This is a genomic window from Virgibacillus halodenitrificans JCM 12304, assembly GCF_001310895.1.
GTDB lineage: Bacteria > Bacillota > Bacilli > Bacillales > Amphibacillaceae > Virgibacillus_Q > Virgibacillus_Q halodenitrificans.
This window is the reverse complement of the sequence record NZ_BAZS01000035.1, coordinates 1-42048: the sequence shown is the minus strand read 5'-3', so window position 1 is coordinate 42048 and position 42048 is coordinate 1. Positions and strand designations below refer to the sequence as shown.

The following is a 42048-nucleotide window of genomic DNA, read 5'->3' as shown; positions in this document are numbered from 1 at the left end:
ATGCTATTCCGGCTGGAGTCGCCATCTTACATTCCAATCAATTTGTATCTGCTTTAAACCATTAATAGCGGGTTATTATTTTACCACTTTACCCGTGAAGGAAAAACACCATGGCTTTTGTTGAGACGAGGAAACGCAGTCCCATTCCCCAGCTGAAGATACGCAGGACCAGAAAAGCTCCTATGAGAAACATCACACGCAGAAAAAGTGGGTTTCTTTTTTAAGGAAGTGGTTTTCCCCCGTGAAGCATTGCCCACGGAAAGCGAAGTGTATTTTCCGAAACGGCCGTTTACAGTACTATCAAGTTAATTCGCGTATATATATTTACGAATCAATGGGTAATCCAATATAACCTTGTTTATTTTATAGTAATTATATTTTCTTCATTAGCAGAAACAGATCTGTTTCTTTCAATGGTAACTGTTTCTCCATCCTTTAGGTTTGTAAATACAATTGGAGTAATGGTTGATTTTGCATGTTTTTCAATATATGCTAAGTCCGCTTTTAATAAAGGCTGACCTTGCTTCACTTCATCGCCTTCTTTAACAAGTGGCTCAAACCCTTCTCCTTTTAAATTAACTGTATCAATACCCACATGGATGAGAATTTCTTTACCACCTTCAGATAATATGCCAATCGCATGCTTTGTAGGGAAAAGATTCACGATTTTACCATTTACAGGTGAAACAATCTCGCCATCTTCAGGAACAATAGCAAACCCGTCTCCCATCATTTTACCAGCAAAAACATCGTCTGGAACCTCCGTAAGTGGAACAAGCTCTCCACTTAATGGTGAAGAAATTGACTCATTAATAGCTGTCTCATCATTTTGCATGCTTTCCGGATTAACCTCTTCAATTTGTTGTTGAATTTCTTCCTGTTGATCTGTTTCTACTGGACGTGGCGTTCTTCCTGCCATAATATCCTGCATTTGACCTTTAATTGTTTCAGAACGAGGTCCGAAAATTGCTTGGATGTTGTCACCAACTTCAAGTACACCAGCAGCACCCAGCTTTTTCAGACGATCTTTATCCACTTGGCTAATGGAATTGACTGATACGCGCAGTCTGGTAATACATGCATCTAAATGAGCGATATTTTCCTGCCCACCCATTGCTTCAAGTACATTAAAAGCAAGATCTCCGGTTTTTACTTTACTTGTTGTATTATCGGTATCTTCATCTGCTTTTTCACGGCCCGGTGTCATCAGATTGAACTTTTGAATAAAGAAACGGAAAATAACATAGTACACGACAGCAAAAATAATTCCTAATATGATTGTGATCCACCATGGTTCTTTACCAGGCAGAATTCCAAATAGGAAGAAATCAATGGCGCCACCAGAGAACGTATACCCTACGTTTACATCCAGCCAAGTCATTAGTACGAACGAAAATCCATCTAATACAGCATGAATAAAGAATAATACTGGAGATATAAACATAAATGTAAATTCAATTGGTTCTGTGATTCCGGTTAAGAAGGAAGTTAATGCTGCAGAACCAAGCAAGCCTGCAACCAGTTTCTTCTTTTCTGGCCGGGCAGTATGATACATAGCTAAGGCAGCAGCTGGAAGACCGAACATCATTACAGGAAACTCACCAGCCATGAAATTACCGGCAGTAATCTCGACACCGTCTTTTAATTGTTCAAAGAAGATGGTCATATCTCCACGAACTAACTCACCTGCTGCATTTGTATAAGAACCAAATTCATACCAGAAAGGTGCGTGGAAAATATGATGTAAACCAAACGGGATTAACAGTCTTTTAATAAACCCAAAGAAAAAGACTGCAAGGTAAGTACCTTCCTCAATTAGCCAATAAGATGCACTGTTCATCGCATCCTGTACAGGTGGCCATACAATAAGTAATATCAATCCTGCAACAAAGGACATTGCTGCAGTTACAATCGGAACGAATCGCTTACCAGCAAAGAATCCAAGAAATGAAGGCATTTCGATATTATGATACCTATTGTAACAAAAGGCAGCAATTAACCCGACGATAATCCCGCCAAACACACCGGTTTGTAATGTAGGTATTCCTAACACCGATGCAAAGCCTGGGTCATTTTCGAGCATGTCAGGTGATACACCAATCCAGGAACTCATCACCTGATTTAAAACTAAGTAACCTACAAGTGCGGCTAGACCAGCGGCTCCATCGCCAGCAAGACCGATAGCAACACCAATGGCGAAAATAAGTGCAAGATTACCAAAGATAACGCCACCAGCATCTTCCATTACCGTGGCTAGTAATTGAACCCAATCTGCCCCTAGAAAAGGAAGATAATTAAGCATTGTCTCCTGTTGGGCAGCATTACCCAGCCCGAGCAGAAGGCCGGCAGCGGGTAGTAAAGCGACAGGCAACATAAGTGCTTTACCCACTTTTTGCAGAACGCCAAAAGCTTTCTTAAACATTGTAAAACCTCCTAAGTAATAGATAAGCTTATTTAAGCAACAAAAAAAGGCATGAGCAGAATTGACAAAATGCAGATAGGGGATAGTTTTCCCAAATCTGTTTTTTTCATCAAATCATCTACTCATGCCTGATCGAGTCAGTAACACGTAAGACTATTATTATTCATATTTATTTGTTAATCGTTGCAGATGCATCGTTAAATAAACTGCCTCCGCATCAAACACAGGTTTTTTTAAAGTTTGTTGCATAATCTTAATAAGCTTCCATGATAAATTATAACATGTAGGATATTCCTTTTTCAATAGGCTTGCTATCTTCTCCGGTTCGGTTATCTCCTCCTCCTTTAATACACGCTCCATCGTATATCTGAGATGCCTTACCAATCGGATATAATCAATTCCCTCTCTGTCTATAGTTATGTTGAGTTGGTTCTCAATGGTTTCAATTAATACAGTTACAAGCTGGGAGTAACGATTAATGTCTGCTAATTGCTTATCTGTTATGGCACTATGAATATGAAGGGTAATAAAGCCAACCTCTCCTGATGGCAGATTAATATCCAATGATTGATTAATAAAGTCAACTACTTCTGCAGCAATTTCATATTCAAAGGGATAAAGCGTTTTCGTTTCACTTAAAAATGGGTTGCGAATTGCCAAGCCTTTCATTAAACGGGTGATGGCAAATAGAATATGATCTGTTAAGGCAACAAATACCTGTTCATTTACCAGTGTATTCGTTCGTTTCCTTATCATTTCAAGAGAACTAATAATTGTATCCATCGTGAACTCATCTATATTAGGTAAGAGCTGTTTATAGTGTTCCTGTTCTTTTTCGCTACGCAATACAAACAATTTTTCAATGGAAGATTCGGGTATTATTTCATTTTTCTTTGCTTGAAAACCAATTCCTTTACCAATGAGCACAACTTCATGTTGTTGTTCATCTAAAGCAATAAGTACATTGTTATTTAGAACCTTTTTGATTAAAAATGTATTCATTTATCTTCTGCTCCTTAAAATTTCATCATATCATGAACACAATAAACTGCAAGCATTGTATATAATAGATACATATTCTTTATCTTGAATTTAAAGTAAATAGATTGCTTTTGGTTAATATGGGTGTTATCATAAAATTATCAATCAATAATCTTGAATTCAAGATATTTATATATGGGAGGAAAAGAATATGTTAACTATAGGGATAATTGTTGGAAGTACACGTCAAGGGCGTAATGGGGAAGCTGTTGGAAAGTGGGCATATGATTTTGCTATTAGCCGTAACGATGAGGTTAAATATGAATTAGTAGATTTAGCAGACTACAAATTACCATTTCTAGGTGCTGAGCTGGATAAGTTTGCTCAAGAAGAAGCAAATAAATATATAAAAGCATGGTCTGAGAAAATGGCATCCTTTGATGGTTTTGTATTTGTAACACCAGAATATAATCATGCAACTTCAGCTATTCTTAAAAATGCGCTTGACCATCTAAATCCGGAACTAAACAATAAAGCTGCAGGCTTCGTTTCTTATGGTAGTTTGGGAGGGGCAAGAGCTATTGAGAATCTTCGTCTCATTTTAGGAGAATTACAGGTTGCGGATGTTCGCACCGCTGTTACCTTTTCTTTAATGACTGACTTCGAAAATATGAGTATCTTCCAACCGGCAGAATATCATGCAGCAAATGCTAACCAAATGCTTGATCAGGTTATAGCTTGGAGTACAGCACTAAAATCAATTCGTGGGTAAAGCTAACATTAGAGAGTCTTGAAATCTATAAAAGATTTCAAGACTTTTTTTATGTGAAGAGACAGGGGAATCGGCAGTAAAGCGAGCTAATCCGCCGCAGAAAGGTTTAATCGGCAGCAGTTGAATAAGCTTTTCATAGATAAGGTCCTGAAAGAGAATTTTACATTGATGCAGTTCAATGTTCTTCCTGCTCCGTGCGAAAATAATTGACTTTGTCTGAATTTTTATTATATACTATATTCAACAAGGTTGAATAATAAGAAACAGAAGTGAATATAAATACAGTAATTAATAAAGAGCAAATAATTATAGTAAACTCCGCTAATGAAAGCGCAATCATACAGTGAGATATGAGGAGGATTATAAATGGGACGATGGCCAGATCTTGTACAAATAAAAGAAGTAGGCCCGCGTGATGGCTTGCAAAACGAAAAGAAAATTATTTCCACTGCAGATAAGGTGAACTGGATTAATATGCTTTCAGAATCAGGAGTGAAAGAAATTGAATACTCCTCATTTGTCCATCCGAAATGGGTACCGGCATTATCTGATGCACATGAAGTTGGCCGCAAAATTAAACGTAAGCCAGAAGTGAAATATTCTGCACTTGTACCAAATCAAAAAGGGCTTGAGCTTGCCTTGGAAGCAGGAATTGATGGAGCTTCTGTATTCATGTCAGCGAGTGAATCACATAATAAAAAGAACATTAATAAATCCATTGATGAGACCTTCCCAGTGCTAAAGGAAGTCATAGAAGAAGCGAAAAAAGCCGGCAAGCATGTTACAGGCTATGTTTCTACTGTTTTTGATTGTCCGTATGAAGGTAGAATAGACCCCGATGAAGTGATTCGAGTATGTGATCGACTTTTAGAATTTGGTGTAGATGATCTTTCACTTGGAGATACCATTGGTACAGCTGTTCCATCTCAAGTAGGTCAACTCCTCGAACCGATTTTAAAAAGGTATCCAAAAGAAAAAGTTATTATGCATTTTCACGATACAAGGGGGATGGCAATAGCTAACATTATGACTTCCATGGATTATGGGATTACGCGCTTTGATAGCTCTGTCGGAGGGCTTGGTGGTTGTCCATATGCGCCTGGTGCGGCAGGTAATGTTGCTACAAACGATGTATTATATTTATTACATGGATTAGGTGTGAAAACAGGTATAGATGAGAAGAAGTTCCAGGAAGCGGCTTTATATATTCAAAACAAACTGGGAAAGGTACTTCCTAGCAAGTCACTCGCCTATACAACTGCTCAACTTTAAACATTATTACCATTTTACTGATGCAAAAATCAAACAAGTAAATGCCCTTATGGCAGAGAATAGATAGATTAACGGCATTGCTAGGTATATAGCTTTTAGAAGCCATCAATTGTTGATGGCTTTTGCTCTGTTTATTTTAAATTTTTGGAAATATGAGGAGGTGCGTTTTACGTCAAAGAATAGAGAAATAACTACTCTAGCTTTAATATTCTCAAACGTTTTTGCAGCTATATTTATATTTATTTCTATTTTTATAAATTTATCTTTATTTAAGAACCTGCATAATTATGTTTTAGAAGCAAGTGTAATAGTAGGTATTTTAGCTTTTATAGGGTTTTACTTAGGAATAAAGATAGGGATGAAACTATTCCCCAAAAAATAGCAACTATAATTTTTCAAAAAGTCATTTTTTGATGCTTCAATTCGATGTCTACTGATTATGAAAATAGAAATGGCTCAAGGAGGAGGATTTTATCTGTCTTCCTTAAAGACGCATGCGCTTTTCTCAGCGTTCCTTGACGAATGGGGCATGCTCCTCTATGATTAAATCACTAGAAAGGTCTGTAGAGAAAGGGGAGGTCCCCAATAGATTTACATAATATAGGTAGAAAAATTAAGGAAGCCCGGTTGGGTAATAAAAAAACTCAACAGCAAATTGCTGACGAATGCGGTATTTCTAAAAGTATGCTTTCTAAAATAGAAAATGGGCAAACTTCTTCCGCGGTAGCTACTTTATCAAAAATTAGTGAGGCCTTAGAGGTTCCGCTTGCCTGGGTATTGGATGACCATCCCGAAACAGATATTGTCATGCTTCCGAAAGCAGAAAGACAATTCACGGTGGGTAATGAAAGTATGGGTTACTCTTATGAGTTATTGGCTAATCGTTCGAAATTTTCCAGTATTGAACCAACCATAGTACATGTTACCCCTAAAGATGATAATCTGCGGCATGAGCCATACACCCATTCACAGGAAGAGTTTATTTACATTCTGGATGGCTCGATCTATCTATTGTACGATGGGGAGAAGCATTTTATGGAAGCAGGAGATTCTGCATATTTTAAAGGAACAAAGCCTCATTTATTTGTCCCCGTTGAAAATAAAGAAGCAAAGGTTTTAACTATTTTTATATCTTAGAAAAAAAGCAGCCCCTTGTAGGTAGCTGCTTTTTGTATGTGTTATTCTGTAATAAAATGGCCCTTTTCTATATGAAGGATGCGGTTGCCGAGTTTTTTTGCTTCCTCTGTTGAGTGTGTGACCATAATGATTGGAATATCCCAAAGCTTTTGTAATCTAATTAGCTCTTCATGGCTGTTTGCACGAGTTGCTTCATCCAGGGCGGAAAAAGGTTCATCCAATAGAAGTGCTTCTGGTTCTGTTGCAAGTGCTCGAGCCAAGGCTACCCGTTGTTTTTCTCCGCCGGAAATATATAAAGGATATTGTTCTGATAGATGGTCGATCGCTAATTCTTTCATTAGCTGTTTCGCCAGCACGTCACTTTTTGCTCCATAACGAATATTTTTAAAAACAGTCATATGGGGGAAAAGTGCATAATCCTGAAACAGATAACCGATGTTCCTTTTCGGTGTTGGTACTGTAACAAATGTGTCATAGAGTGTACGACCTTGAAGGGTGATTTCTCCAGCGTCCGGTTTGATCAGTCCTGCGACACAATTTAGGATGGTTGTCTTGCCAGAGCCTGATGCCCCAAAAAGAATAACTATTTCATTTCCCACTGAAAAATTTACTTCCAGTTTAAAGTGGGATAGCTTTTTATGAACATTTATATGTAACATGGAAAATCCACCTTTACTGTCGGTTTATTTCGGTCGCTGGGAATAACGCATCATGTTTCGTTTGCTCCACCAGTTTAACCATAGAATAGCACTGAAACCGAGAGCAACAATAATGATCACCCAGAAAGTGGCCATTTCTGTATTTCCTGATTCAACTGCAAAGTAAATGGCAAGTGGAATGGTATCTGTTACACCTGGTATATACCCTGCAAGCATAAGGGTAGCTCCAAATTCACCAAGTGCTCGGGCAAAAGTGAGGACCAAGCCACCAAGCAAGCCAGGCCAAGCCAAGGGGAAGGAGATCGTCCAAAAGACACGCCACTTGGAAGCCCCCATGGTATACGCTGCTTTTTCCAAATTGGCATCATATTGCTGAAATGCGGCCGAAGCGCTCTGATACATGAGGGGAAAGGCTACAACGATTGCAGCAATTAGCACAGCATACCAGGTGAAAACGATTTGTACATCAAACCATTTGGATAACAATATTCCAAGAGGCCCATTTTTACCAAAAATAAATAATAAACCAAAACCGACTACAGTTGGTGGTAAAACAAGTGGAAGCAGAAAAATTGCTTCCAGAATACTTTTTCCTGGGAATGTATTTCTAGTTATTACTCTTGCAAGAAAAACCCCGGCTATAAAAACAATAACCGTAGCCAGAGCTGCAGTTTGAAAAGATAGCCAAAGTGGTGAAAGATTCATATTTTCCATAAAAATCATCCTGAGATTATTTTTTAAATCCATACTTTTCCAATATTTGTTGTGCTTCCTTTGACTCCATAAATTGGATAAATGACTTTGCCGCTTCTGTATGTTTCGTTTCTTTAAGTACTGCAATTGGATAAATAATAGGATCATGCGTCTCCGGAGCTAATGTTGTAAGTATCTTTACTTTACTGGAAGTAAGCGCATCACTTTTATAAACGAAGCCAATTTCTGCATTTTTAGTTTCCACATAGGTAAGTACTTGTCTAACATCCTTGCCAAGAACCATTTGGCTCTCAAACTCTTCCCATTTATTCAATTTTTGTAATGCTTGTTCAGCATATTCACCGGCCGGCACGCTATCGGGATTTCCAATGGCAACTTGCCCGATATCCTTTCCTGAAATTTCTTCAACAGAATGGTAGTTTATATCAGTATCTTTATGCGTAATTAATACAAGGCTGTTTCCTGCTACATCTTTTCGTGTATCAGGGAAGATTAACTTTTCCTTTTCGAGCTTATCCATCCAATCCTGATTTGCTGAAATAAAAACATCTGCAGGTGCTCCGTGTTGAATTTGTTGAGCCAGCTTTCCTGAACCACCCAGATTAAAGGTGAGGTTAACGTCATGATCATTTTCATATAGTTCTTTAATTTCATCGAGGGCATCCGTTAAACTAATTGCGGCAGAGACTGTTAGCGACTCGCTCTCCTTTTTATTATTTTTCTCTTGTTCCAAGGAAGAGTTATCACTATTTCCACAAGCGTTTAATAGAACGATTGAAAATATTATAAGAAGCAAGAGACTATTCTTTCTCATTTTTCTTCCTCCTGTTCAAATCACAATCCAACTAATTATGTCTAATTATAACTAATTATATATGGATTTAATTTATAAGTAAATGATAATATGGACGTTAAGAGAGTATGGAAAATGAGGTGAAGATTATGTCTCACAAGGAGTCTTACACACCTGAAGAAATTGCGCGTTTATTGAAAGTATCGAAACTAACGGTATACGATTTAATTAAGAAGGGGCAGCTCAGTGCGTTTCGTGTAGGCAGACAAATGAGAGTCGACGCCATAGAATTAGAAAACTATAAACTTCGTGGAAAAGAAGTAAAAACAGATGATGGAAGTTCAAAGCAACCCACTCCTGATTCTTCTCCATCATCTTCTGTGGTTATTTGCGGTCAGGATAATAGTTTGGATATTTTAGCTGGAGAACTAGAAAAACAAATAAATGAGATGCCTTTAAGGTCATATACAGGGAGCCTGGATAGTTTGATAGGTTTGTATAAGGGAAAGGCGAATATTGTTAGTACGCATTTGTTTGATGGGGATACGGGGACATATAATATTCCTTATGTTCGGAAATTACTTGTCAGTAAGTCATTTATTGTTATCGGATTTATTAAACGAATTGCGGGATTTTATGTAGCGAAAGGCAATCCGAAATCGATTACTTCTTGGCCTGATCTTATGAAGAAGGGTATAACTATAGTAAATCGTGAACCTGGAGCAGGTGCACGTATCTTATTAGATGAACAATTCCGTTTGCACGATATAAATAAATTACAGGTGGCAGGCTATGAACAGGAAATGAAAAGCCATCTCGATATTGCTTCAGCTATTGCAAGTGGCAAAGCAGATGTTGGTGTAGGTATTGAACAAGTATCAAAATTAGCACCTGTTGATTTTATTCCTTTAATAGAAGAAAGCTATGACCTTGTATTACTGAAGAACGAAGAAAATATGCAGCTTATTTCTGCTGTACGTAAAATATTGAAAAGTAAGGATTTTCAAGAGAAGTTACGTTCATTGGGCTATAATATGGACAACATAGGTGAAATACGCTGGGAACAATAGATATTTGATGAAGGGCAGGTGACTTAGATTGGATGTAAAGCAATTAAAGTATTTTATTGAGGTTACCAAATCAGGAAGTTTTACACGGGCAGCAAACCAGCTATACATTACTCAACCTGCTATCAGCAGAATAATTAAATCATTGGAAGATGAATTAGGTGTTCCGCTCTTTGTAAGATCAAGGAAGCATTTGTCCCTTACGGAAGCGGGAAAGGTGTTTTACAACCATGCCCAGCAGATGGAGGAGCAATATCATGCGTTATTAAATGACTTGGAGCAACTGGTTACCTTACAGAAAGGACATTTACGAATTGGCTTACCCTCTATAATAAATTCCTTCTTTTTCTCTCAGTTTCTTGCTGCGTTCCATAGAGAGTATCCTGAGATTACTTTTCAACTTGTTGAAGATGGTTCCAAACGAATAGAAGAAAAGGTAGCTAATGACGAATTGGACTTTGGCGTTGTTGTCTTACCAACACAGCATCATGTTTTCGATAATTATTCTTTCGTGAAGGAAAAGCTGAAGATTATCGTTCCTTCCTCCCACCGTTTGGCAGCAAGGGAAAAAATCGAGTTGAAAGAATTAAGAGAAGAAGCCTTTATTATGTTTAATAAAGACTTCGCTTTAAGGGATAATATTATTCAAGCATGTAACGAGTCCGGATTTAAACCGAAAATCATCTCAGAAACCTCTCAACTTGATTTTATCGAAGAAATGGTTGCATCAAAGCTTGGTATCACACTGCTGCCTGAGAGTACCAGTATGGAGCTGACAAGTGACGTTATTGCTATCCCTGTGGCCAACCCAGCCATTGACTGGGACCTGGCATTGATCTGGAAAAACGATGTTCGCCTTTCCCATGTCATGCAGGAATTTATTCGTTTTGCCAAGGAAAAACTACTGCAGAAATAATTCTGCAGTGGTTGTCATTTTTGCAAACTAGTTAATTTGGATGATGTTTATTCTGGTCTAGTTTAGTGGAAATTTCCTTTAAGATGGAATTTTTCTCTTTGAGTGTCTTGATTAGCGTTACTGCAAACCAGATCACAAATGCAATCATTCCAACGTAAATAAGTAAAGGAATTAGGGCAAAAAAGTTAAATGCATGCATCATGTTTTCACCTCCAATGGATATAATATGTTCTTATACAGTTTAATAGTAACAAAGCATGGAAAATAATGAAGTATTGAAGGTTTTTTAAATAAAAATAGATGCAGCGCAGTTTATCTTAAAGGTGGAAAAGGAACTGATGAACCATATACCGATAATATCGGAGGTTAACAAATTTATTCTTAATGCTAAAAATGGAGGTGGCTTTTCATGAAGGGAAGATTGGAGATAGTATATCGAACCCCTAAAGGAGCGGAGGTTGCATTTACTTCCGAAGAAATGACTGCAGCCAAAGCATTGCTCATGGCGGAAGATCTGCAAAAATCAGGGCGACTTAAACAAGCAATTTTTATTGATCGTAGTGACCATGAATGGACTACTAAACAGTTGAAGGCCTATTTAGAAGAAATTAAAACAGAGCCTCATAATATTACCGTGTATTTTGATGGTGGTTTCGATATTAATACAAGAAAAGCCGGGCTTGGTTGTGTCATCTATTATGAGCAAAATGGAAAAAAGCTTCGAATACGTAAAAATGCCCTCGTGGCGGAAATGGAAACGAACAATGAAGCTGAATATGCTGCTTTACATTTGGCTATTCAAGAATTAGAGCTGTTAGGTGCTCATCATTTACCTGTTTTGTTCACGGGAGATTCCCAAGTAGTAATAAATCAGTTGGAAGATGAATGGCCAGTTATGGAAAAGGAATTAACGAGCTGGCTTGATAAAATTGAAGGGAAACTTAAGGAAATGGGAATTCAGCCTGAATATAAATTAGTTTCCCGGAAAAATAACCAAGAAGCAGATCGCTTAGCGACACAGGCATTAAATAAAGTAGAAGTAACCAGCCAGAGTGAATGGAAATAAAGGCAATAGACAACAGGGGTATTTTTGACCAGGTTAAAAAGACTGGTTTATTTATACGTGAGACAGGAAATTGCTTATTAACAACTTTAGAATTCTTCATTTAACTTAAGGAGGCGTTCTGTTTGGCTAATAACTTGGGTCATATGAAAGGAAATAATCGGTATAACCATCTTTCCAAAAATTTATGGTCTGGCTTTTTGTTTGGACTTGGCCTTGCAGCATTTGTAGACGAAATGGTGTTTCATCAGCTATTGCATTGGCATCATTTCTATGACAAATCCTCACTCGCAATAGGGCTGTTATCCGACGGCTTTTTCCATGCCTTTAGCTGGTTTGCGACAATTGGCGGTCTATTTATAGTAGCAGATTTAAAACGACGTGATGCCTTCTGGGTCAGCAGATGGTGGGGAGGCGTTCTTCTAGGTGCAGGTATCTTTCAGCTGTATGATGGCACGATCCAACATAAATTAATGCGTATTCATCAAATTCGTTACGAGGTAGACATTCTTCCATATGATTTAGTCTGGAATATCACTGCTATTATCATGATTGTGATTGGAGCTATTTTGTTACGAAAAACAGGGAAGAAGGCCATTAGGGGAGTGAACCTTCCAAATGGATAATCAAATGAACTTGATGCTAGACTCAATTTTATTAGTAATCCCCTTTATTACAGGGGGGATTGCCTATCTAATTGCAGTTTTTATATCTATACGCAAGGGAAGAAAATGGCCCCTCTGGAGGACTGTGTTAGGATTAGCAGGTTTTTTAACTGTGGGTATAGCAGTAGCGGGTCCAATCGCTGAAAAGGCACATATGGACTTTACTTTTCATATGCTCAGCCATTTGCTGCTTGGGATGCTCGGTCCATTGCTAATCGCCTTATCTGCACCTATGACTTTAATATTACGTGCACTTCCTGTTTCAGCAGCCAGAAGGCTCACTAGCTTATTAAGAAGTACATATGCTGGCTTTGTGACTAATCCGATTGTGGCAAGCATCCTAAATATAGGCGGGCTTTGGCTATTATATGCGACAGATTTATTTTCTCTGATGCACGAATCGCTCCTGTTATATGTTATTATTCATGCCCATGTATTTTTGGCTGGCTATTTGTTCACAATCTCTTTAATATATATTGACCCAACACCACATCGATATAGTTTCGTTTATCGAGTGAGTGTATTTATTGTTGCTTTAGCAGGACATGGCATTTTATCCAAATATATTTACGGTTTTCCCCCAGATGGTGTAAGCACCTCAGAAGCTCAAACGGGAGGGATGCTTATGTATTACGGAGGAGACCTTATTGATCTCTTATTGATATTTGTGCTATGCCTTCACTGGTACCGGGCTACGCGGCCAAACACCGTTCCACAACAGGCGTTTAATTAGGTTTACACGGGGCTGGGACATAACTAAACAATGCTATTCTAAAGACGAACTATTTAAAATGTGGGAACCCCGCTCCGGAAAAACACTTCGCTTTCCGTGGGCGCTGCTAAGCCTCCTCGTGCTATGCACTCCGGGGTCTTAGCTAGGCTTTTTCTCCCACAATGGTTTTCGGTGGGACGAGTAACCGCAGTCCCAGGAGTCTGCGTGTTTTTCCTCCGCTAATTCGTTACAAAAAATAAATCCGAACCATAATTCATTATTAGTATGAATCGGTTCGGATTTTAACTTTATAAAATTTCATTTGGCCCAGCCTCTTTTTGTATGCATGGCCGTCTCCGGCTTGAGCACTTCCTCTTTTCTACTTACGGCATTAGCTTTTCTTCTTACTTGTTTTCTTACATTTTCGCCATAAAGCCTTTACATAACATTTTGTTATATATTGCATCTGTTATCGGCATTGTACTATAAGAAACCACCTGTACTATAATAGGTAATGTATTAAAAATACTTTTTATAGTTAAGGTGAAATTAATGGAAGCAAAAAGAATGAAAGATACCAGGATTATTCAAAATGATCAGGTTCTCATAAATGATTTAAATAATTACCATACATTGTTTGGTGGAGTTCTAATGAAAAAACTGGATGCTTGTGCAACTCTTTCAGCTCAAAGACATGCACGTGTGAAAGAATGTGTGACCGCATCTACGGACTCGGTTAATTTTATTGAGCCAATTCGGCAAAGTGATTCTGTTTGTATAGAATCATTTGTTTCTTATACAGGTAGAAGCTCGATGGAAATCTTTTGCAAGGTAACAGCAGAAAATACACTCACTGCAGAAAGAAGAATTGCTGCTACAGCATTTCTAACATTTGTTGCTTTAGACGAGAATAAGCGACCAATTGAAGTGCCAGGCATTATACCAGAAACCGAGGAAGAAAAATTCCTTTATGAAACAGGTAAAGAACGGGCAAAAATTAGAAAGTTAAAGCGAGAGCAAAATAAAGATCTTGTTGCAGCTTTAACTGTTAAAAAACCTTGGGATGAAGTGTAGGAGGGGTAGTATGTTAGTTACATCAAGTTTTAGTGAACTCATGCATGCAAAGAAGGACCTGGAAACATTTAAACAGACACAGCCTGAAACGTATGAATCGTTTGTAGGGATAGTTCATTTAACAAGACAGCTGCAATTTAACTATCAGTACATGGGCTGCCTGCTTATGGATGAGGAACCAACACAGTTCCGTCCGCAAGTACAAGATGATTTTGTGTTACAGGTTTTTCATAAAGAAGTTATGAAATTGAAGCAAGACCAAGCAGCAAAAAAATTATGCAGTCTTTTAGGAGCTTATAGACAAATAGGTTACGCTAATTTATGCAAATTAATTATGGGCAAAAGTCCTAACGTATTAGTCGGCCCGCAAATTGTATAAGTCTATAAAATAGATGAAAATATTTTCCGATTTTCGCGAAATAGTATGCTACGAAGTACTTTTAAGTTAAGTATGAAAAGATAACACTGTAGTAGCTATCATATGTATTCAACACGTAAAAAGCATTCCTTCATGATAAGGAATGCTTTTTTAGATATAATTGCTTTAGGATTAATTGAATAATGGATTGCTTATTAAATCCGCTTAAAGCAGATATTATTACTTGCTGTTATTAACGGCCGGAAGTTTCACTGTTAACTCATCTATGGTGCTTCTTTTACAACAATTGCAGTCGTCGTTTTAGTTGTTTTACATGGTGTAAAAGCAGTTTCTTCGACAAGACCGATTTTAATAGCCGCTTCCAATTTCTCGGTGTCGGGGAGCTTTTCCACAATAATAAAATCATGTAAGTTTAACTGTTCTAATTTTTGAACTGTCAATTCTTGATTATAGCCAATAGCTGTACGAACCTGTCGTTGTAATTTATAGCTGCCACACGTTACCTCACCTTTTTGATCTTTACCAATAGAATCATCAAGATTAAGATTGAAGTCTTTCTTTAATTGTTTCATTTCTTGTTCAATTTCCTTTTTTTGTTTGCTTAATATATAGTATCTCTCCAAGTCAGCTTCTGAAATTCTTACTGAGCTTCCCATAGAAACGCCTCCGCCCTCATGTGTGTTAATACATTCTATGTTAAGCAGTTCGAATTATGACAAGCAGATAAGCGCAAAAAAGGAATATATTATTCTGGATAAACAACTGTGCCATCCTTTTCAATAATTGGCCTGGCCCCCCATTTTCCTAATTCATGCTCAATAATAGTTATATTTCCCTTATTGTCAGGAATAATATGATTAACTTTCCAATTATGTGTAGCAAGCCAATTACTAATAATTAATCGATGACAACGTGCTGGATGACGTTCAGAGCAACAATAAACCGTTCTTTTCTTTTGGGCTAGTTGGGACAAAGCGGCAATACCCTCATGAAATGATTCTGTTAATGTATAATCAGCATAATTATGAAAGGATTGGTTCTCCCATGCCCCGTTTAAAAGAGGGGACACGTCAGAGGAAGCCTTCCTCCTTCCTCCCAGTTTTGGAAAGTGCTCGTAATGAATGCCTGCAGCTTGAAGCCAATCAGGCATATTGTCCTTTGAGTATTGAGGAAATTTCCTACTGCCGGGGAATGCTCGTACATCGGCTACTGCTTCTATATCCGCATCAGAAAGTAAACGAAGAAAGTCCTCCTTGGAATGCGAATAATGTCCGATTGAATGAATGTGCACTTTAACCCTCCTCTCCGGATATTGTTTACCAAACAAGCCGATGACTATTTTTTACTATAGTGAATAGACTATGGGCGATAAGAAATTGAGCCGAGTAGTATGTCAGCATGATAAGCTCTGCAGCATTCGGTATAGGGGACACAAACATATTCCATGCCAAGACACTATCAGAGATAACAAACAAAATACTTCCCCACAAAGCCCACCGGTTACCTGTCATCATAGCCGACCATGTCATAATAGAAATAACCAGTATATAGAGAAGGACAGGAATGACAAGCGATTGTTCTCCAGATTCGTTTAAAGCCTGTATAAGTCTTCTGCCAAATAGTATAGCGTATATTCCAACAGGGATTGCGTATAGCATCCGGATTACAGAGAAATTCCACCGTGTTAAAAAGCCAGTAATATAAAAAAGATGGCCAATTAAAAAGGCTGACAATCCTAAAATAAACCAATGAATCGTCCCGTCTCCAAGCATAGAGAAGATCAAACCACAAAGAAGTAGCCAGTGTGTTTTGCTCTTCCAGCGGCCACTTTGTTCAAAAGCATACATAAGAATCATAGCCATTGGAATAAGTTTAAAAAATAATTTAAAGATAAAGGGGTCATCTGGAACAATAAATATATATAAGATACTCATAGTGAGAATGAGCAGTGGTAAGCGATTTGCAGGCATTATACATACATCCTTCCTTTTATATCCTTCTATTAAACCATTTCGAGACTCTCTAGTCTAATTCCTGCTGATAACAATCATTTATGTATCCTATTCTATGATAAACTAATAGTAAGTTTAATAATAAATTGAGTTTCAGTTTTAAAATGTGGATACATATAGAGACAATATTTACAGTTATAACTGAAAAGGAGAGGATATGCTTGGTTGCTACTATTGGACAAAACGGATTGAAGTTAATGGTGGGAGATATTACCTTGCAAAAGACGGATGTAATTGTTAATGCTGCAAATGGGACTCTATTGGGTGGCGGTGGAGTAGATGGAGCCATCCATAAAGCGGCGGGCGAGGAACTATTGGATGCTTGTAAGAGAGTAAGAGAGGAAGAATTAAGCGGAAGGCAGCTGCCAACAGGAGAAGCAGTTATAACAAAGGGATACAATCTCCCGGCAAGCTATGTCATTCATACCGTTGGACCAGTGTGGGAGGGTGGTGCAGCAAATGAACCGACGCTGCTTGCATCCTGCTATGAAAATGCAATGCAAATGGCATTAAAGCATCAGCTAACAAGCATAGCTTTTCCTTCTATTTCCACAGGTGTCTATCGTTTTCCTATTGAATTCGCGGCAGATATAGCATTAACCACACTTGTATCCTTTTTAAAGGAACATCATTTTGGACAAGTCGTAATAACTTTATTCTCGGAAGCGGATTATGATGTGTATAAAACTTCCCTTAAAAAAATAATGGAAGAGGAGGGAGACCTGCCAAATGAAACTAATTTATAGCGGCAAAACGAAAGATGTTTATCAAACAGAAGAAGGAAATATGTTATTGAAATTTAAAGATGATGTGACAGGAGAAAATGGGGTCTTTGATCCTGGTGCAAATACCGTTGGCCTTACAATGGAAGGAGCAGGTAAAGCAGGTTTAAAGCTTACGACTCTTTTCTTTCAGAAACTGAATAAAAAGGGAATTCCAAATCACTATATTGACTCAGATATAGAGGAGGCTACCATGACGGTAATTCCAGCAACTCAATTTGGGGAAGGTCTGGAAGTGATTTGCCGATACAAAGCTGTTGGGAGCTTTTTGAGACGATATGGTAAATACGCAACGGAGGGACAGAAACTTGATGGCTTCGTAGAGATCACATTAAAGGATGATGAACGGCAAGATCCCCCCATTAATGAGGATGCATTAAAAATGCTAGGTATTTTAACAAAGGAAGAGTATCAGGTAATTAAAAATTTAACTGTCAAAATAGCTGAAATGGTTAAGGAAGAATTGATAAAGAGAGAAATAGAATTGTATGATATTAAATTAGAATTCGGAAAAGACCCTGATGGAAATATTATATTAATTGATGAAATTTCAGGTGGTAATATGCGTGCATATAAAGAAGGACAATATATTCCCCCAATGGAGTTGGAAAGAATAGTAGTCTCTTCCTGATACAATGTCCATACTAAAGCAGGGCCCATTGAAGGGCCCTGGAACCTATACAATATTTATTTCGGTATGCTGATGGATAAGTTCTTCTATTTTCTGCACTGCGTCTGTAACATCAACTGCATGAATATCAATAACATTTTGTTTCGGATAATGGTTTGCTGCATGCTCATACCGTGGATCATAATAATAGTTTAAAAGAAGCTCTGCAACATGATGGTAGTCCGTAGCCTCAAATGCCTGCTCTATCTCTTTGGCAATGGGTGTGTGAATTCTTTTTTTAATGATCTGAAAGGCTTCATGGAAACGCTCAGGGTTCTTCCAAGGCTGATAATCCTCAAGAATATGCTTAACTCTTTCTTCCATAGGTATATGGATAAACAGCTGCATACTTTTTTCTTTTTTGGAGTAAAGAAAGTCAGGTAAGGATACTTTGCCGATTCGCTTGCTTTCGCCTTCTATAAAAACGAAAGGCTCTTGCTGAAATTCAAGCATTTTCTGTACAAGCAAAGCTTCAAATTTCTTTTGGTTATTTGGATGAAGCCCGATTTGTCCAAAAATGGAGCCTCGATGATTCGCCATTCCTTCCAGGTTAATAATAGGATATCCCTTTTTTGCCAATTCATGAAGGATTACAGTCTTTCCGGAGCCGGTATATCCATTTAAAACAAATAGTTCTGGCTTAAAATCCCCTTGCTCAAGTGTACTGACAACCCATTTTCTATAGGTACGGATCCCTCCACTTAATCTAGTAGCCTTTATCCCCATCAAATCTAAAACCGTTGCTGCTGTTTTACTCCGCATACCGCCTCGCCAACAAAATACGGTCATTGGTGTTTGGATTTTACTAAACTCCTGAATGAAATTAGGCAGTTTCGCGGAAAAAATCTCCAAGCCGCGTTTCTTAGCGGCATCCTTACCCACTTGCTTATACAATGTCCCTACCTCTGCACGTTCTTCATCAGTAAAGATGGGGATATTTATACTACCCGGTATTGTCGCTTCATTAAATTCCTTTGGTGAACGGACATCAATAAGGGTATGCTCACCTGCATCTTTAAGCTGCAACATTTCGTTTAATTCAATATCCTTAAACATGTATAGGTCACTTCCTGTAATAAAAATAGATTATCTTACGTTAATGTGTCCACTACTACTATCTTTTACTTCTCCAATAATTTGTGCTTCTACACCTTTTTCCTGTAATTCTGTAAAAAGCTGATCTGCTTCCTTAGATGAAACAGCAATTAGCAAGCCTCCAGAGGTAACTGCATCACAGAGGATCCATTGATCAATTTGATCCATGTTTTCAGGAAAGGTGATCATATCTTGAACATGTTTGAAATTATTTTTCGTACCACCTGGAACCGCGCCTGAGTCTGCTAGTTCTCTCACGCGCTCCAGCATGGGGACATGGTCATAATTTATTTCAATGTCTACTTTACTTCCCTTTGCCATTTCAGAAGCATGGCCTAAGAGGCCAAATCCGGTAACATCTGTGCAAGCATGAACGTCATAGTGATTCATTACCTCCGCTGCAGTCTTATTCAATGTAGACATTACGGCTGTCACACGGTTAATCTCATCCTGACTGAGTAGGTTATTCTTTATTGAGGTAGAATAAATTCCTACCCCGATTGGTTTAGTTAGAATTAATTTATCTCCGGGCTTTGCACCGGCATTTGTCCTAATTCGATCCGGATGAACCGTCCCCGTTACTGCAAGACCAAATTTCGGCTCTTGGTCATCAATAGAGTGGCCTCCCACCAATGATACACCGGCTTCTGCAAGTTTATCACCTGCACCACGCAAGATATCTGCTAGAATGCTTTTATCAAGCGTAGAGATAGGGAAAGCGACAATATTAAGTGCAGTGATAGGTGTTCCTCCCATTGCGTACACATCACTGATCGCATTGGCAGCAGCTATTTGACCGAAGTAGTAAGGGTCATCCACAATCGGAGTGAAAAAATCTACTGTTTGTACAAGTGCAGTAGTATCGTTTATTTTGTATACTCCTGCATCATCACTTGTGTCGAGTCCAACGAGGAGGTCTGGGTTGGTTACTGTAGGGGGGAGGGAGCGGAGAACTTGCGATAAGTCTGCTGGACCAATTTTACATCCGCAGCCACCTTTAGAGGATAATGACGTAAGCTTTATATCTTTTTCCATATATCTCATCCTTTTTTAATAAGTATAGTTAATGCACAATAAAATAATTTTAACATATTATTAAAATTTTAAAGGGAGTGAAGCCTCCCATAACTGTTGTCAATATATTGGCGCTATAAAAATATATTTAATGACTTTGCACACTAGTTCTTTTAATTAACCTTGGAATGAGGCAAATCTCCTCGGGAGCCTTTTCCTTTTCCTCCATTTTTGAGAATAAGAGATCAACAGCATGGTGGCTAAGTGAACCGACATCTTGCTCAATAGAAGTAAGCTCAACTCCAAATATATATGGATAAATAGTGTTATCATAGCTGACTACTGAAATGTCATCAGGTACCTGTTTTCCTTGCTCATAAGCTGCTTTGAGGAAACCGAGCGCCATCATATCATTTGTAATAAAAACAGCAGACATATCTTTCTCCAATAATGACTTTCCAGCATGGTAGCCACTATCAATACGATAATCCCCATCAATGACAAGATCTTCTTCTACTTCACAATGATATTCTCTCATTGCTCGATAAAAGCCTTCTAACCTTGATTTACCATTGGAATCATTTCCATAATTAGCAATACATGCAATTTTTCTATGTCCATTTTCCAGTAAATGCTTCACAGCTAAATAAGCGCCTTCTTCGTTATCAAACCAAACTTTATTACAAGCTTGCTCGGGGTAAACACGGTCAATCATTACATAAGGAGTAGAGGTGTTGTCTAATTTACTTAGTCGGTGGACTAACTCTGAATGTTCTTTATAAGATTCATTGCTTGGGATAATAAACATTCCGTCAACTGAGCGAGAAAGAAGCAAGTCCAGCAGTTCTAAATCATGAGCATAGTCATTGTCCGAGTTCACAATAATGAGCATATAGCCTCGCTTGCGACATTGTTCTTCAATTTGCTTTGCAAGAGAGGAAAAGAAAATGTTCTCAATGTCAGGTATGATTAAGCCAATTGTTTTGCTTTTTTGAGTTACAAGGCTTCGGGCGATTTGGTTAGCAGAATAATTGTATTCTTCTGCAATACGCTTAATCAAATCCTTCTTTTCTTTTGATATTCTGCATGGGCGGTCGTTAAGCACCAATGATACAGCGCTTGGAGAAACGTTTGCCTTTTTTGCTATATCCTTTAAGGTGATTTTCATCTTATTCATTCCTGCTTTCCATCGTAAAATCGTCTTTCTACAATATGGAGAAGACATCACTTGTATCATATCATCTGATTACAAGGAATAGAAGCGTTCTATTTTGTGAAAAAACCATGTGTCCTTTTGCAACTGTACAATCTTCGGCTCGCTAGACTAGATGGGGCGACCTTCCTCTTTATATAAAGCGTGGAAGCCCAACTTAGCATCGCACGAAGGAAATGTGTACTTCATTTCCGAGGAGTCTGCGCGTTTTTCCTCCGCTAATTTTTAACAAAAAGAAATCCGAACCATGATTCATTAATAAAATGGATCGGTTCGGATTTTTAAAGTATAAAAGTTGACCTAGATTCTTAGCCAATCTATTACGTTATATCTCTTGTGTTTTTATAAGAATACAATCATAGAGAGTATAAACATGAAAATGACGCCTGAAACCATTGGTACGGATGTCCGTTTAATAATATCAAGTGGGTCTACTTTTAATGTTCCGGCAATAATAAGTACTACTGCAGCAACTGGGGACACTGAACGGAACAGGTTTCCAGCTAAGCCCATTGGTATGGATATGGCTATTGGGTTAATGCCTGCAGCATCTGCCAGAGGTACCATCAATGGAACCATTGCAAAGAATAAAGCAATTCCACTACCACTTAGTAGTACAATTAACGCTGTAAAGGCTACCAAAATTAATGGTAAAATAAAGTTGAAGCCTGAGCCTTGAATGTGTTGCATGGATTCTTGCAGCTGTTCAATAAGACCGATTGATTGTAATCCCGTTACGAACACGGATGCAGCAACAATTAATGCTACGATCGGAATAGCTCTACCCATACCTTCAAAGAAGGATTCCGTGTCTGAAAGTACTTTTTTATCACCTTTCTTACGGATTAATTCACAAATAATAGCAAGAATTAACGAAACAATTACTGCGATTTCAACACTTAGTGTTACAGCAATACCTGTTGTAAGCTCCAGTGCAAATGAAATCAACAATAGGATAATTGGAAAGATAGGCAGAATAGCATAAACTGTTTTGTATAATTTACCGCCTTTAATTTCATCAAGCTTTTTCAATTCCACTTCTTCTTTAGAAACCTTATTTGCTGATCGCTTGTCCATCCTTTTTTGCCAGAAATAATGCACAATAGCAATAAAGAGGAGGGTAGGCAACGAAATCATTGCATGGTAATTAAATACGTAATCTGTCACTGTTAAGTTTGCAAACGCAGGATGTAAGGCTAATTCTTCTGCAATTGCAACATTATCACTACCAAGTGGTGTTGGTATAATAGTTGCCGATGTAGCGATAATGGCAGCAATACTAAGTGTAGACATGCCAGCTCTTTTTAAAACAGGATAGAGTGTTGCTAATAAAAGGATGGCCAAGGTCGATGCACTTGGTATTACTAAAGATAATAAGTTACCTAATAAAAAGACAATAGGAACTAGAAAGTAAACGGACTTTATTTTACTGATAGGTCTTGTTAGAACCTGAACGGTAATATCATTTGCCCCTATGGATGACATATAGGCAGTATAACCACCAAGCATTAGAATGATTAAACCAGCTTTGGCAAACGTAGACTTAAATTGTTCGACAATAACTTGTAAAGGATCTAGGAAAGCAGAACCTGTTGATTCAAATTCCTTTAGTGCAATGTCATTTCCCATTGCAAGACTAACGAGTATTAAAATAATTCCCATTAGAAATAAGGCTATTTTAATATCCATTTTTTTAATCAACATGTAGACAACTACAGCAACTGCCAATATTGCTGAAGCATACATAATAAGATCATTTAACATTCTCTACCCCTCCTTAATTGCATTTCTTAATGCATTCAATCAACCAGTCTTTATATTGCACAGGGTCAATATCAACTGCCACAGTAACGTTCGGTTTATTTCCGGTGTAATTTTTCAAATCTACTACTGTACAGCCCTTAGTTAATGAACCCTCAAGCTCGATATCAACAAAGGCATCAACTGTTTCAAACATATCCGGATTTAGAAGATAGCCTATTGCTGTGCTATCATACATTTTCAAGCCTGTTTTCAAGCCACCACCGCGATAGCGTTGGAACAGCTGATATAGCATATCGCCTGTTCTATTTAGTTCTTTTAATTGTTGGCTGTCTTCAGGATAGATAAGCGCTTTCAAACCGATGTCAAGACCTACCATAGTAAGCGATATTCCGCTGTCAAAAACAATTTTTGCTGCTTCCGGATCAGCAAAAATATTGAATTCAGCCATCACACCAGCATTTCCTCGTGCTGTAGAACCCCCCATTAATACAATTTCATGAATGTTATCCTTAACCTCAGGGTACATTCGTAAAAGAAGGGCGATATTTGTAAGTGGGCCGATTGGTACAAGCGTTATAGGCTGTGCACTATTTGTAATTTCTTTATACATGGCATTAACTGCGTGTTCTTTTAACAGTTTGTCCATGTCAGGTTCTTCAAAATCATAGCCGCCCATGCCTGTTTCCCCATGAATATCACTTGCATCAATAGCTTCTTTTATTAGTGGACGGTCAGCACCTGCAGCAACTGGAATGTCCTTTCCAAAAAACTTCATTAGTCTCATGGCATTGTAGGTTACTTTTTCTAAGCTTACATTTCCTGCAACGGTTGTAATTAGACGAACATCAAGCTGCTCATCGTATAATGCAATTGCAATCGCAACTGCATCATCAATTCCTGGGTCTGTATCAATTATAATTGGTCTTTTATTCATTTATTTAACCTCCTTGAACTGGTCAATTTCATTTTTGTAGGGAATAGATTCCTGTGCTCCTTGCTTTGAAATAGCAAGTGAAGCCGCTTTTGTCGCATAGATCATGCTATCTTTCATGGTTGTTTCATTAGCTAATGATGCTACTAATGCACCAATATACGTATCTCCAGCCGCTGTGGTATCCACAACGTTAGTTTTAAAGCTTGGGACAAAAATCAATTGCTCCTTGTCACCATAGGTACTGCCAGCAGCTCCGCAAGTGATAATAACCGACGAAACACCTTTGTCGAGGAAGAGATTGATAGCATCTTCGCAATCCTTGTCTGTCTTTGGATAAATTCCTGATAACATCTCACTTTCCCACTGATTGACAATTAAGAGGTCAATGGAGGGATAGGCAGTTTCCGGTATGTCCTTTGCAGGCGCGGGATTAAATACCGTAAAAAGACCCTGACTCTTTGCCTTTGCAAGAGAATGTAATACAACCTCGTAATCGCTTTCAAACTGTGTTAAAAATATATCTTCTTTATTTGCAATCTCTTGTAATGCTTGAGACGTGTAGGCTTCATCTACCGTGTAATTAGCACCAGATCCGAGAATGATTCTGTTATCCCCAGCATTACGAATGATCATCGCAATACCTGTAGAAGTGGAGTCATTTTCCATGACATGTGTGCAATCCACACCTTCTTTTTTTAAAGAAGAAATAAGTTGACTGCCAAACAGGTCATTTCCTACGCTGCCAATCATACTTGTTGGTGCCCCGCTCTTTTGAGCTGCAACAGCCTGATTAGCGCCTTTACCTCCGGGAGACATAAAGAACGATTTCCCATCTATTGTTTCACCATTACGCGGCATACGATTTGTTTCTATGGATAAGTCCATATTTAAACTACCCAGCACAACCACTTTTTTCATCTCAAGTCCTCCTCTCGATGATTGATAAACTTGATAAAACGTTTTACCAGTTTATATTACCACCATACTTATTTTTTCGTCAACATGAAAATTGTGACAAATTGATAATTTATTTGTTAGCTTTTCCTCTTCATTACTCTTTATTCTTTGAGAAGGTTAGCCTAAATACAAGATAAGAGCGAGGGTAGTGTAGGCAAACGCTGAATTAATATTGAAGCAGCCCTGCATGTTAAAGTGTGGAAATCAATTTTAGAAAAAAGCACCCAGCTTTGTTTTATATTTGGTAGGAAGGGAAATAATATTTATAGAGAAGAAAAGGAGTGGTATTTTGAGTCAGGATAATATTAGAGCAGAAGTAGAAAACATACTTGAAAACAGCCATATTGGAACAATGGCTACAGTGAAAAATAATAAACCTCATTCCAGATATATGACTTTTTTCCATGAGAATTTAAAGCTATATACTGCTACGAGTAAAGAAACGGATAAAACGGAGGAACTGGAAGAGAATCCGTACACGCATATTATTCTTGGTTATGAAGGAGAAGGATTTGGTGATGCTTATGTAGAGTATCAAGGAAAAGCAAAACTAAATGATTCTCAAGAACTTAAAAATCAAGTGTGGAATGAGTACATGAAGAACTGGTTTGAAGGTCCGGAGGATCCTAATTTGGTTGTATTAGAAATTGAGCCTATCGGGATTCAACTTATGAATAAAAAAGGTGAAAGCCCTAAAACATTGGATGTTTAAATAAAATAACACCCTCTGCTCTTTAACTGAGCAGGGGGTGTTATTTGGCTATTTGTATTAATGGAAAAATAAGTTTTCATTAGCTCGCAGCTTCCTCCTGCTATGATGATAAACCTGTACGAGTTAATGTTTGTACCTCAACATTTGCAATGAAATAATTTATTTTTCTATGCTTAAAATAATGTCTTCTCCGGCACGGACAGATTTTTTATCTGCAGGGGAGATCTCGCTCATTTCATCTGTATTTGTAATAATAATAGGGATCAGGGTGCTCTTTGCTTTATTTTCTACTGTAGTGTAATTGAAAGCAACCAATTTATCTCCCTTTTTCACATAATCGCCTTCTTCTACATAAGCCGTGAAGCCTTCTCCCTTCAGTTCTACTGTGTCTATACCGATATGAATAAGAATTTCAGCACCATTCTCTGCCAAAATTCCCACTGCATGTTTGGTGGAGAATAATTGAATAACCTTTCCGTCAACTGGTGCAGTTACGAGCTCATCAGATGGTTTAATTGCAATACCGTTGCCCATCATTTTCTCGGAAAATACAGGATCAGGTACTTCTTCCAATGGAATCGTTTCTCCATTTATAGGCGCATAAAGAGAGATATGTTTACTATCTTCTTTTTTCTTAAATAATTTTCCTAACAATATTATCCGTCCCTTTCTGAATATCAATTAAAGATTTTTTCCAAATCCCACTTTTGTAAATTAAAAGTCACTTGCCCGTCTGCTTGGAAAGATACAGCTTGCTCATTGGTATCATCGAAAATCCGTGAAGTAAAAACTTCCTCTCCATTATTTATAAAGACTTCCAGTGAAGAGGTGTCTTTGAAGAGTTGTATATTCTCCAGCTTGTCTAGATGACAATGTCTGCTTTCCGTTCCTTGATTATTAAAACATTTGCGTTCTAGACTGAAAGTAGAAGAATTTTGATTAAAACGCAACGTGCTTTCTCCAACCGTTAAGGAGAATATGTTTGTGCTCCAGTCAGTCACTGTTATTTGCAATTCAAACACCTTGCCAGCAACTTCATTAAATTGCTTGTGTTGATTTATTATCGTTATATTTTCATACACAACTTCATTCTTTCGTAGTACCGCAAGCTCCTTTACGGGAGTCTGAAAAAGCTTTCCTTTCTTCCACTGCAGTGTACGGGGGAGAGTAAGCGCATGAATCCAACCGTATTCTGCGGTAGGATGCTGTGTTTCCCCTACTTCCGCATTACCCATCCAGCCAAATAATAAACGTCTACCTGACTCATCCACCGTTGTTTGTGGTGCATAAAAATCAAAGCCACGATCCAACTCTTCAAAGCTTCCATGCTGATAAGCGGGGCTCTCATAATCTACTTGCCCTGTAAAATAACCGGATTGATAAATATTGTTAAACTTATATCCTTTTGCTTCCAATCCTTGTGGAGAGACAATTAGTATGTCCTGATCTTTAATTTGAAAAAGATCCGGACACTCCCACATATATCCGAAATTATCTAATCCATTCCTATGAGACCCTGTTAGTGGGCCGCGATAAAACCAATTTTCCAAATCAGGGGAGGAGTAAAGAACCACTTCACCCTGTTCTTGGGTGTTTTGTGCACCAATTACTATAAACCACCTACCATCTTTTGAAAAAACTTTAGGATCACGGAAATGGGCGGTGTAACCTTTAGGTACTTCAATAATTGGCCCTTTTTTATCAAAATGGAGACCATCATCTGATACGGCGAGACATTGGTAGGAGGCACGGTTTCCGTCGTGGTCTTTTACATTTCCAGTATAAAATATATAGAGCTTTTCATTGTGGACAATGGCACTTCCTGAGTAACAGCCGTCTTTATCAAACCATTCATCGGGAGCTAATGCTATAGGCGCCTCTTCCCAATGTACTAAATCACTGGAAATGCGATGACCCCAATATTTTTGACCATGTGTCGTTGCAAAGGGGTTCCATTGATAGAAAATATGATAATGTCCTTGATAGAATACAAACCCGTTAGGATCGTTGAGTAATCCTACAGGGGGCATAATATGGAAATGGAGACGGTGGGGATCGGATTGAGCGATATCCTGTTTTTCTTTTATTTGCTGCAAAGCCTTCTTTATCGGATGTAAATGTTTCATATCTGTTTGAGGCACTCCTTATCTAAAAGACAGACAAGGGGATGCCCGCCTGCCTGTCTTTAATTGTAAAATATTTTTATTAGAAGGAGGCATGTTCAGTTCCTACCCTCTCCATGTAATTAATGCGTGTACGATCTCTATGCTGTTTCAACTTCTTTAAGCTTTTTATCTGAATAACCGAATAACCATGTAAGGACAAATGCAGTACCAATAGCAATGATGTTAACCAGGATATACTGTAAAATTTGTCCATTGAGATAAAGTAGCGTCCCTGGAATAACGGTAATTGCCATACCAGTTCCTTTAATACCAAGCAGGGAAGCAGCAAAACCACCAACACCACCGCCGATTAAGCCCATTATAAAAGGTGTAACATAGCGTAGGTTTACACCGAAAATGGCTGGCTCTGTAATCCCAAGAAATGCAGATAAAGAGGAGGGTAATGCCAACGCCTTCAGTTTTTTAGATTTCGTTTTTAAACCTACGGCAAGTGCTGCTCCACCTTGTGCGGCCACTGCTGAAGTAACAATGGCGTTATATGGGTTATTTCCAAACTTTTCAAGCAATTGGATTTCCAATAGGTTAAAGATATGATGAACTCCTGTGATTACAATAATTTGATTTAAAGCTCCAATTAAAAATCCTGCAATACCGAATGGCAGATCCAACACAAAGAGTGTTCCCTGAAGGATATATTCCTCAACTGTATGAAAAATTGGCCCGATGATGAAGAGAGCTGCTGCAATCATCACTAATAGTGTTAAGAATGGGGTGATGATTAAATCCAATGCTTCAGGAACCCGTTTTCGGATGGCTCTTTCCAGTTTTGCACCAATTATCCCTGCGAAAAAGGCGGGTAATACGGCACCTTGATAGCCTACTACAGGGATGAATCCTAAGAAATATAAAGGTTCAGCCTCTGTCGCAACTTCCCAAGCATTTGGCAACGCAGGACTTACAAGCATCAATCCAAGTACTAGACCAATAATTGGCGTGCCCCCAAATACTCTAAAAGTTGACCAAGCAACAATTGCAGGTAAGAATATGAATGCAGTATCTGTTAGGATTTCAGTAAATAAAAGAAAGTTTTCAGAAATATCAGCGGGTGTCATACCGAAGAGTGCTAAGATCTGTTCCTGCATGACCAAACCTCTAAGTCCCATAAACAGACCTGTTGCTACAAGCACAGGAATAATGGGTACAAATACATCGCCCAATGTCCGGATGGCACGCTGGAACGTATTTTTTTCTTTTGCAGCTTCCTTTGATTGTTCAGATTTATCTGTGCTGTTGATACCGAGTTTATCCACTTCTTCATAAATACGATTTACCGTGCCGGTCCCAAGGATTATCTGATATTGACCAGAGTTAAAAAAGGCACCCTTTACTTTATCTGTATTTTCAACTCTCTCCTGATCAATTTTTTCCTTGTCGTGAATCATAAAACGTAATCTTGTGGCACAATGAGCGACGGAATGAATATTTTCTCTTCCCCCGACTGCCTCAATAAGCTCCTTTGCGATTTGCTTGTTATCAGACATATAATCTCACTCCTTTTATTTTTGTGGTATCGATTCCACATTAGCTAGATTAGTAAATATAATGGCAATAGGTATTAACTGAGTTATACGTGGTATCGATTCCATAATATATATGATGAAATCGGTTCCACAATTTCATCATACACTATTACGAATTATTAGTCTATAGTTCAGGAGAATTTTTTCTTGGTATTCAGTTTTGGATATAATTGCTAGTATCTGCTTCGCAGCCTGCTTACCTGCCATTTCATTGTGATAGTCTACAGTTGTTAGAGAAGGATCAACATATCTGGAAATTTCTGATGCTCCAATACTCGCTACAGCAATATCATCTGGTACTATAAGTCCTTGTTCTTTCAAATAACTCATCGCTCCAATAGCTAAGCGGTCTGTTACTGCAAAAACTGCTGTGGGGAGAATAGAACTCTTTGTTAAAATTCGTTTCATTGCTTTATAACCAGAATCTATGTCAAATATTGCAGTCTGCACCCAAGTTGAATTAACTTCCAATCGATGCTCATTCATCGCAGAATAATATCCTTTTTTACGGAAATAACCTACCGAGCGATCTGTCTCATCTACACCGATAAATGCTATTTTTTTATGACCTTTCTCAACCAAATAGTTGGTAATTTCTTTTGAAGCATGGAAGTCATCATACACCACACTGGTAACCCCAGGCATGTGCTGTCCAATAATAACTATTGGAAGGTTCATTTCCTGAACTTTCTTAACTAATCTTTCTTCTGTATTTGTAGCTACTAAAATAATTCCATCTACTTGGCGGACTTTAAGTAAATCCAGATATTCTATTTCTTTTTCTTTATCCAGATTTGTATTAGCTAGAAGAATTTGATATCCCTGTTTTGCCAGCTCGTTATCTATTCCTGCTACAATTTTACTTGATGTCTCTGTATGGATGGTTGGTAATATGACACCAATTACTTTTGTTTTTTTTGTGCGGAGGGATTTAGCATGTTCACTAGGTATATATCCTGTTTCTTTAATTACTTTATCAATTCGTTTTCTGGCCTCTTCACTGACATAGCCAGAATCATTGAGGAAACGGGAAACAGTAGACCTGGATACGTTAGCCATTTCTGCTATTTCTTTTATTGTAAGCAATGTTTTTCACCCTTATTTGATGACATATTTTTGGTTCTGTAGAATAATAGAACATAATTTGATCTTTATATAAATCATACCATAGGGAGGTAATCATCGTGAATCATGGTGTCATTACTCTGGGGGAGACGTTAATCGATTTTATACCAACTGACGAAACAAATTCAACCTATCATAAAAGTCCCGGCGGTGCTCCAGCTAACGTAGCAGTGGGGGTAGCAAGACTTGGAGGCGATTCATCATTTCTTGGCATGGTAGGAGATGATGTGCTTGGCAGGTTTTTGCAAGAAACGCTCCAGTTCTATCATGTAAATACAGAACAATTATTTTTTTCGAAGGACCACCGTACAGGGATTGTATTTGTAACCAACAGAGAGGGTGGGGAGAGGAGCTTTGATTTTTATATTAACCCAAGTGCGGACCGTTTTCTGGAGGAAAATCACATAAATAGAGAGCACTTGCTCCGCCATCGTATTCTTCATTTCGGATCTATTTCCTTAATTAGCGAGCCCGCAGAAGGTGCAACTAGGGCAGCTGTTAAACTGGCAAAAGAGAATGGATTGCTTATTTCCTATGACCCTAACCTGCGTTTGATGTTATGGGATTCGAAAGAGGAGGCAAAAGATAGGATAATTTCCATGCTTGGAGAAGTGGATATTCTAAAGATTTCCGAAGAGGAGTTAGCATTTATTACTGATAAAAAGTCAGTTAAAGAAGGCTTGGAAATGCTTGAGCCTTATGAAATTCCAGTTATATTTGTCACCCTTGGTGCGGAAGGATGCTATGTTAAGACAATGGAAGGGAATAGGCATGTTCCAGCAATGAAGGTGAAAGCAATTGACACAACTGGGGCTGGTGACGCCTTTGTTTCTGGAGTGCTTTATTCTGTTGATCAATATGCTTCAGATCTACATGCACTTACGTTGGAAGAAGCAAGTAGGATAGCTAAGTTTGCCTCAGTATCCGGGGGGCTTGCCGCTTCTACAAAAGGAGCAATGACTGCACTGCCTACTAAGGCTGAGGTAGAAAGTTATTTGGACCGATAGAGAAGATAAATGAACTAGTTTGGGAAAAATCGGCATTATCCTCCGTAGAGCAGATTAATCGGCAGGAGAGCAAGATAATCCGCCGCAGAGCAAATTAATCGGCAGGAGAGCAAGATAATCCGCCGTAGAGCAGATTAATCAGCAGGAGAGCAGGATAATCTTCCGCAGAGCAAATTAGCTGGGATTTTTCTTCGGGAGCACAAGGAAAGCTGCGACAGCTTAGCATCGGACGAAGGAAATGTGTACTTCATTTCCGAGGAATCTGTGCGTTTTCCCCGCTAATTTGTTACCAAAATAAATCCGAACCAAAATTCATTAGTAGTATGAATCGGTTCGGATTTTCAATGTATAAAATTTTTTGTCTTAGCTTTTGAAGATTTGAGCGAATTCTCACTAGTTATTTATTCATCCTTTAGCTCAGTGTAAATGACAAGACGTTCCTGATGGGTTCCAGCGTCATAATTAAAATCGCCTGTGCATGTAATTAAATTCAATTTTCTTCTTGACGTATAACCGAATATTTTCTTTACAGGTGCATGCTGATAGTCATATGATTCCTTCCCGATTACTTTGAAGGTTCTCTTTTCACCACTTTTATTCAATACTTCGACTTCATCACCAGTCTCCAGCTTGTGAAGGTTCCAAAAAATACTTTTTCCGTTCCTTGTATTCACATGCCCAGCAACTACAGCACTGCCTTGTTCCCCTGGCTTAGCTCCGAACTTATACCAACCAGCATTCTGTACATTTTCAGGGACACCCATTTCACCTTTTTTATTCTGACCAACCTTTTCAACAGGATCGTTGACGCCAAGGCTGTCAATAATCAACTTGGCTGGAACTATACCCGGTTTTTCTTCTTTAAAAGCATCCTTATAGGCGGAATCTGACTGATTAAAATCACTGCTTTTCGTTTTGGTCATAGGGTTTTTAACTGTTTGAGTTGTTTCCTGTTCATTACTAGATGAGGAATTAGCTGGAGGAGATTCACTTTCAGGAACGGTTCCACAGCCAACCAAGAAAAGTAAGGTGATGACAGTTATTAATTTTCCCATATAAAGCACCCTCCTCTAGCGCATTTATTCCAATAATAGAAATGAGCTTTTGTTAAATTTTAAGCCTGATTTGCTTTTTCTCTAAAGCTTTGGAAGACAGGGAGAAAAAACGGATAATCTGCCTGTCTTCCTGAACAAGATTCTTACCAATATATCAACTCTTATTTTTCGTTTGTACGAAACTTACGGATTGCTGCAAATGCTGCTAATCCAAATACACTTATACCAACCATCCAGGCGATCAACATATCATTATTTTCTTCAGCGGGTGCAAAGCCTGTTTTTGGCATATCTGAAGGCATATCATTGGCAAATTTATCAGGGAACTGCATTACAATACCGGATGATAACATTTTAGATGCGCCATACATATGACCATATGCTTCGCGAGCTGTAGTAAATGCTTCATCATAGTTACCATCTGCATAGCTTTCAAATGAACCAATTAGTTGGTCTACGTGTTGTTGCAAGCCTTTTGCCAGCATGTCTGCGGAAACGTTACCCTCTGTAGCTTTTTCCATAAACATGGAGAAATCTTCTCTATAATTTTCAAGATTAGTTAGTGCCTCTTTTTGCGCTTCTTCATCTTCATTTGCTGTAGCATTTACATAATCAACAAAGTACCCTACGTGCTCTGACCACATTTTCTTAAATGCTTCTCCTGCTTCATCGCCATAAACAGATGCAATTGCTTTAGACAGATCCTCTGTATTTTGACCAAGAACTTTTGCTGATGCATCGAATTCCGGAGCTTCAGAAATTCCATTTTGCATTGCTGATATGGCAATACCGGCATGCTCAGATAGTAGATAATTTAAATCTGCTCTTAAGTCGCCTGCTGGTGTCACCGCCATTGTATTATTAAATTTGTCAGGGAATTGATCGGTAATCGCCGTGGAAAGCCCTTTAGCTACCATATGCATATGGTTAATCGCTTTTCTTTCCTGCTCATAGGCTTGTTGATAATCCCCATCAACATAGCTAATAAATGCACCTATTAATTGATTTACATGTTGCTGTAGACCTTCAGCAAGTGCATCAGCTTCCAAACGTTCTTCTGTAGCATTCTCTAGAAACTGGGAAAAGTCTGCCCTGTATTCTGATAACTCATCCAATGCTTTCTGTTTTGCATCTTCATCTTCATTTCCTGTTGCTTTCACATAATCAACGAAGTACCCAATGTGTTCCGACCACATTTTCTTAAATGCTTGGCCAGCTTCTTTCCCATAAACAGATTCGATTGCTGCACTAAGATCCTCCGTATTAGCAGTTAAGGCTGCAGAAGATGCTTCGAAATCTTCTGAACCAGCCGCACCGTTTCTCATTGTTTCTATTGCAAGATATGCGTGCTCGCTGAGTAGTTGCCCTAAGTTAGATCTTAAATCAACTGCTGCTGTTTCTACTGTTGGTTTTTCCATTGTGTCCGCACTTACAACACCACCGTTCGCAGTAAAAAGTAGAGTTGCGCTCATCGGAGCTACGATCATTGCTTTTTTCCAATTCATTCTATCCATCTCCCTTTTGTAATTTTTAATGTTTCTACACAGCTAACGGTAGGAATCGGGAAATGGATCACTTATTATTTAAAAAATTTTATTTTTATTGCAGAACCCCTGATAGAGCTAAGTTCAGGAGGGAAAAAATTGAGATGCGTTTGTATGCATCTCAATTTAACTCCTTAGATAGGGGAGCTTAACAGAATTTCTCCTTTAGGCTTTTGACTGTTCGCATTAGGCTCTTTAGTAATTGCAATTGTCTCCCAGCTTTTATCGCCTTCCAGCAGATAGGATACAGCTCCTTTTCCTTCTGCATTCGTTACAAATGTACCTGCCCGATGTGGCTGATCATCTTTTAACACCCATACCTGATAGGTTTCTTCACCTTCGAGTGGAGGGAGGTTATTCGCCTCTATAACTAAGTTCATTTTCTCATTTTGCTCAATCATTAATGCGGAAGCCTCGGCATTTACACCAGATGAAGGGCTCAAAGTAAGAGACTGCTTAATTGCATCCAGTGATTCATTGATAGGCTTTGCAGGAGGTTCCTCTGCTACCTCATTGTCTTGATTGTTTATATAAAGAAGTGCTGCTCCATTTCCAGCTAGTGATAGTGTTAAAGCAGCTGCAATTAACGGTTTCATCCAGGACTTGTTTTTCGTTTTGTTTTCTGTTTCTTTTGCATATGATGATTTCCCTTCAGCTTCGGTTTGTTTATGTGCTAAGGGTGTAATATTTTTATTTTCATCCTTTACGGTAGAAAGAATTCGGCCCTTCATACCTTCTGGAGGATTAACCGGCTCAGCTGCATAGGGGAGATCCTCAACTAACTGTTCCAGTTCAGCAAGCTCATCCTGACATTCTTCACAGTATAGCAGATGTGTTTCAAACTCTTTCCTATGTTCTTCGCTTAACTGATCATTAAAGTAATCAAGCAGTATGTCACAAGAATTATTGTTCATGCTGCATCCCCCTTTCTTTAATGGAAGACAGCTCTGTTCGTAAATGTTTTAACGCCAAGCGCACTCTTCCTTTCACTGTTCCCAAGGGAATGCCGCAAGTTTCAGCAATACTGGTTTGAGACATCCCTTTAAAATAAAATAACTCAATAATTCCTCTTTGTTCCTCTGACAATGTTTTCATGGCAGTTTGCAGTTGTTCATTTTCTTCTTTCCACTCTACTTGTGTTTCAACGGAAGAAGGATCTTCATGCAATGCGTCTCTTTCATCCAGCTCATAAGTTTTTACGCTTTTTTTTCGAAGTTTATCAAGTGCTGCGTTTCGTGTAACAGTTAGAAGCCAAGACGAAAACTTTCCTTTTGTTTCATCAAAGTTCCTTTGCTTTGTCCAAAGCTTTGTAAAAACATCCTGCACAATTTCTTCAGCTAAAAATGAATTATTTGTCATTCGATAACAAAAAGAAAAAAGTAATTTTTCGTATCGATCATATAGCAATTCTAAAGCTTCTTCATCGTGGGTTTGTATTCGCTTGAATAATTCCGTGTCATGAAGCTGCATATCATTCTCCTTTTCAAAAAAGATTCTATTTAACTATCATAGCATTATTTTCTAAAAACTAAGAATGATAGTGTGCCAGTCATTTAGCTAACGGTTTGTGTGGAATAATGGATCAATGTTGCCACCATTTTCGGGAGCGAAGTGAGAGGGAATTTTAAAAAATGTCGCCCTATTGATCAAGTAAGAAATAAAAATAATAGATGTTAAAAAAAGCATAATCGTTAACGATTATGCCTTTTAAGAGGAAATTTCATATTGTGTTAGGGAGCAAAGGATACAAAATAACGAAACATAAAACCGAGCAATGCAACAACAGAGATAGTGCAAAGTGATGCAAAGTGAAGCAGTATATAAAGAATCTTACATGGGTCATTTATTTTAAATGAGTAAATAAACCCAAAGATTGGATTTAAAATTAGGAAAGGTAATGAAAGTGCAATAAACGTTTTGCCAATGAAATGTACTATTTCTGAGTTCGTGTTTGCCAGGTTTAAAATCACCATTAGAACGACAGTGACAATAAGTGTGGCAGCAAGAGATATTAACGAGACACGCATGGCATTTGGGAAAATACGCTTCATTTTACACCTCCTATTTAAAGCTGGGTCTCTTCCAATGCTTAGATAATTTTTTGTAACCATGTTGTCACTCTTGTTATTTCCAGGGGTTTAAACCAGGATATGAAGAATAGAATAGCGGCTATACAGAGAAGGCAGCTTCCTTTTAAAAAACCTGATTCCTTGCGGAGGAAAGCTACTATCCCTAAAATTCCGCTTACAAATAAAAGCAAATAAGCAATAAGTGATATGGGTTCAGAGAATTGAATAATCGACCAATTAACTAGTAAAAGAATGAAAGCAAATAAAATTAATGTAATTGATCCTCTGCTAAATTTATTCATTTAAATCCCCCTAATTTCTAAAAATTTCCGCTTCTATTATTATCTATTCACGCTACATATGTATATTTTTGAAAAAGTATGAAGTAGGTATTTTTTACTGCTACTGAAGTTATTCCCTTTTTTTAGAAAAGTAATCTATAAAGGAGTAATTTGATATATATAACGTATGAAATCTACACTAAGTTTCATTGAAACAAATTTCTCTTCTGTTTGAATAACTTTTTCTTTAGCTGATAAATCCACCCTTATCGAACCATACTAGTAGCAGAGGTGACGTACATGTATAAACTGCTATCACATAATGACTTAGACGGCGTGGGTTGTGGGATTTTGGCACGCTTAGCTTTTGGAAAACAGGTTAACATTCGCTATAATTCAATCGCTGGATTAAACAGGGAAGTAAAATGGTTTCTGGAAAATGAGTCAAAAGATACTTTTTTAATGATTACTGATTTGTCGGTAAATGAAGAGAATGAGAAACGGTTAGAGAATTTTTATAAAGAGGGAGGACAGGTACAGTTAATTGACCATCATAAAACTGCTCTGTCATTTAATGATTATGAATGGGCAGCTGTCCATGTAGAGGGTGAAGCTGGTGAATTACATTCGGCTACCTCCTTGTACTATGATTACCTTGTGAAACACAGCTATTTGGAATCATCGAATGCAATATCTGAGTTTGTCGAGCTTGTTAGACAGTATGACACATGGGAATGGGAGAAAAATGATAATCAGAAAGCAAAGCGCCTGAATGCATTATTTTTTCTTGTATCCATAGATGAATTTGAAGAGAGCATGCTGGAAAGGTTAAGTAAAGAAGCATATTTTGATTTTGATGATTTTGAAAAGAAGTTGCTTGATATGGAGGATGATAAGATTGTTCGCTATATTCGACGAAAAAGACGGGAACTTGTCCAAATTAAAGCAGGGGGGCATTATGCAGGAGTTGTTTTCGCAGAATCTTATCATTCAGAGTTAGGAAATCAATTAGGAAAAGAGTACCCCCATCTGGATTATATAGCTATTTTAAATATTGGTGGAAGAAGGATGGGGTTTCGTACAATACACGATCATGTGGATGTCTCCGAAGTTGCAGGTTCATTTGGAGGGGGAGGACATGAAAAAGCAGCAGGATGTTCTCTTACAGAGGAAGCTTATAAACAGTTTGTAGCAAAGACCTACCCGTTGGAACCGCTTCGTGAAGATGCTAGAAGAAATCGATTTAACCAAAAGCAATCAACCTTTGGAACTTTATATAAAAGTAAAACAGATGAGTTTTTATTCCTGTATCCACTAAGTAACCAAGCGTGGGCGTATGAAAAAAACAGACAAAAGCAGCAAACTAAATTTTCCAGCTTTGAAGAAGGTGAGAAATTCCTGAAGCGAAACTATGAAGCATGGTTAATTAGAGACGAGATATTTGTCCAATACCTTGTCGATGAGGTGAAAAGGCAAAGGCGCAAGGAGAATAAGTAGAAAAGAGGAACAGCGGGGAAGGGTATCCTCCTTGCTGTTCCTCTTTTCGGTTTAAAGCTTAATTATATTTTGTCTTGTCATGTCCGTCTTATCATGTATATTTATAACGAATAGCTGTTTTTTTGTTTTTCTTTCCATCTTTCCCTTTAACATGTAATAGGGTTAAAACTAGCAGTCCTACCAATAATGTGAATGCAGCAATTGTTAAGAACATCCCGGTATTTGACCATTCCATTAAACGTGTGAAAATAGGGGGGCCGAACGCGACTCCAAGGAAGCGGACAGATCCGTATAAAGATGTTACAAAGCCCCTGCGTTCTTTTCCAACTGCACCGGTTATAATACTGTTTACGCAGGGAAGAATGAGACCTGCCCCTACGCTGCTTATGGCCAATACCGAAATAAATGGAATGATTTTTTCAAAAAAAATAAGTGTTCCATAGGATAAGGTCATTAGCCCAAAGCCAATCACAGATAAGCGCTTCATCTTCTCCAGATTTTTACCAATCTTACTACCTGTAATATAAGATGTAATTACCAATACTAGAAGAGGGACTGCTAGCACTAGCCCCTTCATTATTCCTTCAATGGAATATTTCGTTTCCAATACATCCGATAAATAAAATAAAATCCCAAACAAGGTAAATAAACAGGTTCCCCCTGCTAAATAGGTAGTAAAAATCCATCTGCCTTCATGTTTAAACACACTAAGCAAACCTCTAACATACTTTGCAAAGGGCGGGGGAGCTTGTCTATTGCTCTTTTCTTTAATAAAAAATAATAAAAGAATTAAACTAATAAGACAAAGAGCGGGAAACACAAAAAACGCAGCATACCAAATAATTAATCCTAATAGTGAGCCGAAGATAGGTGATAGCACTTTTCCCAATCCATTTGATGCTTCAAAAACACCTAACACCCGACTTTGCTCACCACCTTTAAATAAGTCTCCAGTAAGCGCCATTGCAATAGGGGCAGAGCCTGCTGCCCCAATCCCTTGTATGGATCTGCCAATTAAAATCCATATATAGGATTGAGAGAAGTAAGCTGCTCCAACTCCTGATATCAGGCCACCCAATCCAAATAATATAATGGATGGAATAATCACAACTTTTCTTGAAAATCGATCAGATAAATAGCCAACGAAAGGAATAAATATTGCTGCCATTATTGAAAAAACAGTAATTGTCAGACTAACTTGCATTTGTGATAATTCTAAAGCTGCTTTCATCTGAGGAAGGATAGGAATAAGCATGGAGTTTCCCAATGTCATGATTAAGGGAATAGAGCCAATTGTTATGATAGCCATGCCTTTTTCTTTTGGTTTCAATGTTCCCCACTCCTCATTTAGTGTTAATAGGCGGAGAAACAATCCAGCCTTTTTCCTTCGTAATGTTGAGCAGTTTTAATTCGTACTCATCTTGCTGAGCCAGAAAATCTCCAAACATGGTGCGAATGTCTTCACGAATAGAGACTCCTATAACATAACTGCAAAGGATCCTTCTGACCATTAGTTCTTTCTGTACTAAATTAGCAATTTCAGGGTCGTGAAAACGAGCACCAGCAGGGATATCCTGAAGTTCTACATTAGGGCGGTCAGGAGGGGCTGGAGGTAATCGAATCCCAGTTTCCTTTAATAAGGCATCCACTTGCTGTTCTTCCTGTGTAACAACGTTTTCCTGCATATCCTCTAAAAAAGCAATTAAATCGTTATCTCCTGAATGGTTGAGATATATTTGCATATTTACCAGAAACCCTTTCGTTCCGTGTAAATAGGACCATAAATGAAAGACTTCACCTGCGTGAAGGGGCTCTTCTTCAGGTTTCCCATTTAAAATACCCATCTGGTTACTCCTCCTAAAAAGTAGTCCTTTTAGTTTCCCTAAAAAAAGATAAAATATGACTGAAAATAAAAGTAGACGGGTCTATTCCTATATTATTGAAATATTGGTGCATTGATTATTAAGGGTTCACTTGCTTTTATTGGCCCACTTGTTCTTATTATTACAACTGCTAAAGCTAAAATTATATAGAAAACTATCGTAAAAAAATAAAAGATTAGCTGAAAAGTTACCTTTCCAGACTAATCTTCATTAGTTAGTGATATAAACCATCTCTTTTATTGTCAAAATAAAGCGTTCCATCAGGTTGTACTTCAGCATAGAAAACTTCAGATAGTGATTTAATACCAGCTTGTTTCAATTGCCCGTTCAGCCAGTTAGTATCCAAGTTTAACTTCTTAAGGTTTGCTTCATTCAGTTCTCCATCAGAGATTATCTCGGTAGGGAAAATTTTTGGAGAATAAGTAGTTAACTGATGAATATCACTTTTGGTTGCTGGTTGCTTATTTTCTTTTTTCATAACAGAAAGCTTACCACTTGTTTCAAAGATGGCATAGTCTACCTCTTTCATCGAAAATACGTTTTTCTGACGTAAAAGAGCTTGCAAGGAATCGTTATCTAATCTTGTTCTTCGTAGTGCTTCCTCCATTATTTTTCCATCCTTGATAACGATTTCTGGAATACCTGTAGTAAATTTTCTTGCTTTTTGTGATTTTATATCTATATATCCCATAATGAGGGTGAAGCCTGCCCAACCCGTTAATGCTATAATTCCATTAAGCATACTGAAGTTTTGATTAGTAGCCAAAATTGCTGTAATGGAGCCAATGGCAATGGCAGAAACAAAATTAAAAAATGTCATTTGGCTAATTTCTTTTCTACCCATAATACGCGTTAGTGTGAATAACAACGCGAAGGATAGGCAAATACGCAAAATTAACTCTGGAATAGCCATAGGATACCTTCTTTCTCCTAATTTAATGGATAGTATAGTTGTTTGTAACAATTTAATATTTATACAACAAAGCTACATCACGTAGTGTAGCTGATGAAGCCATGCTGGTGACAAAGTAGTCACTGCCGATAATGGCAGCAGAAGGTATTATCCATTGCTTCAAAGTTAGTTTTCTTACTCTATGCACCAAATTATACTTCGCAGTAGATACAAACGAACATACAAAAAAGCATGCCCGTGATGGACATGCTTTTTTGTTATATTTTCCATTGGACTTTTTTTCTGAATGCTTCATTTCTTAACTTTTTCCTAACTTGTTTTCCCCAGCTTTTAACGGCTTCCAGTGTTGTGTTTTCCTGTATTGCGATATCTGTTAATGTCATACCATCCATGATGTGAAAATAAATCCATTTCCACTGATTTGCCGTTAAATTGGCTTTCAATCGTTCCCAAAAAACGTTATCTTCTACTAAATCAGCTGCGTCCCTTCTGATAGCAAGATTATTACCGCTGTTATTTCTCTGATGATTTCCATTGCAATTGTCCGACTTATAATTCAATAAATAAAATTCCTGAACATCGATGCGTCTTCTCTCCTTTCGCAACTGATCAATCAGACGGTTGCGAATCGTATAATTAAAGTAAGTTGCCATTGGGCCTTTATCTGGTTTATATGTTTTATAGGCATTCCATAAGGCAACCAATCCTTCACTATAGTATTCCTGATTAACATCTCTGATGTGGAGCTGATTTATTTGATAATGAATTCTTCGTTCATTTAGTTCTAAAATTTCTTCAAATGAAAAATGTGTTTCAAACATAAATGGACCCCCTAATACGTTCATTTACTTCTATAATCGAAATAAATAGTAAAAAAGGGGCATCTTGTCATTAATTTATTGTAAAAATTAAACTTTTTCTATATAAGCATCATTTATTCCGGCTTTCAAAAGCATTTGTAATCTTTTTTCTGCATTTGTTCGTTCTGCGAATGCTCCACCGATGACGCGGTATATTGGTGATGTTGCTTTAGTTTCTGTACGCTTTAGCTGAAAGGCTTTTGCTATTCCATGCACATGTCCTAGCGCAACTTGTTGTCGCCAAGTAGATTTTTTCATTAAATTAGCATCGGCTTTGTTGTCAATAAAACCATTTTCAGTTAGTAGTGCAGCCATGGAGGTTTCTCTTA

General features: G+C 38.0%; 46 protein-coding genes. 16 read left to right on the top strand and 30 right to left on the bottom strand.

Annotated features, from left to right (window positions below; all coding sequences use genetic code 11):
- Positions 1–358 precede the first annotated feature (358 nt).
- On the bottom strand, positions 359–2422 hold the full coding sequence (gene ptsG, locus JCM12304_RS15835) for a glucose-specific PTS transporter subunit IIBC (RefSeq protein WP_060681481.1): 2064 nt from the start codon (positions 2420–2422) through the stop codon (positions 359–361).
- Positions 2423–2581: 159 nt separating this feature from the next.
- Positions 2582–3424 carry a glucose PTS transporter transcription antiterminator GlcT gene (glcT, locus tag JCM12304_RS15830; protein WP_060681479.1) on the bottom strand — a complete coding sequence of 281 codons (843 nt, stop codon included), beginning with the start codon at positions 3422–3424 and terminating at the stop codon, positions 2582–2584.
- Between the two features lie 190 nt (positions 3425–3614).
- Between glcT and JCM12304_RS15825 the strand changes: the two genes are divergently transcribed.
- From JCM12304_RS15825 to JCM12304_RS15810, 4 genes are all read left to right on the top strand, one after another.
- Complete coding sequence (locus tag JCM12304_RS15825; protein ID WP_060681477.1) at positions 3615–4175, top strand: NADPH-dependent FMN reductase; 561 nt, start codon at positions 3615–3617, stop codon at positions 4173–4175.
- A 366-nt stretch (positions 4176–4541) separates the two neighbouring features.
- Positions 4542–5447 (top strand): hydroxymethylglutaryl-CoA lyase, encoded by a 906-nt coding sequence (locus JCM12304_RS15820; protein ID WP_060681476.1) that lies wholly within the window; start codon positions 4542–4544, stop codon positions 5445–5447.
- Between the two features lie 115 nt (positions 5448–5562).
- Positions 5563–5829 carry a hypothetical protein gene (locus tag JCM12304_RS19770; protein ID WP_218185793.1) on the top strand — a complete coding sequence of 89 codons (267 nt, stop codon included), beginning with the start codon at positions 5563–5565 and terminating at the stop codon, positions 5827–5829.
- Positions 5830–6032: 203 nt separating this feature from the next.
- On the top strand, positions 6033–6584 hold the full coding sequence (locus JCM12304_RS15810) for a helix-turn-helix domain-containing protein (protein ID WP_060681472.1): 552 nt from the start codon (positions 6033–6035) through the stop codon (positions 6582–6584).
- A gap of 41 nt (positions 6585–6625) precedes the next feature.
- On the opposite strand, the gene JCM12304_RS15805 is transcribed toward JCM12304_RS15810, so the two are convergent.
- From JCM12304_RS15805 to modA, 3 genes are read right to left on the bottom strand one after another with little or no spacing between them, the layout of a single operon-like run.
- The gene (locus JCM12304_RS15805; RefSeq protein WP_060681470.1) at positions 6626–7243 is read right to left on the bottom strand and encodes an ATP-binding cassette domain-containing protein; all 618 of its coding nucleotides are present in this window, start codon (positions 7241–7243) and stop codon (positions 6626–6628) included.
- A 24-nt stretch (positions 7244–7267) separates the two neighbouring features.
- Positions 7268–7948 (bottom strand): molybdate ABC transporter permease subunit, encoded by a 681-nt coding sequence (gene modB / locus JCM12304_RS15800; RefSeq protein ID WP_033353607.1) that lies wholly within the window; start codon positions 7946–7948, stop codon positions 7268–7270.
- 25 nt (positions 7949–7973) lie between these two features.
- Complete coding sequence (gene modA / locus JCM12304_RS15795) at positions 7974–8771, bottom strand: molybdate ABC transporter substrate-binding protein (RefSeq protein WP_060681468.1); 798 nt, start codon at positions 8769–8771, stop codon at positions 7974–7976.
- Positions 8772–8899: 128 nt separating this feature from the next.
- On the opposite strand from modA, the gene JCM12304_RS15790 reads away from it, so the two are divergent.
- Both JCM12304_RS15790 and cidR read left to right on the top strand, forming a co-directional pair.
- Complete coding sequence (locus JCM12304_RS15790) at positions 8900–9820, top strand: substrate-binding domain-containing protein (protein WP_060681466.1); 921 nt, start codon at positions 8900–8902, stop codon at positions 9818–9820.
- 28 nt (positions 9821–9848) lie between these two features.
- A complete protein-coding gene (cidR, locus tag JCM12304_RS15785; protein ID WP_019376306.1) occupies positions 9849–10733 on the top strand; it encodes a cidABC operon transcriptional activator CidR in 885 nt (294 codons plus the stop codon).
- Positions 10734–10764: 31 nt separating this feature from the next.
- Here cidR and JCM12304_RS19650 read toward each other — a convergent pair whose 3' ends face one another.
- On the bottom strand, positions 10765–10935 hold the full coding sequence (locus tag JCM12304_RS19650) for a hypothetical protein (RefSeq protein ID WP_019376305.1): 171 nt from the start codon (positions 10933–10935) through the stop codon (positions 10765–10767).
- A 207-nt stretch (positions 10936–11142) separates the two neighbouring features.
- Between JCM12304_RS19650 and JCM12304_RS15780 the strand changes: the two genes are divergently transcribed.
- The 5 genes from JCM12304_RS15780 (at position 11143) to JCM12304_RS15760 (ending at position 14626) form a co-directional block, all read left to right on the top strand.
- A complete protein-coding gene (locus JCM12304_RS15780; RefSeq protein WP_060681464.1) occupies positions 11143–11799 on the top strand; it encodes a reverse transcriptase-like protein in 657 nt (218 codons plus the stop codon).
- 143 nt (positions 11800–11942) lie between these two features.
- On the top strand, positions 11943–12422 hold the full coding sequence (locus JCM12304_RS15775) for a DUF2243 domain-containing protein (RefSeq protein WP_060681487.1): 480 nt from the start codon (positions 11943–11945) through the stop codon (positions 12420–12422).
- Positions 12415–13194, top strand: coding sequence for a cytochrome c oxidase assembly protein (locus JCM12304_RS15770; RefSeq protein WP_060681462.1), 780 nt, complete (start codon positions 12415–12417; stop codon positions 13192–13194). The genes JCM12304_RS15775 and JCM12304_RS15770 overlap by 8 nt, the downstream gene beginning before the upstream one ends.
- Positions 13195–13725: 531 nt before the next feature.
- Positions 13726–14247: an acyl-CoA thioesterase gene (locus tag JCM12304_RS15765; protein ID WP_019376301.1), complete on the top strand. Its 522-nt coding sequence runs from the start codon at positions 13726–13728 to the stop codon at positions 14245–14247.
- 10 nt (positions 14248–14257) lie between these two features.
- Positions 14258–14626 carry a hypothetical protein gene (locus tag JCM12304_RS15760; protein WP_019376300.1) on the top strand — a complete coding sequence of 123 codons (369 nt, stop codon included), beginning with the start codon at positions 14258–14260 and terminating at the stop codon, positions 14624–14626.
- A 263-nt stretch (positions 14627–14889) separates the two neighbouring features.
- On the opposite strand, the gene JCM12304_RS15755 is transcribed toward JCM12304_RS15760, so the two are convergent.
- From JCM12304_RS15755 to JCM12304_RS15745, 3 genes are all read right to left on the bottom strand, one after another.
- Positions 14890–15282 carry a hypothetical protein gene (locus tag JCM12304_RS15755; protein WP_060681460.1) on the bottom strand — a complete coding sequence of 131 codons (393 nt, stop codon included), beginning with the start codon at positions 15280–15282 and terminating at the stop codon, positions 14890–14892.
- 89 nt (positions 15283–15371) lie between these two features.
- On the bottom strand, positions 15372–15917 hold the full coding sequence (locus tag JCM12304_RS15750; protein WP_060681458.1) for a DUF488 domain-containing protein: 546 nt from the start codon (positions 15915–15917) through the stop codon (positions 15372–15374).
- A 25-nt stretch (positions 15918–15942) separates the two neighbouring features.
- Entirely contained in the window at positions 15943–16596 is a 654-nt protein-coding gene (locus tag JCM12304_RS15745) for a lysoplasmalogenase (RefSeq protein ID WP_060681456.1), read from the bottom strand.
- 203 nt (positions 16597–16799) lie between these two features.
- On the opposite strand from JCM12304_RS15745, the gene JCM12304_RS15740 reads away from it, so the two are divergent.
- Positions 16800–17384 carry an O-acetyl-ADP-ribose deacetylase gene (locus tag JCM12304_RS15740; RefSeq protein WP_157360469.1) on the top strand — a complete coding sequence of 195 codons (585 nt, stop codon included), beginning with the start codon at positions 16800–16802 and terminating at the stop codon, positions 17382–17384.
- Positions 17368–18051 carry a phosphoribosylaminoimidazolesuccinocarboxamide synthase gene (locus JCM12304_RS15735; protein WP_060681454.1) on the top strand — a complete coding sequence of 228 codons (684 nt, stop codon included), beginning with the start codon at positions 17368–17370 and terminating at the stop codon, positions 18049–18051. The genes JCM12304_RS15740 and JCM12304_RS15735 overlap by 17 nt, the downstream gene beginning before the upstream one ends.
- Before the next feature lie 45 nt (positions 18052–18096).
- On the opposite strand, the gene mnmH is transcribed toward JCM12304_RS15735, so the two are convergent.
- From mnmH to rbsK, 6 genes are all read right to left on the bottom strand, one after another.
- Positions 18097–19146, bottom strand: coding sequence for a tRNA 2-selenouridine(34) synthase MnmH (gene mnmH / locus JCM12304_RS15730; protein ID WP_060681452.1), 1050 nt, complete (start codon positions 19144–19146; stop codon positions 18097–18099).
- A 30-nt stretch (positions 19147–19176) separates the two neighbouring features.
- A complete protein-coding gene (gene selD / locus JCM12304_RS15725; protein WP_369813178.1) occupies positions 19177–20229 on the bottom strand; it encodes a selenide, water dikinase SelD in 1053 nt (350 codons plus the stop codon).
- 118 nt (positions 20230–20347) lie between these two features.
- Positions 20348–21367, bottom strand: coding sequence for a LacI family DNA-binding transcriptional regulator (locus tag JCM12304_RS15720; RefSeq protein WP_019376292.1), 1020 nt, complete (start codon positions 21365–21367; stop codon positions 20348–20350).
- Between the two features lie 387 nt (positions 21368–21754).
- Entirely contained in the window at positions 21755–23176 is a 1422-nt protein-coding gene (dcuC, locus tag JCM12304_RS15715; protein WP_060681450.1) for a C4-dicarboxylate transporter DcuC, read from the bottom strand.
- A 13-nt stretch (positions 23177–23189) separates the two neighbouring features.
- The gene (rihC, locus tag JCM12304_RS15710) at positions 23190–24110 is read right to left on the bottom strand and encodes a ribonucleoside hydrolase RihC (RefSeq protein ID WP_060681448.1); all 921 of its coding nucleotides are present in this window, start codon (positions 24108–24110) and stop codon (positions 23190–23192) included.
- Positions 24111–25028: a ribokinase gene (gene rbsK / locus JCM12304_RS15705; RefSeq protein WP_060681446.1), complete on the bottom strand. Its 918-nt coding sequence runs from the start codon at positions 25026–25028 to the stop codon at positions 24111–24113.
- 328 nt (positions 25029–25356) lie between these two features.
- Between rbsK and JCM12304_RS15700 the strand changes: the two genes are divergently transcribed.
- Positions 25357–25779, top strand: a complete 423-nt coding sequence (locus JCM12304_RS15700) for a pyridoxamine 5'-phosphate oxidase family protein (protein ID WP_060681444.1) — start codon at positions 25357–25359, stop codon at positions 25777–25779.
- Between the two features lie 159 nt (positions 25780–25938).
- Here the strand turns inward: JCM12304_RS15700 and JCM12304_RS15695 are convergent, their stop codons facing one another.
- From JCM12304_RS15695 to JCM12304_RS15680, 4 genes are all read right to left on the bottom strand, one after another.
- On the bottom strand, positions 25939–26433 hold the full coding sequence (locus tag JCM12304_RS15695; protein WP_019376287.1) for a PTS sugar transporter subunit IIA: 495 nt from the start codon (positions 26431–26433) through the stop codon (positions 25939–25941).
- 23 nt (positions 26434–26456) lie between these two features.
- Positions 26457–27905 (bottom strand): glycoside hydrolase family 32 protein, encoded by a 1449-nt coding sequence (locus JCM12304_RS15690; protein ID WP_060681441.1) that lies wholly within the window; start codon positions 27903–27905, stop codon positions 26457–26459.
- 137 nt (positions 27906–28042) lie between these two features.
- Positions 28043–29446: a sucrose-specific PTS transporter subunit IIBC gene (locus JCM12304_RS15685; protein WP_060681440.1), complete on the bottom strand. Its 1404-nt coding sequence runs from the start codon at positions 29444–29446 to the stop codon at positions 28043–28045.
- Between the two features lie 138 nt (positions 29447–29584).
- Entirely contained in the window at positions 29585–30571 is a 987-nt protein-coding gene (locus JCM12304_RS15680) for a LacI family DNA-binding transcriptional regulator (protein WP_060681438.1), read from the bottom strand.
- Positions 30572–30669: 98 nt separating this feature from the next.
- Between JCM12304_RS15680 and JCM12304_RS15675 the strand changes: the two genes are divergently transcribed.
- Entirely contained in the window at positions 30670–31617 is a 948-nt protein-coding gene (locus JCM12304_RS15675) for a carbohydrate kinase family protein (protein WP_172675309.1), read from the top strand.
- Between the two features lie 401 nt (positions 31618–32018).
- Here JCM12304_RS15675 and JCM12304_RS15670 read toward each other — a convergent pair whose 3' ends face one another.
- The 6 genes from JCM12304_RS15670 to JCM12304_RS15645 form a co-directional block, all read right to left on the bottom strand.
- A complete protein-coding gene (locus tag JCM12304_RS15670; RefSeq protein WP_060681433.1) occupies positions 32019–32672 on the bottom strand; it encodes a class F sortase in 654 nt (217 codons plus the stop codon).
- A 161-nt stretch (positions 32673–32833) separates the two neighbouring features.
- Positions 32834–34177, bottom strand: a complete 1344-nt coding sequence (locus tag JCM12304_RS15665; protein WP_060681432.1) for a hypothetical protein — start codon at positions 34175–34177, stop codon at positions 32834–32836.
- 173 nt (positions 34178–34350) lie between these two features.
- Positions 34351–35130, bottom strand: a complete 780-nt coding sequence (locus JCM12304_RS15660; RefSeq protein ID WP_060681430.1) for an anti-sigma factor — start codon at positions 35128–35130, stop codon at positions 34351–34353.
- The gene (locus tag JCM12304_RS15655; protein ID WP_019376279.1) at positions 35120–35686 is read right to left on the bottom strand and encodes an RNA polymerase sigma factor; all 567 of its coding nucleotides are present in this window, start codon (positions 35684–35686) and stop codon (positions 35120–35122) included. Before JCM12304_RS15655 ends, JCM12304_RS15660 begins: the two co-directional genes overlap by 11 nt.
- Positions 35687–35946: 260 nt before the next feature.
- On the bottom strand, positions 35947–36267 hold the full coding sequence (locus JCM12304_RS15650) for a hypothetical protein (RefSeq protein WP_060681428.1): 321 nt from the start codon (positions 36265–36267) through the stop codon (positions 35947–35949).
- A 38-nt stretch (positions 36268–36305) separates the two neighbouring features.
- Entirely contained in the window at positions 36306–36587 is a 282-nt protein-coding gene (locus JCM12304_RS15645) for a hypothetical protein (protein WP_060681426.1), read from the bottom strand.
- A gap of 279 nt (positions 36588–36866) precedes the next feature.
- Between JCM12304_RS15645 and JCM12304_RS15640 the strand changes: the two genes are divergently transcribed.
- Complete coding sequence (locus JCM12304_RS15640) at positions 36867–38063, top strand: DHH family phosphoesterase (RefSeq protein ID WP_060681424.1); 1197 nt, start codon at positions 36867–36869, stop codon at positions 38061–38063.
- Positions 38064–38154: 91 nt separating this feature from the next.
- Here JCM12304_RS15640 and JCM12304_RS15635 read toward each other — a convergent pair whose 3' ends face one another.
- The 5 genes from JCM12304_RS15635 to JCM12304_RS15615 all read right to left on the bottom strand — a co-directional run.
- The gene (locus tag JCM12304_RS15635; protein WP_060681483.1) at positions 38155–39372 is read right to left on the bottom strand and encodes an MFS transporter; all 1218 of its coding nucleotides are present in this window, start codon (positions 39370–39372) and stop codon (positions 38155–38157) included.
- A gap of 34 nt (positions 39373–39406) precedes the next feature.
- Positions 39407–39907 carry a DUF3231 family protein gene (locus tag JCM12304_RS15630; RefSeq protein WP_019376274.1) on the bottom strand — a complete coding sequence of 167 codons (501 nt, stop codon included), beginning with the start codon at positions 39905–39907 and terminating at the stop codon, positions 39407–39409.
- A 253-nt stretch (positions 39908–40160) separates the two neighbouring features.
- Positions 40161–40859 carry a YetF domain-containing protein gene (locus JCM12304_RS15625; protein WP_060681422.1) on the bottom strand — a complete coding sequence of 233 codons (699 nt, stop codon included), beginning with the start codon at positions 40857–40859 and terminating at the stop codon, positions 40161–40163.
- Between the two features lie 257 nt (positions 40860–41116).
- Positions 41117–41680 carry a sigma-70 family RNA polymerase sigma factor gene (locus JCM12304_RS15620; RefSeq protein ID WP_060681420.1) on the bottom strand — a complete coding sequence of 188 codons (564 nt, stop codon included), beginning with the start codon at positions 41678–41680 and terminating at the stop codon, positions 41117–41119.
- Positions 41681–41767: 87 nt separating this feature from the next.
- Positions 41768–42048, bottom strand: a 281-nt coding sequence (locus tag JCM12304_RS15615; protein ID WP_172675307.1) for an N-acetylmuramoyl-L-alanine amidase, incomplete at its 5' end; no start/stop codon positions are given.

Coding starts and splice junctions, on each gene's coding strand:
- JCM12304_RS15770 (WP_060681462.1), top strand. CDS start 12,415: ATGGATAATCAAATGAACTTGATGCTAGACTCAATTTTATTAGTAATC.
- JCM12304_RS15735 (WP_060681454.1), top strand. CDS start 17,368: ATGAAACTAATTTATAGCGGCAAAACGAAAGATGTTTATCAAACAGAA.
- JCM12304_RS15760 (WP_019376300.1), top strand. CDS start 14,258: ATGTTAGTTACATCAAGTTTTAGTGAACTCATGCATGCAAAGAAGGAC.
- selD (WP_369813178.1), bottom strand. CDS start 20,229: ATGAGATATATGGAAAAAGATATAAAGCTTACGTCATTATCCTCTAAA.
- JCM12304_RS15720 (WP_019376292.1), bottom strand. CDS start 21,367: ATGAAAATCACCTTAAAGGATATAGCAAAAAAGGCAAACGTTTCTCCA.
- JCM12304_RS15645 (WP_060681426.1), bottom strand. CDS start 36,587: ATGAATAAATTTAGCAGAGGATCAATTACATTAATTTTATTTGCTTTC.
- modB (WP_033353607.1), bottom strand. CDS start 7,948: ATGAATCTTTCACCACTTTGGCTATCTTTTCAAACTGCAGCTCTGGCT.
- rbsK (WP_060681446.1), bottom strand. CDS start 25,028: ATGAAAAAAGTGGTTGTGCTGGGTAGTTTAAATATGGACTTATCCATA.
- JCM12304_RS19650 (WP_019376305.1), bottom strand. CDS start 10,935: ATGATGCATGCATTTAACTTTTTTGCCCTAATTCCTTTACTTATTTAC.
- rihC (WP_060681448.1), bottom strand. CDS start 24,110: ATGAATAAAAGACCAATTATAATTGATACAGACCCAGGAATTGATGAT.
- JCM12304_RS15745 (WP_060681456.1), bottom strand. CDS start 16,596: ATGCCTGCAAATCGCTTACCACTGCTCATTCTCACTATGAGTATCTTA.
- JCM12304_RS15765 (WP_019376301.1), top strand. CDS start 13,726: ATGGAAGCAAAAAGAATGAAAGATACCAGGATTATTCAAAATGATCAG.
- JCM12304_RS19770 (WP_218185793.1), top strand. CDS start 5,563: ATGGCTTTTGCTCTGTTTATTTTAAATTTTTGGAAATATGAGGAGGTG.
- glcT (WP_060681479.1), bottom strand. CDS start 3,424: ATGAATACATTTTTAATCAAAAAGGTTCTAAATAACAATGTACTTATT.
- JCM12304_RS15625 (WP_060681422.1), bottom strand. CDS start 40,859: ATGGCTATTCCAGAGTTAATTTTGCGTATTTGCCTATCCTTCGCGTTG.
- JCM12304_RS15775 (WP_060681487.1), top strand. CDS start 11,943: ATGAAAGGAAATAATCGGTATAACCATCTTTCCAAAAATTTATGGTCT.
- JCM12304_RS15665 (WP_060681432.1), bottom strand. CDS start 34,177: ATGAATTGGAAAAAAGCAATGATCGTAGCTCCGATGAGCGCAACTCTA.
- JCM12304_RS15780 (WP_060681464.1), top strand. CDS start 11,143: ATGAAGGGAAGATTGGAGATAGTATATCGAACCCCTAAAGGAGCGGAG.
- mnmH (WP_060681452.1), bottom strand. CDS start 19,146: ATGTTTAAGGATATTGAATTAAACGAAATGTTGCAGCTTAAAGATGCA.
- JCM12304_RS15690 (WP_060681441.1), bottom strand. CDS start 27,905: ATGAAACATTTACATCCGATAAAGAAGGCTTTGCAGCAAATAAAAGAA.
- JCM12304_RS15630 (WP_019376274.1), bottom strand. CDS start 39,907: ATGGGTATTTTAAATGGGAAACCTGAAGAAGAGCCCCTTCACGCAGGT.
- JCM12304_RS15685 (WP_060681440.1), bottom strand. CDS start 29,446: ATGTCTGATAACAAGCAAATCGCAAAGGAGCTTATTGAGGCAGTCGGG.
- JCM12304_RS15670 (WP_060681433.1), bottom strand. CDS start 32,672: ATGGGAAAATTAATAACTGTCATCACCTTACTTTTCTTGGTTGGCTGT.
- JCM12304_RS15790 (WP_060681466.1), top strand. CDS start 8,900: ATGTCTCACAAGGAGTCTTACACACCTGAAGAAATTGCGCGTTTATTG.
- JCM12304_RS15655 (WP_019376279.1), bottom strand. CDS start 35,686: ATGCAGCTTCATGACACGGAATTATTCAAGCGAATACAAACCCACGAT.
- JCM12304_RS15640 (WP_060681424.1), top strand. CDS start 36,867: ATGTATAAACTGCTATCACATAATGACTTAGACGGCGTGGGTTGTGGG.
- JCM12304_RS15635 (WP_060681483.1), bottom strand. CDS start 39,372: ATGGCTATCATAACAATTGGCTCTATTCCCTTAATCATGACATTGGGA.
- dcuC (WP_060681450.1), bottom strand. CDS start 23,176: ATGTTAAATGATCTTATTATGTATGCTTCAGCAATATTGGCAGTTGCT.
- JCM12304_RS15805 (WP_060681470.1), bottom strand. CDS start 7,243: ATGTTACATATAAATGTTCATAAAAAGCTATCCCACTTTAAACTGGAA.
- JCM12304_RS15825 (WP_060681477.1), top strand. CDS start 3,615: ATGTTAACTATAGGGATAATTGTTGGAAGTACACGTCAAGGGCGTAAT.
- JCM12304_RS15820 (WP_060681476.1), top strand. CDS start 4,542: ATGGGACGATGGCCAGATCTTGTACAAATAAAAGAAGTAGGCCCGCGT.
- JCM12304_RS15755 (WP_060681460.1), bottom strand. CDS start 15,282: ATGGGAAGCTCAGTAAGAATTTCAGAAGCTGACTTGGAGAGATACTAT.
- ptsG (WP_060681481.1), bottom strand. CDS start 2,422: ATGTTTAAGAAAGCTTTTGGCGTTCTGCAAAAAGTGGGTAAAGCACTT.
- modA (WP_060681468.1), bottom strand. CDS start 8,771: ATGAGAAAGAATAGTCTCTTGCTTCTTATAATATTTTCAATCGTTCTA.
- JCM12304_RS15650 (WP_060681428.1), bottom strand. CDS start 36,267: ATGAAGCGTATTTTCCCAAATGCCATGCGTGTCTCGTTAATATCTCTT.
- JCM12304_RS15660 (WP_060681430.1), bottom strand. CDS start 35,130: ATGAACAATAATTCTTGTGACATACTGCTTGATTACTTTAATGATCAG.
- JCM12304_RS15620 (WP_060681420.1), bottom strand. CDS start 41,680: ATGTTTGAAACACATTTTTCATTTGAAGAAATTTTAGAACTAAATGAA.